General features: G+C 57.4%; 47 protein-coding genes, 1 tRNA gene, 1 other RNA gene and 3 pseudogenes (2 of these 52 only partly in view). 31 read left to right on the forward strand and 21 right to left on the reverse strand.

All coding sequences use genetic code 11. From position 1 onward, the window contains the following. A protein-coding gene (gene yicI / locus CSK29544_RS05355) for an alpha-xylosidase (protein ID WP_007895547.1) crosses the window boundary here: on the forward strand, nucleotides 1-1,376 show its 3' portion. It extends 949 nt beyond the left edge of the window; 1,376 of the gene's 2,325 nt are visible here — the last part of the coding sequence; its start codon lies off the left edge, out of view; its stop codon occupies nucleotides 1,374-1,376. A gap of 45 nt (nucleotides 1,377-1,421) precedes the next feature. Here yicI and avtA read toward each other — a convergent pair whose 3' ends face one another. Then, nucleotides 1,422-2,678: a valine--pyruvate transaminase gene (gene avtA, locus CSK29544_RS05360; RefSeq protein WP_007895550.1), complete on the reverse strand. Its 1,257-nt coding sequence runs from the start codon at nucleotides 2,676-2,678 to the stop codon at nucleotides 1,422-1,424. Between the two features lie 173 nt (nucleotides 2,679-2,851). Continuing rightward, nucleotides 2,852-4,882: an alpha-amylase gene (locus tag CSK29544_RS05365; protein ID WP_007895553.1), complete on the reverse strand. Its 2,031-nt coding sequence runs from the start codon at nucleotides 4,880-4,882 to the stop codon at nucleotides 2,852-2,854. 313 nt (nucleotides 4,883-5,195) lie between these two features. Between CSK29544_RS05365 and CSK29544_RS05370 the strand changes: the two genes are divergently transcribed. Beyond that, nucleotides 5,196-6,020: a protein bax gene (locus CSK29544_RS05370; protein WP_071601437.1), complete on the forward strand. Its 825-nt coding sequence runs from the start codon at nucleotides 5,196-5,198 to the stop codon at nucleotides 6,018-6,020. Nucleotides 6,021-6,164: 144 nt separating this feature from the next. Here CSK29544_RS05370 and xylR read toward each other — a convergent pair whose 3' ends face one another. The 4 genes from xylR to xylF form a co-directional block, all read right to left on the reverse strand. Beyond that, nucleotides 6,165-7,343: a D-xylose utilization transcriptional activator XylR gene (gene xylR / locus CSK29544_RS05375; protein ID WP_004387589.1), complete on the reverse strand. Its 1,179-nt coding sequence runs from the start codon at nucleotides 7,341-7,343 to the stop codon at nucleotides 6,165-6,167. A 98-nt stretch (nucleotides 7,344-7,441) separates the two neighbouring features. Further along, nucleotides 7,442-8,632 (reverse strand): xylose ABC transporter permease XylH, encoded by a 1,191-nt coding sequence (gene xylH / locus CSK29544_RS05380; protein WP_007895560.1) that lies wholly within the window; start codon nucleotides 8,630-8,632, stop codon nucleotides 7,442-7,444. After that, nucleotides 8,610-10,151 (reverse strand): xylose ABC transporter ATP-binding protein, encoded by a 1,542-nt coding sequence (locus CSK29544_RS05385; RefSeq protein WP_007852964.1) that lies wholly within the window; start codon nucleotides 10,149-10,151, stop codon nucleotides 8,610-8,612. The genes xylH and CSK29544_RS05385 overlap by 23 nt, the downstream gene beginning before the upstream one ends. Nucleotides 10,152-10,218: 67 nt before the next feature. Then, nucleotides 10,219-11,211, reverse strand: a complete 993-nt coding sequence (gene xylF, locus CSK29544_RS05390) for a D-xylose ABC transporter substrate-binding protein (protein ID WP_004387592.1) — start codon at nucleotides 11,209-11,211, stop codon at nucleotides 10,219-10,221. 382 nt (nucleotides 11,212-11,593) lie between these two features. Here xylF and xylA point away from each other — a divergent pair, with 382 nt between their 5' ends. From xylA to CSK29544_RS05410, 4 genes are all read left to right on the forward strand, one after another. Further along, the gene (xylA, locus tag CSK29544_RS05395) at nucleotides 11,594-12,916 is read left to right on the forward strand and encodes a xylose isomerase (RefSeq protein WP_007797416.1); all 1,323 of its coding nucleotides are present in this window, start codon (nucleotides 11,594-11,596) and stop codon (nucleotides 12,914-12,916) included. A gap of 45 nt (nucleotides 12,917-12,961) precedes the next feature. Beyond that, the gene (gene xylB, locus CSK29544_RS05400) at nucleotides 12,962-14,416 is read left to right on the forward strand and encodes a xylulokinase (protein ID WP_007895570.1); all 1,455 of its coding nucleotides are present in this window, start codon (nucleotides 12,962-12,964) and stop codon (nucleotides 14,414-14,416) included. A 122-nt stretch (nucleotides 14,417-14,538) separates the two neighbouring features. Continuing rightward, the gene (locus CSK29544_RS05405; RefSeq protein ID WP_007867192.1) at nucleotides 14,539-15,081 is read left to right on the forward strand and encodes an isochorismatase family protein; all 543 of its coding nucleotides are present in this window, start codon (nucleotides 14,539-14,541) and stop codon (nucleotides 15,079-15,081) included. After that, a complete protein-coding gene (locus tag CSK29544_RS05410) occupies nucleotides 15,078-15,998 on the forward strand; it encodes a GlxA family transcriptional regulator (RefSeq protein ID WP_007895574.1) in 921 nt (306 codons plus the stop codon). Before CSK29544_RS05405 ends, CSK29544_RS05410 begins: the two co-directional genes overlap by 4 nt. On the opposite strand, the gene CSK29544_RS05415 is transcribed toward CSK29544_RS05410, so the two are convergent. Then, entirely contained in the window at nucleotides 15,991-16,983 is a 993-nt protein-coding gene (locus CSK29544_RS05415) for an acyltransferase (protein WP_007895576.1), read from the reverse strand. The genes CSK29544_RS05410 and CSK29544_RS05415 overlap by 8 nt on opposite strands. 187 nt (nucleotides 16,984-17,170) lie before the next feature. Between CSK29544_RS05415 and CSK29544_RS05420 the strand changes: the two genes are divergently transcribed. The 4 genes from CSK29544_RS05420 (at nucleotide 17,171) to CSK29544_RS22475 (ending at nucleotide 21,048) form a co-directional block, all read left to right on the forward strand. Then, complete coding sequence (locus CSK29544_RS05420; RefSeq protein WP_007895579.1) at nucleotides 17,171-17,482, forward strand: YsaB family lipoprotein; 312 nt, start codon at nucleotides 17,171-17,173, stop codon at nucleotides 17,480-17,482. 118 nt (nucleotides 17,483-17,600) lie between these two features. Beyond that, on the forward strand, nucleotides 17,601-18,512 hold the full coding sequence (gene glyQ, locus CSK29544_RS05425; protein ID WP_004387598.1) for a glycine--tRNA ligase subunit alpha: 912 nt from the start codon (nucleotides 17,601-17,603) through the stop codon (nucleotides 18,510-18,512). Nucleotides 18,513-18,521: 9 nt separating this feature from the next. Beyond that, nucleotides 18,522-20,591 carry a glycine--tRNA ligase subunit beta gene (glyS, locus tag CSK29544_RS05430; RefSeq protein ID WP_029039190.1) on the forward strand — a complete coding sequence of 690 codons (2,070 nt, stop codon included), beginning with the start codon at nucleotides 18,522-18,524 and terminating at the stop codon, nucleotides 20,589-20,591. 298 nt (nucleotides 20,592-20,889) lie between these two features. Next, nucleotides 20,890-21,048, forward strand: coding sequence for a Hok/Gef family protein (locus tag CSK29544_RS22475; RefSeq protein ID WP_085958998.1), 159 nt, complete (start codon nucleotides 20,890-20,892; stop codon nucleotides 21,046-21,048). A 140-nt stretch (nucleotides 21,049-21,188) separates the two neighbouring features. Here CSK29544_RS22475 and CSK29544_RS05435 read toward each other — a convergent pair whose 3' ends face one another. Next, nucleotides 21,189-21,482 carry an HTH-type transcriptional regulator gene (locus CSK29544_RS05435; protein ID WP_004387600.1) on the reverse strand — a complete coding sequence of 98 codons (294 nt, stop codon included), beginning with the start codon at nucleotides 21,480-21,482 and terminating at the stop codon, nucleotides 21,189-21,191. A 514-nt stretch (nucleotides 21,483-21,996) separates the two neighbouring features. On the opposite strand from CSK29544_RS05435, the pseudogene CSK29544_RS24820 reads away from it, so the two are divergent. The 3 genes and pseudogenes from CSK29544_RS24820 to CSK29544_RS05450 all read left to right on the forward strand — a co-directional run. Further along, nucleotides 21,997-22,086, forward strand: a pseudogene (locus CSK29544_RS24820) (DUF5431 family protein); the annotation flags it as partial. Beyond that, nucleotides 22,043-22,201, forward strand: a complete 159-nt coding sequence (locus CSK29544_RS05445; protein ID WP_004387602.1) for a type I toxin-antitoxin system Hok/Gef family toxin — start codon at nucleotides 22,043-22,045, stop codon at nucleotides 22,199-22,201. The pseudogene CSK29544_RS24820 and the gene CSK29544_RS05445, both read left to right, overlap by 44 nt. 252 nt (nucleotides 22,202-22,453) lie before the next feature. Continuing rightward, on the forward strand, nucleotides 22,454-23,164 hold the full coding sequence (locus tag CSK29544_RS05450) for a DUF3053 domain-containing protein (RefSeq protein ID WP_004387604.1): 711 nt from the start codon (nucleotides 22,454-22,456) through the stop codon (nucleotides 23,162-23,164). A 64-nt stretch (nucleotides 23,165-23,228) separates the two neighbouring features. On the opposite strand, the gene ghrB is transcribed toward CSK29544_RS05450, so the two are convergent. The 5 genes from ghrB to CSK29544_RS05475 all read right to left on the reverse strand — a co-directional run bounded on the left by ghrB (nucleotide 23,229) and on the right by CSK29544_RS05475 (nucleotide 28,545). Continuing rightward, entirely contained in the window at nucleotides 23,229-24,203 is a 975-nt protein-coding gene (gene ghrB / locus CSK29544_RS05455) for a glyoxylate/hydroxypyruvate reductase GhrB (RefSeq protein ID WP_007895585.1), read from the reverse strand. Nucleotides 24,204-24,273: 70 nt separating this feature from the next. Beyond that, nucleotides 24,274-25,554 (reverse strand): MFS transporter, encoded by a 1,281-nt coding sequence (locus CSK29544_RS05460; protein ID WP_004387606.1) that lies wholly within the window; start codon nucleotides 25,552-25,554, stop codon nucleotides 24,274-24,276. A 165-nt stretch (nucleotides 25,555-25,719) separates the two neighbouring features. Then, the gene (locus CSK29544_RS05465; protein WP_007895589.1) at nucleotides 25,720-26,661 is read right to left on the reverse strand and encodes a sugar kinase; all 942 of its coding nucleotides are present in this window, start codon (nucleotides 26,659-26,661) and stop codon (nucleotides 25,720-25,722) included. Nucleotides 26,662-26,663: 2 nt separating this feature from the next. Continuing rightward, on the reverse strand, nucleotides 26,664-27,413 hold the full coding sequence (locus CSK29544_RS05470; RefSeq protein WP_007895591.1) for a sugar phosphate isomerase/epimerase family protein: 750 nt from the start codon (nucleotides 27,411-27,413) through the stop codon (nucleotides 26,664-26,666). Nucleotides 27,414-27,525: 112 nt separating this feature from the next. Beyond that, the gene (locus CSK29544_RS05475) at nucleotides 27,526-28,545 is read right to left on the reverse strand and encodes a LacI family DNA-binding transcriptional regulator (RefSeq protein WP_007895593.1); all 1,020 of its coding nucleotides are present in this window, start codon (nucleotides 28,543-28,545) and stop codon (nucleotides 27,526-27,528) included. 202 nt (nucleotides 28,546-28,747) lie between these two features. Here CSK29544_RS05475 and zinT point away from each other — a divergent pair, with 202 nt between their 5' ends. Then, a complete protein-coding gene (gene zinT / locus CSK29544_RS05480; protein WP_007895595.1) occupies nucleotides 28,748-29,386 on the forward strand; it encodes a metal-binding protein ZinT in 639 nt (212 codons plus the stop codon). A gap of 46 nt (nucleotides 29,387-29,432) precedes the next feature. Here zinT and CSK29544_RS05485 read toward each other — a convergent pair whose 3' ends face one another. Next, nucleotides 29,433-30,095: an OmpA family lipoprotein gene (locus CSK29544_RS05485; RefSeq protein ID WP_004387610.1), complete on the reverse strand. Its 663-nt coding sequence runs from the start codon at nucleotides 30,093-30,095 to the stop codon at nucleotides 29,433-29,435. A 178-nt stretch (nucleotides 30,096-30,273) separates the two neighbouring features. Between CSK29544_RS05485 and CSK29544_RS05490 the strand changes: the two genes are divergently transcribed. Next, nucleotides 30,274-32,607, forward strand: coding sequence for a molybdopterin guanine dinucleotide-containing S/N-oxide reductase (locus tag CSK29544_RS05490; protein WP_004387611.1), 2,334 nt, complete (start codon nucleotides 30,274-30,276; stop codon nucleotides 32,605-32,607). Here CSK29544_RS05490 and CSK29544_RS05495 read toward each other — a convergent pair. After that, a complete protein-coding gene (locus tag CSK29544_RS05495) occupies nucleotides 32,576-33,016 on the reverse strand; it encodes an N-acetyltransferase (protein ID WP_007895598.1) in 441 nt (146 codons plus the stop codon). The two genes, CSK29544_RS05490 and CSK29544_RS05495, sit on opposite strands and share 32 nt — an antisense overlap. Beyond that, a complete protein-coding gene (locus tag CSK29544_RS05500) occupies nucleotides 33,013-33,576 on the reverse strand; it encodes a DNA-3-methyladenine glycosylase I (protein WP_007895599.1) in 564 nt (187 codons plus the stop codon). The genes CSK29544_RS05495 and CSK29544_RS05500 overlap by 4 nt, the downstream gene beginning before the upstream one ends. 156 nt (nucleotides 33,577-33,732) lie before the next feature. Here CSK29544_RS05500 and CSK29544_RS05505 point away from each other — a divergent pair, with 156 nt between their 5' ends. From CSK29544_RS05505 to CSK29544_RS22480, 6 genes are all read left to right on the forward strand, one after another. Further along, nucleotides 33,733-34,362 (forward strand): lipase, encoded by a 630-nt coding sequence (locus CSK29544_RS05505; RefSeq protein WP_007895600.1) that lies wholly within the window; start codon nucleotides 33,733-33,735, stop codon nucleotides 34,360-34,362. A 156-nt stretch (nucleotides 34,363-34,518) separates the two neighbouring features. Next, on the forward strand, nucleotides 34,519-35,721 hold the full coding sequence (locus CSK29544_RS05510; protein ID WP_029039192.1) for an L-lactate MFS transporter: 1,203 nt from the start codon (nucleotides 34,519-34,521) through the stop codon (nucleotides 35,719-35,721). A gap of 118 nt (nucleotides 35,722-35,839) precedes the next feature. Beyond that, complete coding sequence (locus tag CSK29544_RS05515) at nucleotides 35,840-36,271, forward strand: organic hydroperoxide resistance protein (RefSeq protein ID WP_007895602.1); 432 nt, start codon at nucleotides 35,840-35,842, stop codon at nucleotides 36,269-36,271. Between the two features lie 213 nt (nucleotides 36,272-36,484). Next, complete coding sequence (gene eptB, locus CSK29544_RS05520) at nucleotides 36,485-38,164, forward strand: kdo(2)-lipid A phosphoethanolamine 7''-transferase (RefSeq protein WP_007895604.1); 1,680 nt, start codon at nucleotides 36,485-36,487, stop codon at nucleotides 38,162-38,164. Nucleotides 38,165-38,255: 91 nt separating this feature from the next. Then, nucleotides 38,256-38,332, forward strand: a tRNA-Pro gene (locus CSK29544_RS05525). A gap of 36 nt (nucleotides 38,333-38,368) precedes the next feature. Next, nucleotides 38,369-38,504, forward strand: a non-coding RNA gene (locus tag CSK29544_RS22480) — RtT sRNA. 56 nt (nucleotides 38,505-38,560) lie between these two features. Here the strand turns inward: CSK29544_RS22480 and CSK29544_RS05530 are convergent. After that, nucleotides 38,561-39,019 carry a lysozyme inhibitor LprI family protein gene (locus CSK29544_RS05530; protein ID WP_007895607.1) on the reverse strand — a complete coding sequence of 153 codons (459 nt, stop codon included), beginning with the start codon at nucleotides 39,017-39,019 and terminating at the stop codon, nucleotides 38,561-38,563. Further along, a pseudogene (locus CSK29544_RS05535) lies at nucleotides 39,009-39,937 on the reverse strand (DUF8812 domain-containing protein). The gene CSK29544_RS05530 and the pseudogene CSK29544_RS05535 overlap by 11 nt, the downstream one beginning before the upstream one ends. Nucleotides 39,938-40,694: 757 nt before the next feature. Between CSK29544_RS05535 and dppA the strand changes: the two are divergent. The 5 genes from dppA to dppF all read left to right on the forward strand — a co-directional run bounded on the left by dppA (nucleotide 40,695) and on the right by dppF (nucleotide 46,436). Next, nucleotides 40,695-42,302, forward strand: coding sequence for a dipeptide ABC transporter periplasmic-binding protein DppA (gene dppA, locus CSK29544_RS05540; protein ID WP_012126310.1), 1,608 nt, complete (start codon nucleotides 40,695-40,697; stop codon nucleotides 42,300-42,302). 195 nt (nucleotides 42,303-42,497) lie between these two features. Continuing rightward, a complete protein-coding gene (gene dppB, locus CSK29544_RS05545; RefSeq protein WP_007895616.1) occupies nucleotides 42,498-43,517 on the forward strand; it encodes a dipeptide ABC transporter permease DppB in 1,020 nt (339 codons plus the stop codon). Between the two features lie 9 nt (nucleotides 43,518-43,526). Beyond that, entirely contained in the window at nucleotides 43,527-44,429 is a 903-nt protein-coding gene (gene dppC, locus CSK29544_RS05550) for a dipeptide ABC transporter permease DppC (protein ID WP_007895619.1), read from the forward strand. Between the two features lie 11 nt (nucleotides 44,430-44,440). Next, a complete protein-coding gene (gene dppD, locus CSK29544_RS05555; RefSeq protein WP_004387621.1) occupies nucleotides 44,441-45,436 on the forward strand; it encodes a dipeptide ABC transporter ATP-binding protein in 996 nt (331 codons plus the stop codon). Beyond that, nucleotides 45,423-46,436 (forward strand): dipeptide ABC transporter ATP-binding subunit DppF, encoded by a 1,014-nt coding sequence (gene dppF, locus CSK29544_RS05560; protein WP_007797331.1) that lies wholly within the window; start codon nucleotides 45,423-45,425, stop codon nucleotides 46,434-46,436. The genes dppD and dppF overlap by 14 nt, the downstream gene beginning before the upstream one ends. A gap of 211 nt (nucleotides 46,437-46,647) precedes the next feature. Here the strand turns inward: dppF and bcsG are convergent, their stop codons facing one another. From bcsG to bcsE, 3 genes and pseudogenes are all read right to left on the reverse strand, one after another. Continuing rightward, complete coding sequence (gene bcsG / locus CSK29544_RS05565) at nucleotides 46,648-48,333, reverse strand: cellulose biosynthesis protein BcsG (RefSeq protein ID WP_007895623.1); 1,686 nt, start codon at nucleotides 48,331-48,333, stop codon at nucleotides 46,648-46,650. Continuing rightward, entirely contained in the window at nucleotides 48,326-48,523 is a 198-nt protein-coding gene (bcsF, locus tag CSK29544_RS05570) for a cellulose biosynthesis protein BcsF (protein ID WP_004387623.1), read from the reverse strand. Before bcsF ends, bcsG begins: the two co-directional genes overlap by 8 nt. Beyond that, nucleotides 48,520-50,061 (reverse strand): annotated as a pseudogene (gene bcsE, locus CSK29544_RS05575) (cellulose biosynthesis protein BcsE); the annotation flags it as partial. The pseudogene bcsE and the gene bcsF, both read right to left, overlap by 4 nt. 57 nt (nucleotides 50,062-50,118) lie before the next feature. On the opposite strand from bcsE, the gene CSK29544_RS05580 reads away from it, so the two are divergent. From CSK29544_RS05580 to bcsB, 5 genes are all read left to right on the forward strand, one after another. Beyond that, a protein-coding gene (locus CSK29544_RS05580) for an IS1-like element IS1B family transposase (RefSeq protein WP_095033700.1) occupies nucleotides 50,119-50,816 on the forward strand; the annotation gives its coding sequence in 2 pieces (ribosomal slippage) (nucleotides 50,119-50,368 and nucleotides 50,368-50,816; 699 coding nt in all). 227 nt (nucleotides 50,817-51,043) lie between these two features. Next, entirely contained in the window at nucleotides 51,044-51,247 is a 204-nt protein-coding gene (bcsR, locus tag CSK29544_RS05585) for a cellulose biosynthesis protein BcsR (RefSeq protein ID WP_004387626.1), read from the forward strand. Continuing rightward, entirely contained in the window at nucleotides 51,244-51,972 is a 729-nt protein-coding gene (bcsQ, locus tag CSK29544_RS05590; RefSeq protein WP_004387628.1) for a cellulose biosynthesis protein BcsQ, read from the forward strand. Before bcsR ends, bcsQ begins: the two co-directional genes overlap by 4 nt. Beyond that, entirely contained in the window at nucleotides 51,969-54,587 is a 2,619-nt protein-coding gene (gene bcsA / locus CSK29544_RS05595) for a UDP-forming cellulose synthase catalytic subunit (RefSeq protein WP_007895630.1), read from the forward strand. The genes bcsQ and bcsA overlap by 4 nt, the downstream gene beginning before the upstream one ends. A gap of 10 nt (nucleotides 54,588-54,597) precedes the next feature. After that, nucleotides 54,598-56,748, forward strand: the 5' portion of a protein-coding gene (gene bcsB, locus CSK29544_RS05600) for a cellulose biosynthesis cyclic di-GMP-binding regulatory protein BcsB (RefSeq protein WP_029039098.1). It continues 282 nt past the right edge of the window; only the first 2,151 of its 2,433 coding nucleotides appear in the window; its start codon is at nucleotides 54,598-54,600; the stop codon falls past the right edge of the window.

Consider the following 56,748-nt stretch of genomic DNA (forward strand, 5'->3'; position numbering starts at 1 on the left):
ATTTCGAGTGGGACCCGGCGACATTCCCGGACCCTGAAGGCATGCTTAAACGCCTGAAGGCGCGCGGCCTGAAAATCTGCGTCTGGATAAATCCTTACATCGGCCAGAAATCACCGCTGTTTCGCGAAGGCATGGAGAAGGGCTACCTGCTAAAGCGGCCTGATGGTGCCGTGTGGCAGTGGGACAAATGGCAGCCAGGGCAGGGGATTGTTGATTTCACCAACCCGGCAGCGTGTGACTGGTACGCAGGCCATCTGAAACGGCTGGTCGGGATGGGCGTTGACTGCTTCAAAACCGATTTCGGCGAGCGCATACCCACCGATGTGGTGTGGCATAGCGGCGCTGATCCGCAAAAGATGCACAATCACTATGCCTTCATTTATAACGAGCTGGTCTGGAATGTGCTGAAAGACACCGTGGGCGAGCAAGACGCGGTGCTGTTTGCCCGCTCGGCGTCCGTCGGCGCGCAGCAGTTCCCGGTGCACTGGGGCGGCGACTGTTACGCCAACTATGAATCGATGGCGGAAAGCCTGCGCGGCGGCCTCTCCATCGGCCTTTCCGGCTTCGGCTTCTGGAGCCATGACATCGGCGGATTCGAAAACACCGCGCCTGCGCATGTCTATAAACGCTGGTGCGCGTTTGGGCTGCTCTCCAGCCATAGCCGCCTGCATGGCAGCAAATCGTACCGCGTGCCGTGGGCGTATGACGACGAAGCCTGCGATGTGGTGCGCCACTTTACACAACTGAAGTGCCGGCTGATGCCTTATCTGTATCGCCAGTCGGTGTTAGCGCACGAGCGCGGTACGCCCGTCATGCGCGCCATGATGCTGGAGTTTCCGGACGACCCGGCCTGCGACTACCTCGACCGCCAGTATATGCTTGGCGACAGCGTGCTGGTCGCGCCGGTTTTCAGCGAGGCGGGCGACGTGGCGTTTTATCTGCCGCCAGGGCGCTGGACGCATCTGTGGCATAACGATGAGCTGGACGGCGGCCGCTGGCATAAGCAGCGTCACGATTTTCTGAGCTTGCCGGTGTATGTGCGCGACAATACGCTGCTGGCGCTCGGTAATAACGATCAGAAGCCCGATTACGTGTGGCATGAGGGCACGGCGTTCCAGCTGTTTAACCTGGCGGACGGTGCTGCAGCGCGCTGCGAAGTGCCTGCCGCGAATGGCGAGACGACCTTTACGCTATGCGCGAAGCGCGAGGGCAAGCGGATTACGGTCGAAGGGCGCGGTCATGCGACCGGCTGGACACTCTGCCTGCGTAATATTCAGCAGGTTACGAGCGTTAATGGCGGTAACAGCGTGGGCAGCGAATGGGGTATTGTGGTGACGCCGGAGCGTGAGGCGCGAGCGTTTATCATCACGCTCTGAGAAACAAAAACGCCGCCAGCAGGCGGCGTTTTCTCTAAGGCTGCGTTACTGGCCCGCTTCCTGCCAGGCGCGCTCAATCTCTTCCGCCAGGATTTTCACGCCCGCCTCGATTTTCTCCGGCTCCGGCACATAATTCATGCGCATGCACTGGTGGGTGTGCGGCCACGGCTTATCCAGCCCCGGGAAGAAGAAATCGCCCGGCACCATCAGCACGCCGCGTTTTTTCAGGCGCTGATAGAGGAGCTCGGTGGTGATCGGCAAATCTTTAAACCAGAGCCACAGGAAAATCGCGCCTTCAGGCTTGTGAATGAGGCAGCGCTCCGGCGACAGATAACGGCGAATGATGGCAATCGTCTCCTGAACGCGCTGCTGATAGAAGGGTTTTATCACCTCCTGAGACAGACGCAGCAGATCGTTGCGCTTAATCATCTCGCAGGCCATCGCAGGCCCGATGCCGCCCGGCGCCAGACTGATTATTCCGTTCATGTTGCTGATGGCCGAGATCACTTTTTCATTGCCAATGATAATGCCGCAGCGGCTGCCCGGCAGGCCGAGCTTGGAGAGGCTCATGCACAGAATGATATTCGGGTTCCAGAGCGGGCGCGCCTCGCTAAAGATAATGCCCGGGAATGGCAGGCCGTAAGCGTTATCGATCACCAGCGGAATGTTGTGCTGGTTGGCGAGCGCGTCGAGCTTAATCAGCTCGTCGTCGGTGATCACGTTGCCGGTCGGGTTGGTTGGGCGCGATACGCAGATCATGCCGGTTTCCGGGCCGATATGCAGGTGCTCGAAATCGACGTGATATTTAAACTGTCCTTCCGGCAGCAGTTCGATATTGGGGCGCGCGGAGACGAACAAGTCTTCCTCAAGCCCGGAATCCGCATAGCCGATGTATTCAGGCGCCAGCGGGAACAGCACTTTTTTCGACGTGCCATCCGACTGGCGGCCGGCAAACAGGTTAAACAAGTAGAAAAATGCGCTCTGGCTGCCATTTGTCAGCGCAATATTCTGTGGTTCGACATCCCAGCCAAACTCTTTTCGCAACATGCCCGCCAGGGCTACCAGGAGCTCACTTTTTCCGCGCGGGCCATCATAATTGCAAAGCGCATCAGTCACTTTGCCGCTTTCAAGCATCGAGGCCAGCAGTTCCTGGAAATAGTGGTTCATCGCCGGGATTTGCGCCGGGTTTCCGCCGCCAAGCATGATAGCGCCGGGGGTGCGTAATCCGTCGTTGAGATCTTCCATGAGGCGCGTAATGCCTGCATGGCGGGTAAATTTGTCGCCGAAAAGTGAAAACGTCATAGCGGTCTGTCTGTCGCATTCTTTTAAAAAGAGGCTAACCATAGCGCTACAGGATGGCGGGTGCAAATCGGCGGGCGGGTGCTTTTCTGATGCAAAATGTTTCGATGCTGACAGCACGCAGCATTATATGCTGGATAACGAGACGGCGCGCCCGAAGACACGCCGCCTGGTGATTACTGCTGGCCAGCCCAGACGACCATAACGGTATCGTCACCCTGCTGGCGGATAAACCCATAGCCCTGTTTCAGTGACAGCGTCGTCTGCTTGCCGCCGCCGATGGCCGGGTGACGCGCGCGAAACTGCCCGAGCTTTTGCCAGTGCGCGAGCGTCGCCGCGCTTTTACCGTTGAGATCCTGCCAGTTCATATCGGATCGTGTGCCCTGGAGTGGATCGGAACCGGTTGGCCCGAAAGGCCGCTCACTTTCGTCGCCGTAAAAAATTTGTACCGCGCCGGGTGTGAGCAAAAGTAATTCTGCCACCCGCGGCCCGCCTTCGCGAAACAGCCGGGTATCGTGCGAGGAGAGGTAGCTCAGCGCATTGAACCCCTGGAGTTTTTCCGCCATCTGCTGCCAGACCATATCGATATTCGCGAAGCAGTCGGCGGCTTTCGCGGCCTGCTCCTGATAATCGAAGTTAATCATCGCATCGAAGCCGTGGCGATAGTAATCGCTCTGCATCACGCCGTGGCCCCAGGCCTCGCCGGTCATCCAGAACGGCGCGTCATCGAGCTTTTTATCCGGGTTTTTGGCTTTCCATTCGACGAGCGCCGCGCTGGCCTCGTTTTTCAGCTGCTGCCAGGCGGCCAGTTCAACATGTTTTGCCGTATCCACGCGGAAACCGTCGATACCGTAATCGCGCACCCACTGGCTTAGCCAGCGTGTCAGGTAATCGCGCGGCGTGGCGCCGTCGATAAGCTGTGCCGCGGTATCCGGTTTGTGCTGGTAGAAGTTTGGCAGGCCGGAGGGCTGTGTCGATTCCGTTTTCAGGTCCGGTAAAAAGGTGAGCGAGAGCGTGAGATCGTCAAAGCCGGGGCTGTCGTAATCGCCGATATCCGTGCGGATCCACGTTTTACCCCACCATTTTTCCCAGGCCGCTTTGTCGCTGAAATTAATATAGTCATTGAAGCTGTGCCAGTTCTGGCCTGCGCCAGGGCGCCAGTCGGTCCAGTTTTCACCAAGCGTCTTTTTCAGCTCGTCGCCTTTGAGGTAGAGCGCGCCAAACTGGAATTGCTGCATATCGGCGAGCGTGGCGTAGCCCGTGTGGTTCATCACCACGTCGAATAAAACACGAATGCCGCGTCGGTGCGCTTCATCGACCAGACGGCGTAAGTCGTCCGGCGTGCCCATGTTGGCATCCAGCTTCGTCCAGTCCTGCGGGTAGTAGCCGTGGTAAGCATAATGGGGGAAATCGCCTTTGGTGCCGCCGCCGACCCAGCCGTGGATCTGCTCCAGCGGCGAGCTTATCCATAGCGCGTTGACGCCGAGCGTTTGCAGATAATCCAGTTTGCTGGTCAGCCCTTTGAGATCGCCGCCGTGAAACGTGCCAATCTCCTGCATGCCGTCTTTATGGCGGCCATAGCTGTTGTCATTGGTCGGGTCGCCGTTCACAAAGCGATCGGTCAGGACGAAATAGACGGTGGCGTTATGCCAGTTGAACGCGGCCTGCGAAGCGGCATTAGCGCGCTCCATCAGCAGAAGCCCGTTGCTGCCGGGCGCGGGTGTCAGCGTAATTTTCCCCTGCGTGACCGTGGCGGTATTGCCACTGTAGAAGTCCCGCACCACGCTGCCTTCCGGGAACGTTTCTTTTACGGAGACCGTGAGCGGTTTGCCGTCCCATTTCGGGCACTGGCGTGTCACTTCCGCGACCGCCTTTTGCGCTTCCTGCTCGACGCTTAACATCAGGGTCGGCGTGCCGGATCGCGTGTCTATCTGCACCTTGTAATTGCCGTCGCGAAAGCGTCGCCATTCGGGGGCCGGGTCAACGCATGGCGTCAGTGAGAGCATCTGATTCAGTTTGACAGGCCCGGCAGGTTGCCAGCAGGCATTGCCCATCATCAGGCGCAGCGGCTGCGTGCCTTTCGCCAGCGGCCCCTGGCTTATAAACACGCCGGGGGTTTTTTCCTGAAACGCAGGCAGGTCTGGAGCGGACCACTGCGCGAGCGCGATGCCCGGCAGCAGCAATAGTGCGAGAGGGGAGAGGTTCATTATATGCATCCTGTGCGATTTTTGTTCAGTGTCGCATGGCGATATAAGGAATTCCTCATCCTTAAGCGGCAGTGAAAGGGGAGGAAACGGGAGGCTGAGCCGCGTCGTTTCAACGCCAGCATTAAATGCTAAAAATGGCATTTTTTAATGTTTATTTTCAGCGAGTTAAACTGCCTGCAAGCGCCGCGAATTCAGAATCGACTTATTTCTTTAGATGATCCAAAACGGTATTTTTGATAAGATTTAAGATTACTTTCTTAAATCCAATTAAATAATAAGGTGTTGGAATGCTTAAATCCGACCAGGAGACCTGATGATATCGACTTCAATTCGACGATTAGGGGCGGCGCTGTGTATGTTAGCCACCCTGGCATTTTCGGGTGAAGTGCTGGCAACGCAGCACACAACGAAAAAGAGCCACACAGTACACGTTACAAAGACAAGCGGTAAAAAACTGGCAAGCAGTAAAAAAGAGTATTCTCGCAATAGTGTAATAAGTGGTTCACTGCCTGATTTGCGAAAATACCCTTCCGGAACACCACGGAAAAAAGCGTTTCTCCGGACCGTCATGCCTTACATTACCAGCCAGAACGCGGCTATTTCCGCAGAGCGTAACTGGCTTATTTCAAAGCAGTATGACGCCCAGTGGTCGCCTGCTGAACGCGCGCGCCTGAAAGATATCGCGAAGCGTTACAAGGTAAAATGGAACGGCAACACGCGTCGCGTACCGTGGAATACGCTGTTTGAACGTGTCGATATTATTCCTGCCAGCATGGTCGCGACCATGGCGGCGGCGGAAAGCGGCTGGGGAACCTCGAAACTTGCCCGTAATAACAACAACTTGTTCGGCATGAAATGCGCGAGCAAGCGTTGTAATAACGAACCAGGCAAAGTGAAAGGGTATTCTCACTTTAACTCCGTTAAAGAATCCGTTAATGCCTATGCGGTGAATCTGAATACGCATCCGGCTTATGCTTCTTTCCGCAAATCGCGTCTGCAACTGCGTAAAGCGGATCAGGAAGTGACGGCCAGTAATATGATCCATAAGCTGAAAGGCTATTCCACTAAAGGGAAAAGCTATAACAATTATCTGTTTGCCATGTATCAGGATAATCAGCACCTGCTGGCAACCAATTAATTAACGGCTCTGATGAATCAGGCGCAAAAAACGTCTTCTTCGGAAGACGTTTTTTATTGCTTTTCGCAGCGTTGTATCCAGACACTATTAACGCCTGCCAGCATAAGCGTCGCTTAACGTTTTTACGTTAAACTGCCGCGCACGCTATATCATCACCTCGCTGAATCTGTCGCGATACTCCTTCGGCGTGGTGTCATACTCTTTCCTGAATACCGAATAGAAATATTGCAGCGACGGATAGCCGCACATCTGTGAAATTTCGTTAATGCTCAATGAGGTAGAAATCAGCAGGCTGCGCGCTTTTTCCAGCTTCTCCGCATGGATCACGGCGTGAATAGTTTCGCCGACTTCTTCTTTAAAGCGCTTCTCCAGGTTAGAACGGGAAATCCCGACCGCATCCAGTACCTGTTCGACTTTGATCCCTTTACAGGCGTGATTGCGAATATAGTGCATCGCCTGAATGACGGCGGGATCGTGCAGCGAGCGGTAATCCGTAGAGCGCCGCTCCACTACACGCGCGGGCGGCACCAGAACACGCTGGAGCGGCAGGTTTTCATTATCCAGCAGGCGATGTAGCAGCTTCGCGGCCTGATATCCCATCTGGCGCGTGCCTTGCGCCACAGAAGAGAGCGCCACGCGGGAGAGATAGCGGGTCAGCTCTTCGTTATCAATGCCGATAACGCACAGTTTCTCCGGCACCGGAATATGTAAATGCTCGCATACCTGAAGCAGATGGCGGGCACGGGCATCCGTCACGGCGATAATGCCGGTCTGCGGCGGCAGCGTCTGGAGCCAGTCAGAAAGCCGGTTCTGGGCGTGCTGCCAGTTTTCCGGCGCGGTCTCCAGCCCCTGATAAATCACGCCACGGTATTTCTCACGCGCGACCAGTTCGCTAAACGCATGCTCGCGCTCGGCGGCCCAGCGCTTGCCGCTGGACGAGGGAAGTCCATAAAAGGCGAAACGGTGCACGCCCTTCTCTTTGAGATGTAAAAACGCGCTTTCGACCAGCGCGTAGTTGTCTGTCGCGATGTAGTGCACTGGCGGGTAGTGCTCGGGCCGGTGATAAGAGCCGCCGACGCCGACGATCGGCACCTCGACATCTTTTAGCAACTGCTCGATTTCCGGGTCGTCAAAATCGGCGATGACCCCATCGCCAAGCCACTCTTTAATATTCTCAATTCGGGTGCGGAAATCCTCTTCCATGAAGATATCCCACTCTGATTGTGAAGCCTGCAAGTACTCACCAACGCCTTCAACCACCTGACGGTCATAAGCTTTGTTGGCATTGAACAGCAGCGTAATGCGATGACGCTTTTCAAACATAGTGACAGTATCCGGCCTTGAACCTGTTGTTTGAATAACACATATCCCGCGAGGCAGGATAACCGCGCACCTGCAATGTGATCCATTGCAGGTTATGTTTATGCGCGTCGGCGCGTCGCGGAATCCATCCAGACCGCCAGCAGCAAAATGGCCCCTTTGACGATGTATTGCCAGAAGGTGGGCACGTCCATCATGCTCATGCCGTTATCAAGTGACGCCATAATAAATGCGCCCATCACCGCGCCTGCGACGCTCCCGACGCCGCCCGCAAGGCTGGTGCCGCCGATAACACAGGCGGCGATGGCGTCCAGTTCGGCGATATTCCCGGCCGAAGGTGACCCGGCCCCGAGGCGCGAGCTTAAAATCAGGCCGGCGATCGCGACCATCACACCGTTTATCGCAAACACTGCAAGCTTAGTACGCTCCACGTTAATGCCGGAAAGCCGTGCGGCGTCGATATTGCCACCGATGGCGTATATGCGGCGACCAAACGCCGTATGGAGCGCCATAAACATGCCTGCCAGCAGAAGGAACGTTAGGATGAGTACTGGTGTGGGCACGCCGCGATAATCATTCAGCAGCCAGATGGCACCCAGCACAATCACCGCCGTCAGCGCCTGCTTGCTGACAACGGCACTGGAGGGCGTTGAGGTCAGCCCGAGCGCCTGGCGGCGCATCCGACCGCGCCACTGCCAGAAAATAAACAGCGCCAGCCCGAGCGCGCCGATGGCAAAGCCGACGCCGCCCGGCAGATAGCTCTGGCCAATCTGTGACATCGCTGGGCTTGTCGGCGACACCGTCGTGCCGTTGGTGATGCCTATCAGCACGCCGCGAAACGCGAGCATTCCCGCCAGGGTGACAATAAATGACGGGACTTTGCGGTAAGCGACCCACCAGCCGTTCCATGCGCCCAGCAGCAGGCCCAGCAGTAACGTGACGACAATCGTCAGCGGCAGCGGCCAGCCCAGCCAGACGTCAAAAATCGCCGCTGCCCCGCCCAGCAGACCCATCATTGAACCGACAGAAAGATCGATTTCTGCGGAAATAATAACGAAGACCATCCCGACCGCCAGAATGCCGGTAATCGCGGTCTGGCGCAGCAGGTTTGAGATATTACGGGCGCTCAGGTACGCGCCGTCGGTCATGAAAGTGAAGAACAGCATAATGACCACGATGGCCGCGATCATCACAAAGACCTGAACGTTGATTTTATTCAGTGCGCCGAACGAGACCGGCGAAGTGGCTGACGGCGCGGCCAGCTTGATTTCAGACGGATTGTTTTTCGACATGGCGATCGCTCCTCAGGGCGGCTTCCATCACCTGTTCTTGCGTGAGATGGCGGTTAACGAGATTGGCTTTTAGTCGGCCTTCATGCATCACCAGTACCCGGTCGCTCAGACCGAGCACTTCCGGCAGTTCCGATGAGATAACAATGACGGCGATACCCTGCTGCACCAGCTGGTGAATGAGTTTGTAGATTTCATATTTGGCACCGATATCAATGCCGCGCGTCGGTTCATCGAGAATAAGAATGCGAGGGTTTAGCAGCAGGCAGCGCGCGAGAATCGCTTTTTGCTGATTGCCGCCGCTCAGGCGGCCTATCGCCAGCATCGGCGACGCGGTTTTCACTTTCAGGCGCTGTAGCGAATCCAGAATGCATTGCTGTTCCGCCGCTGCATCCAGCGCACTGAGCGGCCCGCTGAACTCATCCAGCGCGGCGAGCGTAATGTTCTGCCCAACCGCCATCACCGGCACAATGCCATCTTTTTTGCGATCCTCCGGCACCATCGCGATCCCGTGGGCGATGGCCTGTTGGCAGTTGCGAAGCGATACCGGCTTGCCGTCGATAAAAATGTCGCCCTGCCAGCGCCCAGGCCATACGCCGAACAGGCACTGCATTGCCTCGGTACGCCCGGCACCGACCAGCCCGGCGATGCCAAGAATTTCACCACGACGCAGCGAAAATGAGAGATCGCTGACGCGCTTGATATGACGGTTCACCGGGTGCCAGGCCGTCAGGTTTTCCACACGCAAAATTTCATCACCGGGCGTATGAGGCTCGCTCGGGTAGAGGGCCGTCAGTTCGCGGCCCACCATCATTGAGATGATCTCCTCTTCACTCATTTGCGCGGCCGGGCGTGTGCCGACCGGTTTGCCATCCCTGATGACGCAAATGGTGTCGGATATCGCTTTTACTTCGTTTAGTTTGTGGGAGATGTAAATGCAGGCGATATCGTGCTGCTGAAGATCGCGAATGATATCCAGCAACAGCGCAGTCTCCTGCTCGGTGAGTGATGCCGTAGGCTCATCCAGCACCAGCAGACGCACCTGTTTATTCAGTGCTTTCGCGATCTCCACCAGTTGCTGCTGGCCAAGGCCGAGATCGCCCGTTCGGGTATGCGGAGAAACAAACAGGCTCACCTGCGCCAGCAGTTTTTCGCAGCGCACCGTCATGGCGTCGTAATCCAGCACGCCGTGGCGCGTGATTTCCGCACCAAGGAAGATGTTCTCCAGTACCGTCAGATTTTTTACCAGCGCCAGTTCCTGGTGAATAATCGCTATCCCTTTGCGCTCGGTATCACGAATATGGGCTGGCTTGAGCGGCTCACCGGCAAATGTGATTTCGCCTTCATAGCTGCCCCAGGGGTAGATCCCGCACAGCACTTTCATCAGCGTTGATTTGCCGGAGCCGTTTTCACCGCACAGCGACATCACCTCGCCTGGTGCCAGCGCGAGCGACACGTTATCGACCGCTTTAACGGCGCCGAAGGCTTTGGTGATATTTTTCATTTCGAGTAAATAAGGCATAACAAGTCCGCCTGCACTGGTCGGAGGGCGTCACTGGCGTTTACGGCGAACCGCAAACGCCGTGGGATTACAGTTCGCTCTTCTTATGGAAGCCGTCTTTAATGACGGTGGATTCAATATTGGATTTATCCACCTTGATGGGGGTTAACAGGCGCGCAGGCACTTCTTTCAGCCCGTTATTAAGTGTGGCGTCGGATTTAGGCTGCTTATCGTTGCCAAGCTCCACCGCGACTTCGGCGGCCGTATTAGCAAGCTGTGTGATCGGTTTATAAACCGTCATGGTCTGTGTGCCAGCGATGATGCGCTTGATTCCGGCAAGGTCGGCATCCTGACCAGAAATAGCCACTTTCCCGGCAAGCCCTTGCGCGCTCAGCGCCTGAATAGCGCCACCTGCGGTCGCGTCGTTAGAAGCGACGACAGCATCGATTTTGTTATTGTTCGCGGTCAGCGCGTTTTCCATAATTTTCAGCGCATTTTCTGGTAGCCAGCCATCCACCCACTGATCGCCGACGACTTTTATTTTCCCGCTATCAATAAATGGCTTAAGAACTTTCATCTGGCCATCGCGGAACAGGCGCGCGTTATTATCGACCGGCGAGCCGCCCATCAGGAAATAATTCCCTTGCGGCACCTTATCGACCAGGCTTTGCGCCTGGAGTTCGCCCACTTTCTCATTATCGAAAGAAATATAGAAATCGATATCGGCATTATTGATCATACGATCATACGCCAGCACTTTAATTCCTTCGCGTTTTGCCTCGGCGACAACGTTACTTAATACCTGCCCGTTATAGGGAATAATGACCAGCACATCAACGCCGCGGTTGATCATGTTTTCAATCTGCGACATTTGGGTTTCTTCATTGCCGTTCGCCGACTGCACAAACACTTTGGCGCCCAGTGACTCTGCTTTACTGACGAAAATGTCGCGATCTTTCTGCCATCGCTCAAGGCGCAGGTCGTCGATCGCCATGCCAATTTTGACGTCTTTTGCGATGCCGCTGAAGCTGGTCAACACCAGCGACGCGCACAGGGTAAGAATAAGCTGCTTTATTTTCATGATTTTTATACCTGTTCCAGTGTTACGAATGGGCTTAATTCATCGGGGACGAAACGGACATTCATACTTACGGACGCAGGAATTTTTAGCGCGGAAAGGCTGGCGATCAATTACAGATTTTAATCTTCGGGTTACGTTTTTTTGTTTATTTCTGATTTTATGACGCCGATCGGATTTCTAATGTTAAATCCAAAGCTTTCACAAATAAAATGGAATTTATCGCGCAATGCAATATTGAAAGGAACTAACTTGGTTTTTGCGAGCCAGCGCACATTTGTGCATTCTCTTAATCGCAGTGTGAAATAACGTAATTGAGCAAAGGGAAAGTAAATTCCAGGATTAATTTATTCTCGCTGGAACAGCCCTGATTACGGAGTTAATTATGCCGACTTATTTCGACCAACTTGAACGTGTGCGTTATGAAGGCCCGAAAACCACGAATCCCCTGGCATTCCGCCATTACAATCCTGACGAGTTGGTTGCCGGCAAGCGTATGGAAGACCATCTGCGTTTCGCTGCCTGCTACTGGCACACGTTCTGCTGGAACGGCTCGGATATGTTTGGTGTTGGCGCGTTTGAACGCCCGTGGCAGCAAGCAGGCGACGCGCTGAGCCTCGCGAAACGCAAAGCCGACGTGGCCTTTGAGTTTTTCCATAAGCTCAACGTGCCTTACTACTGCTTCCATGACGTTGACGTATCGCCGGAAGGCGCGTCGCTGAAGGAGTACCTGAACAACTTCGCCCAGATGGTAGAAGTGCTGGCGCAGAAGCAACAAGAGAGCGGCGTGAAGCTGCTGTGGGGCACCGCCAACTGCTTTACCCACCCGCGCTACGGCGCAGGCGCCGCCACCAACCCTGACCCGGAAGTCTTCTCCTGGGCAGCCACGCAGGTGGTCACCGCCATGAACGCGACACATCAACTGGGCGGTGAAAACTATGTGCTGTGGGGCGGGCGTGAAGGCTACGAAACGCTGCTCAACACCGATCTGCGCCAGGAGCGTGAACAGCTTGGCCGCTTTATGCAGATGGTGGTCGAGCATAAACACAAAACCGGTTTTCGCGGTACGCTGCTTATCGAGCCAAAACCGCAGGAACCGACTAAACATCAGTACGACTACGATGCGGCAACCGTGTATGGCTTCCTGAAACAGTTCGGCCTTGAGAAAGAGATTAAGCTTAACATCGAGGCCAACCACGCCACGCTTGCGGGCCACTCTTTCCACCATGAGATTGCCAGCGCCATCGCGCTTGGTCTGTTTGGCTCGGTGGATGCGAATCGCGGTGACCCGCAGCTCGGCTGGGATACCGACCAGTTCCCGAACAGTGTCGAAGAGAACGCCCTGGTGATGTATGAAATCCTCAAAGCGGGCGGCTTCACGACCGGTGGGCTGAATTTTGACGCCAAAGTGCGCCGTCAGAGCACCGATAAATATGACCTGTTTTATGGTCATATCGGCGCGATGGATACGATGGCGCTGTCGCTGAAAGTCGCGGCGAAAATGCTCGAAGAGGGCGAACTGGATAAACGTGTCGCCCGCCGTTATGCCGGCTGGAACGGCGAACTTGGTCAGCAGATCCTGAAAGGGCAGATGACACTGGCTGAACTGGCGCAATACGCCGAGCAGCATAATCTGGCACCGCAGCATCAGAGCGGACATCAGGAACAGCTGGAAAACCTGGTAAATTATTATCTGTTTGATAAGTAAAACGCGTTGCGCCGCCTTCGGGCGGCGTCCTGCACAGGAGCGGCTATGTATATCGGGATCGACCTTGGGACATCAGGGGTAAAAGTTATTCTGCTGGATGAGCAGGGAGCGCTTGTCGCCTCGCACAGCGAAGCGTTGCAGGTCTCCCGTCCACATCCGTTGTGGTCGGAGCAAGATCCCGAAAGCTGGTGGCAGGCAACTGACCGCGCTATGCAGGCGCTGGGTGCGCAGCACAGCCTGCGAGACGTGAAAGCGATTGGCTTGAGCGGACAGATGCATGGCGCGACCTTGCTCGATACACATCAGCGAATTTTGCGCCCGGCAATCCTCTGGAATGACGGGCGAAGCGCGCAGGAGTGCGCCATCCTTGAAGAAAACGTATCCGATTCGCGTGAAATTACCGGCAATCTCATGATGCCCGGCTTCACCGCGCCGAAACTGCTGTGGGTAGCGCGTCACGAGCCGGACATTTTCAGGCAAACCGACAAGGTGCTGCTGCCAAAGGATTACCTGCGTCTGCGCATGACCGGTGTATTCGCGAGCGACATGTCCGATGCGGCAGGCACGATGTGGTTGAACGTGGCGCAGCGCGACTGGAGCGATGCCATGCTGGCGGCGTGTCACCTGCAACGCGAGCATATGCCTGCGCTGTTTGAAGGCAGTGAAATCACAGGCGAGCTGAAAGATGACGTTGCCAGGGCGTGGGGCATGAAAGCAGTGCCGGTGGTGGCAGGCGGTGGCGATAACGCCGCGGGTGCGGTGGGCGTTGGTCTTGCTGAACCGGGCCAGGCGATGCTGTCGCTCGGTACATCTGGCGTTTACTTTGCCGTCAGCGATGGCTTTCGGGCAAACCCTGAAAGCGCGGTGCATAGCTTCTGCCATGCCTTACCGGCGCGCTGGCATTTGATGTCAGTGATGCTGAGCGCTGCGTCGTGCCTCGACTGGGCGGCAAGGATTACCGGCGCGGGAAGCGTACCGGCGCTGCTTACCGCGGCGCAAAGCGCGCGCGACGACGTGGGTGCTGTCTGGTTCCTGCCGTATCTTTCCGGTGAGCGCACACCTCACAATAATCCGCTGGCGAAAGGCGTGTTTTTCGGGCTGACGCACGAGCATGGGCCTGCCGAACTGGCGCGCGCGGTGCTGGAAGGCGTGGGTTATGCGCTGGCAGACGGCATGGATGTGGTGCATGAATGCGGGGTAACGCCGCAGAGCGTTACGCTGATTGGTGGCGGCGCGCGCAGCGCGTACTGGCGGCAAATGCTGGCGGATATCAGCGGTGTGCCGCTGGATTACCGCACCGGCGGCGATGTCGGCCCGGCGCTTGGCGCGGCAAGGCTTGCGCAGATTGCGCTTTCGCCAGAGCGTCCCCTTAATGACTTACTGCCGCCGCTTGCGCTGGAACAGCAGCATCAGCCGGATGCGGCGCGCCGACAGCGTTATGGTGAGCAGCGCGACACCTTCCGTAAGCTCTACCGGCAGTTACTGCCGTTGATGTCATAACCAAAAAACGGGTGTTATGAAAGCCGTCCTGAAACACCCGTTTTTTGTCCTTTTCTGGTCTGCCCGGCGTCACTCATGCCTGTGAGAATAGGGTTCAACCCCACTTAAACAGGTGTCCTGAAATGACGCGTACTGCACTTATCAATATCGATACTCAGCAATCCTTTTTTCACCGCAGCTACTGGCGTGAAGACGATTTTCCGGCGTTTTGCGAGGCTATCAACACGCTTATTGCAGGCTGCGAAGCACGCAATATTCCGATTGTTGATATCTTTCATGTCGATGGCGACGACGTGTTTACGCTTGAATCGGGCTTTGTAACGCCAATGCCTTTCCTGCGTCATAAGGCCGCCGTGACATTCCATAAGCATGTTCATAACGCGTTTACCGACACCGGGCTGGATTTATGGCTGCGCCAAAGAGATATTAACCACCTGATTATCTGCGGTATCCGTACCGAGCAGTGCTGCGAAACCACAACGCGGGTCGCCTCTGATCTGGGTTACCGGGTGACATTTGTCAGCGAAGCGACGCTGACGTTTCCGATGACCTGGAAAGGCGTGACGCTGGACGTGGACGCATTGCGCCACCGTACCGAAACGGTGCTGGCGGGGCGTTTTGCGACGATTAGCAGCGTGGCGCAATGTCTGGAGTCTTTGGAATGACCATTCCTGTCTGGTTTGTGGTGTTGCCTGGCGTCATGGCGCTCGATTTAACAGGCCCGGCGGAGACGCTCGCGCTTGCGGGTGACGCCTTCAGCCTCAATTACATCGGGCCTGAAGAGCGAGTCGTGATGTCGACCGGCTTACAGGTGGCGGGTATCGCGCCGCTGCCGGAAACATTGCCGCCAGGCAGCCTGCTCGTCTTGCCGGGTGTCGCGGATTCCAGCCGCTGGTTTTCTACGCCGCAGGCGCTGGCCGCCCGCAACTGGCTGATGCGGCTTCAGCCGCTGATCCACAGCCAGCAGTTTACGCTTATCTGCGTCTGCTCGGGCTCGCTGCTGGCGGCGAAAGCCGGTCTGCTGCATGGCGTTGAATGCACCACGCACCATGACGTACTGGCGCGCCTGAAAGCCGCCGCTCCCGGCGCGCAGGTGCGCGATAACCGTATTTTTGTAGAAGATCGCGGTATCTGGACCAGTGCTGGTATTACGTCCGGCATCGATTTAAGCCTGCACCTGATCCACCGCCTGTGCGGGCCGCGCGCGGCGCTTGAAGTGGCGCGTGAAATGGTGGTCTGGTTTCGCCGCTCCGGCGACGATCCGCAGCTCTCGCCGTGGCTGCGTTACCGGAATCATTTACACCCCGCCGTGCATCGCGCGCAGGATTTGCTGGCAGCAAATCCGCAGGCGGCATGGAGCCTGACGGAGATTGCCGGGCGCGTGCATGTCAGCCCGCGCCATCTCACGCGACTCTTTAAAGAGCATCTGGGGATCAGCGTTCGTGATTATCTGGAACAGTTACGCGTGGCGTTTGCCAGCCAGTGTTTATTGCAGGGGCAGGGCGCGGAGCAGGCGGCCGTCGCTGCCGGGTTTTCATCCGCCCGGCAGTTTCAGCGCGCCCGATCGCGTGCCGTTAACTGACGAGACGACGGCGGTCTACGCGCTGCAACAGCGCGGCCAGCGCCAGGCTACCCGCCAGCGTCATACTAAAAATCCAGGCGATATCCAGCACCGGCCATGCCGTAAATTCAATATGCCGCGTGCGCAGAAAGTGAATGATGAGCGCATGGAAGCCGTAAATCCCCAGCGAATAACGCGCGATAAACGCGAGCGGCGCCATCTCGCGGTTGAGCGTATTTTTCGCCAGTACCAGCAGGCTTAACGCGGCGATCAGCACCAGCGGGCCGCAGTAAAGATAAAAGGTGTCGGCGAAGTTGCCGTGGCTTTCCAGCGCCTGATGGGTGCCGCTCGCAATCGACACGGTACTGACCGCCAGCACGATACCCGCCAGCAGGCTTACGGGGCGCAGCTCCGTTTCCATCATCCCGATGGCACGGCCCATCAACCCATACAGCACGTAATAAAACGTATCGCCATTGATATAGAGATTCACCGGCAGCCACTGTACGCCGTCGAACTTTTGCGCCACAGTATTGGGATTTGCCACCACACCCAGCAGGACGATAAGCGCCAGCGCCGTCCGGCCATCGATACGCTTTACGCTTATCAGCGGCGACAACAGATAAATGACGATAATGGCGAAGAAAAACCATAAATGGTAGAAAACGGGCTTTTGTAACAACAGCTTAAGCGAAATCTCACCATTAATTGGCGTCAGTAGCGCGATATAGGCGAGCGCCACGGCGCTGTAAAAAACCAGGCAGAGCGCGATGCGTAGAAAATGCCGCTGCCCGGCGCTGCGTTCGCCGAAAAACAGGTACCCTGAAATCATAAAAAACAGCGGTACGCTGACGCGCGACGCAGAGTTCAGCAGGTTGGCGAAATCCCAGTTTAGCGGGCTGACCAGTGAAGGATTAGTAATATACCAGGTCGTCGTGTGGATCATGATGACCATCAGACAGGCTATCGCGCGCAGATTGTCTACCCAGTGAATTTTTTGCTGCATCAGTTCCTCTGTACCATCTTTAATTATCAGCAGTGTGACTTCCTGATTCTGGATCCTGCTCCACGGAACAATCTGAGTTTCAGGGCGGCCCGTTGTCAGCCTTAGGGCGATTTCGCAGAATGCACGCCCTTTGTCCGCTGCGGTCACCCGCGCTTTGGTCGTCATTTTAACATGGAGATAACAAACTATGACGAGGCTGTTGCCCCGCACGCTTTGGCTGGTGCTGTTCACAGGCGCGCTGGCCGGTTGCAGTCACGAGGACGCGCATCCGCAGCATGCGCAAAAAGGACGTGTCAGCGCGCCGCACTCGCTGGAAATGGAGCAGCAGTGTAAAGCAAAAGCCGCTCATCGCTACAATACCGATGCGCAGAACGTCACCGTTAACGGTTTCGAGGCGTATCAGGGAAGCTATGAAATGCGCGGCTATACGGCGCGTGAAGAGGGCTTTACCTGCTCTTTCGACGCGAACGGTCAATTTTTACACCTTTCCATGCGTTAATGGCGCAACCGCGCGTCAACCGCCCGCTTTTGGTCGTGGATTGAGGCTGTATATCTGGCGGTCAACGGGTATACTGACCGCTTCCAAATAAACCCACTCGTATCGCGTGCGAAATCATATGCAAAAGTTTGATACCAGGACCTTTCAGGGCCTGATCCTGACCTTACAGGATTACTGGGCTCGTCAGGGCTGCACCATCGTTCAACCTCTGGACATGGAAGTCGGCGCCGGCACCTCCCACCCGATGACCTGCCTGCGGGCGCTGGGCCCGGAGCCTATCGCGGCCGCTTATGTTCAGCCTTCCCGCCGCCCGACCGATGGCCGCTACGGCGAAAACCCCAACCGTTTACAGCACTACTACCAGTTCCAGGTGATCATCAAGCCGTCGCCGGACAATATTCAGGAGCTGTACCTGGGGTCGCTTAAAGAGCTGGGTATGGACCCGACCATTCATGATATTCGCTTCGTCGAAGACAACTGGGAAAACCCGACGCTCGGCGCCTGGGGCCTCGGCTGGGAAGTGTGGCTGAACGGCATGGAAGTGACGCAGTTCACTTACTTCCAGCAGGTTGGCGGCCTGGAGTGCAAACCGGTGACCGGTGAAATCACTTACGGCCTTGAGCGTCTCGCCATGTACATTCAGGGCGTGGACAGCGTTTATGACCTGGTCTGGAGCGATGGCCCGCTTGGCAAAACCACTTACGGCGATGTGTTCCATCAGAACGAAGTGGAGCAATCCACCTATAACTTCGAATACGCCGACGTGGATTTCCTGTTCACCTGCTTTGAGCAGTACGAAAAAGAAGCTCAACAGCTGCTGGCGCTGGAAAACCCGCTGCCGCTGCCTGCTTATGAACGTATTCTGAAAGCCGCCCACAGCTTCAACCTGCTGGACGCGCGCAAGGCTATCTCGGTGACCGAGCGCCAGCGCTACATTTTGCGTATCCGCACGCTGACCAAAGCCGTGGCCGAAGCCTACTACGCCTCCCGCGAGGCGCTGGGCTTCCCGATGTGCAACAGAAATAAATAAGAGGCTGCCATGTCTGAGAAAACTTTTCTGGTGGAGATTGGCACTGAAGAGCTGCCACCAAAAGCCCTGCGCAGCCTGGCGGAATCCTTCGCTGCGAACTTTACTGCTGAACTGGACGCGGCGGGCCTGACCCACGGCGTCGTGAGCTGGTTTGCGGCGCCGCGTCGTCTGGCGCTGAAAGTGGCGAATCTGGCGGCGTCTCAGCCGGATCGCGAAGTTGAAAAACGTGGCCCGGCGGTCTCTGCGGCGTTTGACGCCGAGGGCAATCCGAGCAAAGCGGCTGAAGGCTGGGCGCGTGGCTGCGGCATTACTGTCGATCAGGCGGAGCGTCTGGTCACCGACAAAGGCGAGTGGCTGATGTATCGCGCCCATGTGAAAGGCGAAAGCGCGCAGGCGCTGCTGCCGGACATGGTGAGCACCGCGCTGTCTAAATTGCCGATTCCGAAACTGATGCGCTGGGGCGCGTCTGACGTCCAGTTCGTGCGCCCGGTTCACACCGTGACGCTGCTGCTGGACGATGAAGTGCTGCCGGCGACGATTCTTGGTATTCAGTCCGACCGCGTGATCCGTGGTCATCGCTTTATGGGCGAGCCGGAATTCACTATCGACCACGCCGATCAGTACCCGCAGATCCTGCTGGAGCGCGGCAAGGTCATCGCCGACTACAACGCGCGTAAAGCCAAAATTCAGCAGGACGCCGAAGCGGCAGCCGCGAAAATCGGCGGCAATGCCGATCTGAGCGATAGCCTCCTTGAAGAAGTCACCTCGCTGGTGGAATGGCCGGTGGTACTGACCGCGAAATTCGAAGAGAAATTCCTGGCGGTGCCGGCGGAAGCGCTGGTCTATACCATGAAAGGCGACCAGAAGTATTTCCCGGTGTACGGTACCGACGGCAAGCTGCTGCCGAACTTTATCTTTGTGGCGAATATCGAGTCCAAAGATCCGCGCCAGATTATCTCCGGTAACGAAAAAGTGGTGCGTCCGCGTCTGGCGGATGCAGAATTCTTCTTCAACACTGACCGCAAAAAACGTCTGGAAGATCACCTGCCGCGTCTCGAAACTGTGCTGTTCCAGCAGCAGCTCGGCACGCTGCGCGACAAAACCGACCGCATTCAGGCGCTTTCCGGCTGGATTGCCAGCCAGATAGGCGCGGATGTGAATCACGCGACGCGCGCGGGCCTGCTTTCCAAATGCGATCTGATGACCAACATGGTGTTTGAGTTTACCGACACCCAGGGCGTCATGGGCATGCACTACGCTCGTCATGATGGCGAGTCTGAAGACGTTGCGGTGGCGCTGAATGAGCAGTATATGCCGCGCTTTGCAGGCGATGCGCTGCCGTCAAGCCTGGTGGCGTGCGCCGTGGCGATTGCCGATAAAATGGATACGCTGGCCGGGATTTTCGGTATTGGTCAGCATCCGAAAGGCGATAAAGACCCGTTCGCGCTGCGCCGCGCTGCCCTTGGCGTGCTGCGTATCATCGTTGAGAAAAACCTGCCGCTCGATCTGCAAACCCTGACGGAAGAAGCGGTGCGCCTGTACGGCAGCAAGCTGACCAACGCGAAAGTGGTGGATGATGTCGTGGACTTTATGCTGGGCCGCTTCCGCGCCTGGTATCAGGATGAAGGCTACAGCGTCGACACCATTCAGGCGGTGCTGGCGAATCGTCCGACCCGCCCGGCGGATTTCGATGCCCGCATGAAGGCGGTGTCGCACTTCCGTACTCTGGATGAAGCCGTGGCGCTGGCCGCAGCGAACAAACGCGTTTCCAACATTCTCGCGAAAGCCACCGAGCCGCTGAACGATGAAGTTCATGCATCGGTACTGAAAGAAGATCCGGAAATTCGTCTGGCGCTGCAGGTCGCTGTAATGCGCGACAAGCTGCAGCCGCTGTTTGCGGAAGGCCGCTACCAGGAAGCGCTGGTCGAACTGGCGCAGCTGCGCGAGCCGGTGGATGAGTTCTTCGAAAAAGTGATGGTTAACGCGGACGATGCGCAGGTGCGTATTAATCGTCTGACGCTGCTGTCAAAATTACGTGCACTGTTCCTGCAAGTGGCGGATATTTCCCTGCTGCAGTAACGTGTTCCGTTAATAATAAAAAACCCGCCGCTGGCGGGTTTTTTTATAGCGATTTTCGCTACGTTGAATTCTTATTTTATTATCATAATACAAAAAGCGCGGGGTTATTACGCGGTCACGTAATTATTACTAAGCCGGTTGCGGATAATATAGCGCGCGGGTGCTCAGGCTGGCTTGGGCATGATGCAAAGGCTGGTCAGATGAATGCCCCCCTAAGTTAATTCCATTTAACCTCGGGGGAGGCTGCAATCAGAACCCAACAGCCTGATTGTAGCCTCTTCCCTATAAGGAGGCAATTATGCCAATAAAATCCCGATATGCTTTTTTAAGCATAGTAGCGCTGTGTATTACGGTGCTGTGTTTCGCCTTAATAATGCGTGATCGCTTATGTGAATTCACTATTAAAGAGGGAAGCCGGGAAATACGGGCAATCCTTGCTTACGAACCAGGGAAGTAGCCTTTGGATGGGGGAGCAATCCCCCACCCACTGGTCAGGAGGGCGGGTTGGCCTGCACGACCCAAATGTATTCTGAAAAGCAACGCCCCCGCATTGGCGGGGGCGTTTTGTTTGCGAAAAAAAGTGTACTGGCTTGCGTTTCATTCCATGAGTTGTTTACTGAGCATGGGATTCGCCTGAATCAGGCGCATCAGCTTCAGTTCGGTGCTGGAGGGTTTCACGCGGCGGGATTCCCACTCCTGAACCATGGCGACACTGACACCCATCACACGAGCCAAATCATCTGTTTTCAGGCCCGTTCTTTTGCGTAACAGTTCAAATTCTGTAAACACGTTAGGTTTCTGCGTCAGGGTAACCGTATCAGAGGCATCTTTCTTTAATACAATTTGTTCGAGGCTGCTGAGCAACTCAAACATAGGGTCTTTAGATTCCATTTTGGACTCCTAATCACACAGCGGGATCGTGAACGTCTAAGAAGCTTCTTAATCATAGTTCGGAAAAAACCAAACTGCGGGCAGGGTAGTATAAGATTTTGCGGTTGTTGACTGGCGAGCGCCGGTTGTGGCGGTTCGGTGGTGGAATATCTCGTCCTAATTGATTGATATTAGGATTAATCTTAAGAAAGTATAGTTTTGTAAAAGATCATGGCGCGATCCTTTATCCCCTGCGCGATCCCGCCATAAGCCCGGCGTTTTAGAACGCGCGCACCGCTCTTCTGACGCTCATATACCGGGGTCCAGTCATGCGATGGGAAAGCACTCATGTCGGTTTCTGAAAAGCACCGAATCACATTCAGGCAGCTTAAAAAGGCAGCGTAAAATACGCCCGGCGCTTGAGGCTTTTTGCCTCCGGCAATCAGCAAAGTTACCGCTATGGCGGATGGCAGAAAGAAGAAAGCCCCGAAGGTTAATTTTCATTAACCAACGAGGCTGTCTCCATACTGAACATATGCAGATTAGCCTCTTACCCGTCGCAAGACAAGGAAAAGAAGCTGATGAAACTACCGCGAAATGCGCTTATCTGGTGCGTATTAATCGTTTGTACCACGCTATTAATATTCACGCTCCTTATCAGGAAATCGCTGTGCGAAATCCGTTATAAGGACAGATATCGGGAGGCCGCTGCGTTTCTGGCTTACGAATCCGGTAAGTAGCGTCTGGAGGGCGGGGGAAACCCCGCCTTTTCAGGCCAGGCGAGGCTATGGGGCGGTATGGCTGTGAGCGTCTTTATTAAGGGTCGTCAGCGCAGGCTGGCGGCCCTTTTTTACGCACGGCGCGCTGCCTTTCGCATAATCGCTTTTGCAGCGCAATAAAGGGTATCCTGCGCGGCGCGTCTGAACTATCCTTGTGGGCGTTGAAGCACACTGGCAGTGGTGTGCGCGTTGATGAGTGAAAGGAGCAAAAAAATGGCGACAGGTAAGTCCTGCTCTCGCTGGTTCGCGCCGCTGGCGGCGTTGTTAATGGTATTCAGCCTGAGCGGGTGTTTTGATAAAGAGGGCGACCAGCGCAAAGCGTTCGTCGATTTTCTGCAAAACACGGTAATGCGTAGCGGCGAACGTTTGCCGACGCTGACCGCCGATCAGAAAAAACAGTTCGGTCCGTTCGTTTCCGACTATGCCATCCTTTACAGCTACTCTCAGCAGGTGAACCAGGCGATGGACGCCGGCATCCGCCCGGTAGTGGATAGCGTAAACAGCATTCGCGTGCCGCAGGATTACATGACCCAGCGTGAAGCGCTGCGCCAGGCCAACGGTTCGCTGGGCGTAATGAGCCAGCAACTGCAGAATGCGAAAATGCAGGCGGACAGCTCTCACGCGTCGCTTAAGCAGGCAGACGATCTGAAGCCGGTATTTGATAAAGCTTATGAAAAAGTGGTAACCGGCCCGGCTAACGCGCTGCAGCCGCTGATCCCGGCCGCGCAGACGTTCACTCAGCAACTGGTGCAGGTTGGTGATTTCATCGCGCAGCAGGGCACGCAGGTGGGCTTTGCGGCTAACGGCATCCAGTTCCCGACGTCGCAGCAGGCGAGCCAGTATAACGCGCTGATAGGCCCGCTCGCCGCGCAACATCAGGCCTTCACCCAGGCTTACACGGCCGCGACCAACGCGATGCAGTGAAAAAAAACGGCTCTTATGAGCCGTTTTTTATTGTCATGCTAAACCACTTCTCCGGAGGTGGTTTTTACTTCACCGCCTTCGGATTCACGCAGTTCTGCGACACGTCGCCATTAAGCGCGTTGATAAGGTTATCGACCGCGCAGGCGGCCATGTTATAGCGCGTCTCGTGAGTGGCGGAGCCGATATGCGGCAGCGCGACCACATTCTTCAGCGTCAGCAGTGGAGAGTCTTTCGAAAGCGGCTCCTGCTCGAACACATCCAGCCCGGCCGCGTGGATCTCACCGCTTTGCAGCGCGGCAATCAACGCGTTTTCATCCACCACCGGCCCGCGGCCTGCGTTGATGAAAATCGCTGATTTCTTCATTTTGCGGAACTGTTCTGCGCCAATCATGTGATGCGTCTCGTCGGTGAGCGGCAGAATGACGCACACGAAATCTGATTCGGCGAGCAGCGTATCCAGGTCACAGTAGCGCGCGTTAAAGCGCTCTTCCGCCTCGCTGTGATGGCGACGGGCGTTGTAGAGAATCGGCATGTTAAAGCCGAAATGCGCGCGCTGCGCCAGCGCGAGACCAATACGACCCATGCCGACAATGCCCAGCGTTTTGTGGTGAACGTCGCAGCCGAACCAGTCCGGGCCGATGCTGCCGGTCCATTCGCCCGCTTTAACCCGCTCGGCCACTTCGAGTGCGCGGCGCGCGGTCGTCAGCACCAGCGTCATCAGCGTATCGGCGACCGTTTCAGTTAGCACGGTAGGCGTGTGCATCAGCGCTATCTTTTTCGCGCTCAACGCGTCCACGTCGAAATTGTCATACCCCACGGAAACCGTCGAGGCAGCGCGAAGCGCGGGCATTTTCTCAAGCAGCGCCGCGTCTACCTTTTCGCTCGAACCCAGCAGCCCCTGCGCCTCGCTAAATGCGCTGGCATGAGCCTCAATGGTCTCCGGGCTCAGATCTGGCACACGGGTCACGTTGAAGTGGCTCTCCAGGCGGGCAAGCAAATCGTCAGGCAGGGATTTGTAGAGAATGACGGACGGCTTCATGCAGGTCTCCAGCTTTTGAACAAAACAGAAAGAATAGACAAGCGGACGGCATCACGCCGCCCGCAGCGTGTTACGCGTGGCGCGCGCCCACCGGCAGCTGTTGGCTGGTGGCCGGTTTGACTATCAAAGTGAGCCACACCGAGGCGAAAAGCGCCACCCCCATAAAAATGTATGAGGCAGACGGGTTGCCGGTTGCGCCGTTAAGATAGCCGACCACCCAGGAGCCGACGAACGAGCCGAGCGCGCCCATGCTGTTGATAAGCGCCATCGCGCCGCCCGCCACATTCTTCGGCAGCATCTCCGGGATAATCGCGAAGAACGGGCCATACGGGGCGTACATCGCGGCACCGGCAATCACCAGCAGGGTGTAAGACGCCCAGAAATGGTTCGCGCCGAGCGCCCAGGAGCCGATAAACGCGAGCCCGCCAATCAGCAGCAGCGGCCAGACGAACAGCTTGCGGTTCTGCATTTTATCGGAGGCCCAGGAGACGATAATCATGGCGATGGTCGCGGCGAGATAGGGCACGGCGGAGAGCCAGCCCACTTCCACCATGCCCATGTTTTCGCTGCCGCTACGGATGATGGATGGCAGCCACAGCACAAAGCCGTAAACGCCGATGCTCCATGCGAAATACTGCGCGCACAGCAGGATAACGTTGCGTGAGCGGAAGGCTTCGCCGTAATTGCGCACCGCTTTAATGCCTTCCTGCTCTTTATTCAGCTGCGCCTGGAGCGCCGCTTTCTCGTCATCCGCCAGCCACTTCACCTGCGACGGTTTATCCTTCACCAGCACCCACCAGCAGAACGCCCAGACAACCGCCGGGATGCCTTCGATGATGAACATTTCACGCCAGCCGAACGCCTGAATGAGATAGCCCGAGACCACCGACATCCACAGCACGGTGGCTGGGTTACCGAGAATCAGAAAGGTGTTGGCACGCGAGCGCTCAGACTTCGTAAACCAGTTGCTGATGTAAATCAGCATGGCGGGCATGACGGCGGCTTCCACCACGCCGAGGATAAAGCGGATCGCCGCCAGCATCGGGATATTGCTGACCACGCCGGTCAGCGACGCGCAGCCGCCCCACAGAATCAGGCAGATGAAAATGAGTTTACGCACGCTGCGGCGCTCGGCGTAAATCGCGCCAGGGATCTGGAAAAAGAAGTAGCCGAGGAAGAACAGGGCGCCCAGCAGCGATGAAATGCCTTTGGTAATGCCGAGATCGTCATTAATACCAGCCGCCGAAGCGAAACTAAAGTTTGCGCGATCGAGGTACGCCAGGCTGTACGTGATAAACACGACCGGCATGATGTACCACCAGCGTTTTGGAGCGTTAGTCGGACTTTTCATCGTATTCCCTCTATGGTTGAGGTGGATGCGTCTCGTCGGTGTAGGGGACGACGGAAGCTGTTCGTACTAGTGATGTTTGGGTGAGGTTTTCCTCATGCCCGCCCTCTCTCAAAGGAGAGAGGGAAAACTCGTCTTGTGATGTATCGCCTTAAAAAACCTGAAGACTTATGAATCGCCAAGCTGCGCGCGAGTCGGCAGCCCTTCGCTGTCGCCCTGAACCTGGATGGCCAGCGCGCCGATTTTGTTACCGCGGGTCGCCGCCTCGCGCAGCGTTTTACCTTCCAGCAGCGCGCTTATCACGCCCACCGCAAAGCCATCGCCCGCGCCCACCGTATCGACTACGTTTTCGACCTTCACCGCTGCCACCGTACCCTGCTCGCCGCTGGCGCTCTGATACCAGGCGCCGTCAGCACCGGTTTTGATAACGACCGCTTTCACGCCGCGCGTCAGGTAGAAATCGGCAATCCCTTCCGGGCTCTGCTGGCCGGTCAGGATCTGGCCTTCTTTCAGGCCCGGCAGCACCCAGTCGGCCATACAGGCGAGATGGTTGAGTTTCTCTGTCATCTCCGCCTCGCTTTTCCACAGCACCGGGCGCAGATTCGGATCGAAGGAGATCGTCTTGCCCTGGGTTTTCATGGCGCGCGCCGCGTGATCCAGCAGTTCATACGACGTCGGGGAAAGCGCTGCTGCGACGCCGCTCAGGTGCAGGTGACGGGCGCTGTAAAACAGTGGGGCGTTAAAATCTTCGCCGCTCAGATGGCTTGCGGCGGAGCCTTTGCGGAAATATTCCACGCTGGGATCGGTTCCATCAGTAACTTTCGATTTCAGCTGAAAACCGGTCGGGTAGCGGTCGTCGATCGTCACGCCGCGCGTGGCGATGCCCTCTTTTTCGAGCTGATTCAGGACGAAGCGGCCAAACGAATCGTTGCCGACGCGGCTCACCCAGCTCACCTGTAATCCGAGACGCGCGAGACCGGTGGCGACATTTAGCTCCGCCCCCGCGACGCGTTTAAAAAAGTGTTCTACCTGCGCCAGATCGCCGGGCTCGGTCGCGACAAACATCGCCATCGCTTCGCCGATGGTAATCACATCCAGTGGCTGTTCCATGTTCACTCCTCGCGCAGCAGGTTGACGTAATGACGGGTCACGGCGGTCAGGTCGCGGCCTTCCAGCGGAAACTCAATACCGCGCGGCGCGTCCGGCGGCAGCATATTCAGCAGCGTGCGCCAGCGCGGTCCGGCGTCATCCAGCGCGATAGCGCGATAGTGGTAGTGATGCGCGGTGGCGGCTTTGACATGGATATAGCTGACGCCTGCGCAAAGCGCGCGGGCGGCCTCTTCCGGCGCATCGTCCACCCACAGCCAGTTGGCCATGTCGAACGTCAGGCGGACGGGAAGATTGAGCGTTTTGCTGGCGGCGAGAAAGCGGCGCATGGGTTCCAGGCGACCGCATTCGGTCTGATCGTTTTCCACGACCAGCGCGACGTCGCTCAGCGCCAGAAGACCCGCCAGCGGCTCCGCCTGGTGCGGATGGCTGAAATGCCCAAGTGAGAGCTTGAGCCAGCGGGCGTTGAGTTCGTGGGCTTCTGCCAGCAGCGAAGGCAGGCGCGCGTTGATTTTACCGTCGTGTTCAAACAGCGGTTCGGGTGCTGAGTAGCAGGCTTTCAGGTGATGAGAGGCGATCGCCTGCGCCAGCGCGGGCAGGGCGTCGATCTCCGCGAGATCGAGCAGTTCGCGGCGGATCTCCACGCCGTCAGCGCCCGCGCCCGCGATGATCGGCAGTACGGCCTGCTGGCCGCCGAGGGCGTTGATTTTATCGTTACCGTAAGCCGCGGTGACGACGATAATTTCTCTCTCCATTAACTTCTCCGGAGTGATTACATCTGCATAACATAATTAATACGCTAGATGGAACCGGTTCCAAAGAGAAGTCCAGGATGGTGAATTTATGATCGGGGTCACGAACCGTCGTTCAGCGCGCCGTCGAGCCGCGCACGATAAGCTCGCCGGAGAAAACCTGCTCCCGCACCGCCTGCGCCTGGCCTTCGATGCGCTTGACGACTTGCTCCAGCGCGGCGTAGCCAATCTGCCAGGTCGGCTGTTTCAGCGTGGTGATCCCGACGCCCGCCAGCTCCGCCCACTCCAGCTCGTCAAAGCCGAGCAGGCCGATGTCGGCACCCCAGTTCAGCCCGATACGCTTAAGCGAGCGCGCCACCTGGAGCGTCAGCGCGCCATTGGCGGAAATAACCGCTTTGCGCATCCCGCGAAAACGGGTGTGGAAGTGGCGCAGGGTGTTGTCGAGATAATCGGCCTCGTGCAATGGCGTTTCGGCATTTTCCGCGACGACGCCTGGGTAGCGGGCGGCGGTGGCGCGAAAAGCGGTCAGGCGCTCGCGGCGGGTGTTCACCGTCCCGAGCGGCTCGCTTAAGAACAACAGCGCCTCAAAGCCCTGTTCGATAAGATGTTCCGTGGCGGTGGTCGCCGCCTGGGTGTTGTCGAGCCCGACGACATCGCAGGCGAAATCGGGGATTTTACGGTCAATCAGCACCATCGGCAGCGCCGACTGTTGCAGCCGGTTCAGCCCCTCTTCGCGCATGCCGACCGCGTTCACCACGATGCCTTCCACCTGATAGCTACGCAGGAGATCCAGATAATGCAGCTCCTGATCGAGCTCGTTATTGGTGTTACAGACCAGCGGCGTAAAGCCTTTCTCCCGACAGGCCGCCTCAATGCCGCTTAATACATTGACCGAATAGGGGTTGGTGATATCGGCGATGATCAGGCCGATTAACCGTGTACGCCCGCGCTTCAGGCCGCGCGCCATCTGGTTAGGCCGGTAATCGAGCTGTGCGATGGCCTGCTCAATGCGCGCCAGCAAAGCGTCGGAAAGCAGATGTTTTTCGCCGTTCAGGTAGCGGGAAACGCTGGTTTTTCCTGTTTTCGCGGCGCGGGCGACGTCGCTAATGGTGGGGCGTGGCGCTTTGGTGGTCATGAGGCTTCCTTCTCAGGCTAAAACACCGGCGGGGCAGGTGACTGTTTTTATTATTAGATTATTTCGGTGGCTGTCGTAAAGCAGGCGTTTGCCTGACGGGCATAACTGGCACCGGCGATTTTCCGGCTCTCAATGTGTGGCATTGTTATTTATTATGTTATAACGTATCAATTTATAATTAACACACAGGAGAGTGACAGAAATGAAAAAATTAGCCTTATTACTGGGAATGGGGCTTCTGCTGGCAAGCGCTCAAAGCGCGGCGCACGGGCATCACCACGGCAAGCCGTTGACGGAGGCAGAACGCCAGGCGAGCGAAGGGGTGTTCAACGATAAAGATGTCAAAGACCGCACGCTTAGCGACTGGGACGGCGTCTGGCAGTCGATTTATCCGTATCTTATGAGCGGCGATCTCGATCCGGTGCTGGCGAAAAAAGCGAAGGAAGGCGGTAAAACCGTCGAAGAGTATCGCGCGTATTACAAAAAAGGGTACGCCACGGATGTTGAAATGATCGGCATTGAAAACAATGTGATGGAGTTTCACGTCGGGCAAACCGTGAACGCCTGCGCGTATAAATATAACGGCTATAAGATTTTGCAGTACGCCTCCGGCAAAAAAGGCGTGCGCTACCTGTTTGAATGTACTGACAGCGCGTCAAAAGCGCCGAAGTTTGTGCAGTTCAGCGATCACACCATCGCGCCGCGCAAATCCGCGCACTATCACATTTACATGGGAAACACGTCCCATGAGGCGCTGCTAAAAGAGATGGATAACTGGCCAACGTACTATCCGTACCAGTTAAGCAAAGCGCAGGTGGTGGATGAAATGCTGCACCACTAAGGTGTGAAGCAGCCTCATCGGGCTTTCCCGATGAGGCTGTCGCCCGTTACTGCAGCGGGCTTAAGGTGATTTCCACGCGACGGTTCTGCGCTTTACCTTCTTCGGTGCTGTTGCTCGCCACCGGGTTTGCCGGGCCCATGCCGCTGGTGCGGATGCGGTTAGCGGCAACACCCTGGGTGATGAGCGCGCTGGCGACGCTTTCCGCGCGCTGCTGCGACAGCTTCATGTTCAGCGCCTGCCCGCCGGTGCTGTCGGTGTAGCCCACCACGTTCACCGCGGTTTTCGGGTACTCTTTCAGCACCATCGCCACGCCGGTCAGCGTATTCGCGCCCGCCGGTTTCAGATTCGCCTGGCTGCTGTCGAAGGTCACGTTGTTCGGCATATTCAGGATGATGTTATCGCCGCTGCGGGTGACGCTCACGCCGGTGCCCTGCATTTTCTGACGCAGTTTCGCTTCCTGCACGTCCATGTAGTAACCCACGCCGCCGCCGAGCGCTGCGCCCGCCGCCGCGCCAATCAGCGCGCCTTTGCCGCGGTCTTTTTTCGACGAAGAAAGCACGCCGACGCCCGCGCCCACCAGCGAGCCAATGCCCGCGCCAATGCCGGATTTACCCGCTTCGCGTTCGCCGGTGTAAGGGTTTGTGGTGCAGCCTGAAAGGGCCAGTGCGCCGCTGACCATCGCGGCCACAAAAATGATGCGTTTTTTCATCGCATATCCTTATTCAATTTAATTCTGGTTCGCCTGGAGTGGCGGAGGTTGATTATGACGGGGGAATGTGATGAAAATTCCGGGAAGTGTTCTGATTTTTTATCCATAACGAATCGAGCGGCGACAAAGTAGCCATACTCACGCCGCCTCATCTGCAAACGCCAGTCAGGAGCCCGTTTTGGCTAACCCATCTGCTTTAAAACGCATCGTTACCGCCGCCCACTGGGGGCCCATGGTTGTCGAGACCGACGGTGAAACCGTGCTCTCTTCTCAGGGCGCGCTGCCGACGCGCCACCCGAATTCCCTGCAAACCGCCGTACCGGATCAGGTACACAGCAAAGCGCGCGTGCGCTATCCGATGGCGCGTAAAGGGTTTCTCGCCTCGCCGGATAGCCCGCAGGGCGTGCGCGGGCAGGATGAGTTTGTGCGTATCAGCTGGGATGAAGCGCTGCGTCTGATTGACCAGCAGCACCGGCGCATTCGCGAAAGCTACGGCCCGTCGTCGATTTTCGCAGGCTCCTACGGCTGGCGCTCCAACGGCGTACTGCATAAAGCCGCCACGCTGTTGCAACGCTATATGAGCCTCGCGGGCGGCTACACCGGTCATCTGGGCGATTACTCCACGGGGGCCGCGCAGGTGATCATGCCGTATGTGGTGGGCGGCAACGAAGTCTATCAACAGCAGACCAGCTGGCCGCTGGTGCTGGAGCACAGCGATGTCGTAGTGCTGTGGAGCGCCAACCCGCTCAACACGCTGAAAATCGCCTGGAACGCCTCTGACGAACAGGGCATCGGCTATTTTGAGAAGCTCAAAGAGAGCGGCAAAAAGCTTATCTGCATCAACCCGATGCGTCCGGAAACCGCCGATTTCTTCGGTGATCGCATGGAATGGATTGCCCCGCACATGGGCACCGACGTGGCGCTGATGCTCGGCATCGCCCATACGCTGGTGGAAAACGGCTGGCAGGATGACGATTTCCTTAACGCCTGTACGCACGGCTACGCGCAGTTTGCGGCCTACCTGACCGGCGAGCGCGACGGCACGCCGAAAGACGCCGACTGGGCGGCGGCGATTTGCGGCGTCGATGCCGCAACCATCCGCGAGCTGGCGCATCTGTTCAGCCAGAACCGCACCATGCTGATGGCGGGCTGGGGCATGCAGCGCCAGCAGTATGGCGAGCAGAAACACTGGATGCTGGTGACACTCGCGGCGATGCTCGGCCAGATTGGCCTGCCGGGAGGCGGCTTCGGGCTCTCTTATCACTTCGCCAACGGCGGCAACCCGACGCGACGCGCGGCCGTGCTGGCCTCAATGCAGGGCAGCGTGGAAGGCGGCGTTGACGCGGTCGATAAAATCCCGGTGGCGCGCATTGTCGAGGCGCTGGAAAACCCCGGCGGCGAATACCCGCACAACGGACAGCAGCGCATTTTCCCGGATATTCGTTTTATCTGGTGGGCGGGTGGCGCCAACTTCACGCATCATCAGGAAACACACCGCCTGATTAAAGCGTGGCAAAAGCCGGAGCTGGTGGTGATTTCCGAATGTTTCTGGACGGCGGCGGCGAAGCACGCCGATATCGTGCTGCCGGTAACCACCTCGTTTGAGCGCAACGACATGACCATGACCGGCGACTACAGCAACCAGCATATGGTGCCGATGAAGCAGGTTGTGCCGCCGCAGTATGAGGCGCGTAACGATTTCGATATTTTCGCCGAACTGTCAGAGCGCTGGGAAACCGGCGGACGGGCGCGTTTCACCGAAGGCAAAAGCGAGCTGGAGTGGCTCGAAACCTTCTATAACATCGCCCGTGAGCGCGGCGCAGCGCAGCAGGTGACGCTGCCGGATTTCGCGGATTTCTGGGAGGCGAATCAGATAATCGAGATGCCGGAGAACCCGAAAAACGCCGAGTTTGTGCGTTTTGGCGCGTTTCGTGACGATCCGGCGGCCAACCCGCTCAGCACGCCGAGCGGAAAAATCGAGATCTACTCAGAGCGTATTGCCCGCTTCGGCTATGCTGACTGTCCGCCGCACCCGACCTGGCTTGAGCCAGACGAGTGGCACGGCAACGCGCAGCCGGACGAGCTGCAACTGCTCTCGTCGCACCCGGCGCACCGTCTGCACAGCCAGCTTAACTATTCATCGCTTCGCGAGCGCTATGCCGTGGCCGGGCGCGAGCCGGTGACGCTGCATCCGGACGATGCCCGCAAGCGCGGCATCGCTCACGGCGATCTGGTGCGGGTGTGGAACGCCCGTGGCCAGGTGCTGGCGGGTGCCGTGGTCACGGACGGCATTAAGCCTGGCGTGATTTGTCTGCATCAGGGCGCGTGGCCCGATTTTGACTGGAACCAGCAGGGGCTTTGTAAAAACGGCGCGGTGAACGTGCTGACGCGCGATATCCCGACCTCGCGGCTCGGCAACGGCTGCGCGGCGAACTCCTCGCTGGTGCGCGTCGAGAAATACCGCGGGCCCGCGCCGGACGTTACGGCGTTTGATCCGCCTGCCAGCGCATAATCCAGGTCGGGTGGCCGGTCTCTTCCTGCCACGCGCTCTCTTCAATACGAAATCCCCGGGCGTGATAGAAATTCACCGCCCGGGTGTTTTTCTGGTAGACCTCCAGATTCAGGGTATCGTACTGCGACTGCACATGCGTCAGCAGGGCGGTGCCGATGCCTGTTCCCTCGCAGTCAGGCGCCACAAACAGGGCGCCGATAAAATTTTCATGCATCACGCTGATAAACCCGCGAAGCGTACCGCCGTTTTCGTCCACCCACGTGCAGGCACCGGGCAGATAGACGTCACGCACAACGGGCAGACTGGCGCGCCAGTAATCAGGCTGAATGAACGGATGTCCGGCGGTGGTGCTCGCAAGCCACAGCGAAAGGATGGCGTCGCGGTCAGAAGGCCGCTGCGCGCGGATCATGGCCGGTTCTCCGGGTGGCAGCCGCAGCCGGCGAGATGATCGTTCACCAGCCCGCAGGCCTGCATGAAGGAGTAACAAATCGTCGGGCCGACAAACTTAAAGCCGCGTTTTTTCAGCGCTTTCGAGAGCGCCTGCGCCTCGGGCGTCGTCACCGGCACCTGCGCGAGCGTCTGCGGGGAGTTCACTTTCGGCGCGCCCCCGACGAATGACCAGACAAACGCTGAAAAATCTTCCCCCTGCGCCTGCATGGCGAGATACGCCCGGGCGTTGGCGATAATGGCTTCGATTTTACCGCGGTGGCGAATAATACCTGGCTCCTGTACCAGCGCGTCGACGTCTTCCGGCCCCATCTGCGCCACCACGGCGGGCTCAAAACCATGAAAACAGCGGCGGTAGTGCTCGCGTTTTTTCAGCACGGTAATCCACGACAACCCCGCCTGCTGGCCTTCGAGACAGATCATCTCAAACAGCGTGTGGTTGTCTTTCTGAGGTTCTCCCCACTCTTCATCGTGGTAGGCGAGATAAAGTGGATCCTGAGTGACCCATCCGCAACGTTCCATCCTGCATTCCCCTCGTTTTAACAGGCACACTGGCGATTTTCGAAAGTGGCTTGACGTGGCAAATAAAGAGACAATAGTTAATTCAGGGTTACTCGCACATCCGCTAATAACGCCAATAAAAACTGCCGGAACCGGCTCTCTTCTGGAGTCGCTTTGATGATGATAACTATCTCTGAACGCCATGCGTTACGACGCGCGGCGGTGCTGTTGTGGTCTCTGGTTTTTAGCCAGGCGGCACACGCCTGGCAACAGGAATATATCGCTGTTGACCCCCAAAGTAACACTTCTGAACGTTATACGTGGGACAGCGATCGCACACCGAGTTATGACGAGATCCTGGCCGAGCGCGTGGCGCAGACGCAGCGCGACGAGGCGGCGATGCCGGCAGGCCTGAACCTGTCATGGCCGCTGCCGGTCGTCGCTCGTCCGGTGGCGGGCTGGCGGCGCGAAGCCGACGGCCTGCCTTTACAGGATAACGGTGCCAGCGCGGATAACGCCTACTGGCATGCGAGCGTTGGCTCACTCGGCTGGCGGCTCGATTCGCGTCTTGGCGTGGTGCGCCCGTGGGCGCAGGTGAGCTATAACCAGCAGCATGGCGATCCGCTGTGGAGTATGCAGCCGCTGCTGCCTGGCAGCCAGTATGGCTCGTGGATGGATGTTTCCGTCGGCGCGGATATGCCGATTAACAAGCATCTCGCGGCATGGGCGTCGTTCTCTCAGGCGGAAGGGCGGCTTAGCGACAACGACGCGCAAATGTACAATCTCGGGCTCAGCGCCACCTTTTAGAACGCGCTATTCGCGCCCGTTCAAGGCCATCCATGCCTTCGCCGCGGCAGTTCATTCCGCGCCTGCGGCATCTCATGCCGTTTTCCCCCGAAAAAGTAGGGGGTTCGCTATCGTTGCAGGTAGTGAAGCTTTCTTCTTATCAGTGGGACAACAACCATGAGTATTTCCATCCATTCGCGTACCCGGTGGCTCACCCTGGTGGGCACGATAATTACCCAGTTCGCGCTGGGTTCGGTCTATACCTGGAGCCTGTTTAACAGCGCTCTGTCGCAAAAGCTTGATGAGCCGGTAAGCCAGGTGGCGTTCTCCTTCGGGCTGCTGAGCCTGGGGCTGGCGCTGTCGTCGTCGGTCGCCGGTAAACTGCAGGAGCGTTTCGGCGTGAAACGCGTGACGATCGCCTCTGGCGTGCTGCTGGGGTTAGGGCTGGTGCTCACCTCTCACGCCAGCAACCTGATGATGCTCTGGCTGAGCGCGGGCGTGCTGGTGGGGCTCGCGGACGGCGCCGGTTATCTGCTGACGCTCTCTAACTGCGTAAAGTGGTTCCCGGAGCGCAAAGGGCTTATCTCCGCGTTTTCTATCGGCGCGTATGGTCTCGGGAGCCTCGGTTTTAAATTTATCGACAGCCATCTGCTGGCGTCCGTCGGGCTTGAGCGCACGTTTGTTATCTGGGGCGGCATGGTGATGGTGATGATTATCGGCGGCGCGCTGCTGATGAAAGACGCGCCGAATCAGCCTGCGCGCACCGGCAACAACGCGGGCGAAGGCGATTACAGTCTGGCCGAATCGATGCGTAAACCGCAGTACTGGATGCTGGCGCTGATGTTCCTGACCGCCTGCATGAGCGGCCTGTATGTGATTGGCGTGGCGAAAGATATCGCGCAGGGCATGGTGCGCCTCGACGCTGCCACCGCCGCGAACGCGGTTACGGTGATTTCCATCGCGAACCTGACGGGCCGCCTGGTGCTCGGCATTCTCTCCGACAAAATGCCGCGCATTCGCGTCATTACGCTCGGCCAGGTGGTCTCGCTGGTGGGGATGGCCGCGCTGCTCTTCGCGCCGCTCAATGAAATGACTTTCTTCGCGGCTATCGCCTGCGTGGCGTTTAATTTCGGCGGCACCATCACGGTCTATCCGTCGCTGGTCAGCGATTTCTTCGGCCTGAACAATCTTGCGAAAAACTACGGCGTGATTTATCTCGGCTTTGGGATCGGCAGCATCTGCGGATCGATTATCGCCTCGCTGTTCGGCGGCTTTTACGTCACCTTCTGCGTTATCTTCGCGCTGCTGATTGTCTCGCTGGCTATCTCCACCACCATTCGCCAGCCGCGCCGCGAGGCCTGGGAACACGCCCGCGCCTGATGTCCTTTTGCCGCCGCGCTCTGCGGCGGCACTTTCCCCGAATGTTCTCACTTTCTCCCCAGTTCGCTCAGACGTTCTATGCTTACTAGCTGTGATTGCCAACACAAAGGAGAACAAGATGTCCTTAGAAAAAGTGGTTTATCGCGCAAAAGCGAAAGCGACTGGCGGCCGTGATGGCCGTGCGACGTCCGATGACGGCGTGCTGGACGTGAAACTCGGCGTGCCGAAAGAGATGGGCGGTCAGGGTGGTCAGGTGACTAACCCTGAACAGCTTTTCGCCGCGGGCTATTCGGCCTGCTTCCTGGGCGCGCTGAAACATGTCGCCTCCCAGGAGAAAAAGAAAGTCCCGCAGGACGCCTTTATTGAAGGTCAGGTAGGGATTGGGCCGCTGCCGACCGGTTTTGGGATCGAAGCTCAGCTGGATATTCATCTGCCGGGCATGGACCGTGCAGAAGCCGAATCGCTGGTGCAGAAAGCCCACATCGTGTGCCCGTACTCCAACGCGACCCGTGGCAACATTGACGTTAAACTGAACGTCATCACCGACTAACCGGTTGTCCCGTTCCGTAAAATGCGGTTCCGGCCTCATATTTTTGTAAATAGGAGCCGGGCCGCTCTAAATGCCCGCACTTTTTCCCGTCGCTGTGGTCTACTACCCCGCGTCTGAGATAAGAATCGCCTGATTCCCTCAGCGTTGTCACGTATACATTATTTTTTCATTTTTTGGGGAACGGGTTTCACACCTGTTTGCCGGGCGGCTTGCATGAAATACATCCTCTCGATGACCCAACAGAAACTGAGCGTTCTGCTGGCGGTTTACATCGGTCTGTTTTTTAACTGTGCGGTTTTATATCGTCGTTTCGACGGGTATGCGCAGAATCTTTCCTGGGTTAATGGCGTGTCGATGGTCGTTGAACTGGTGGCCACGGTGCTCGTCACCTTCTTCCTGCTGCGTGTGTTGTCGCTACTGGGGCGGCGCGTCTGGCGCGTGCTGGCGTCGCTGGTGGTGCTGTTCTCTGCCGCGGCCAGTTATTACATGACGTTTATGAACGTGGTGATTGGCTACGGGATTATCGCGTCGGTAATGACGACCGATATCGATCTCTCGAAAGAAGTGGTCGGCTGGCAGTTCATCGCGTGGATGATTCTTGTGTGCATCGTGCCGCTGACGCTTATCTGGGGCAACCGCTGCCGCGATACGCTGCTGCGTCAGCTGCGCACCCGCGATCAGCGCCTGAAAAGCGCGGCGGTGGTGATTGTGGCGGGCCTGCTGGTCTGGGCACCGATTCGCCTGCTGGATTTGCAGCAGAAAAATGAAGAGCGCACCTCTGGGGTTGATATGCCAAGCTACGGCGGCGTGGTAGCAAACTCCTATCTGCCGTCGAACTGGCTTTCCGCGCTGGGGCTGTATGCATGGGCGCAGGTCGATGAATCCAGCGATAACAAATCGCTGCTGAACCCGGCCAAAAAGTTTACCTGGCAGGCCCCGCAGGGCATCGATGACACTTACGTTGTGTTTATCATCGGCGAAACCACGCGCTGGGATCATATGGGCCTGCTTGGCTACGACCGTAACACCACGCCGAAACTCGCCCAGGAGAAAAACCTGGCGGCGTTCCGCGGTGAATCGTGCGATACGGCGACCAAACTCTCGCTGCGCTGCATGTTTGTTCGTGAAGGCGGCGCGGATGACAACCCGCAGCGCACGCTGAAAGAACAGAACGTATTCGCGGTGCTTAAACAGCTGGGCTTTAGCTCAGATCTGTACGCGATGCAGAGCGAAATGTGGTTCTACAGCAACACGATGGCGGACAACATCGCCTACCGCGAGCAGATCGGTGCTGAGCCGCGCAACCGCGGTAAGCAGGTGGATGACATGCTGCTGGTGGATGAGATGAAAAACTCGCTGGCGGGGCACGATAAGGGCAAACACCTTATCATTCTGCATACCAAAGGCTCTCACTATAACTATGTGCAGCGTTATCCAAGAAGCTATGCGCGCTGGCAGCCGGAGTGCATGGGCGTCGATTCAGACTGTAGCCGTCAGGAGTTGATTAACGCCTATGATAACTCGGTGCTGTACGTCGACAGCTTTATCTCCGATGTGATCGACCAGGTTCGCAATAAGAAAGCGATTGTGTTCTACGCCGCGGATCATGGCGAATCGATCAATGAGAAAGAGCACCTGCACGGCACGCCGCGCAATGTCGCGCCGCCGGAACAGTTCCGCGTGCCGATGATGGTCTGGATGTCCGACAGCTATCTGGCCGATCCGCAGCACGCACAGGCGTTCGCGCAGCTTAAACTGCAGGCAGAGCAGAAGCGCCCGCATCGCCATGTTGAGCTGTTCGATACCATTATGGGCTGCCTCGGCTATCAGTCGCCGGATGGCGGCATCAACCAGAATAACAACTGGTGTCATGTTCCTTCCGCCGCACAATAGCCATATCGCTGGCTTTTCAGCCGATCGACAGGCTTTTTTAAAGTAAGGGATTGACGGGAATTAGGGTGCGCAGTAATATGCGCCCCGCATTCGGTGATTGGCGCAGCCTGGTAGCGCACTTCGTTCGGGACGAAGGGGTCGGAGGTTCGAATCCTCTATCACCGACCAAATTCAGAAAAGCCCTGCTCAACGAGCAGGGCTTTTTGCTTTCCGGCGTCTGAGAGGATGAGAACCTCCGGGGGCAGGGAGGTTCGACCCGAGCGCAGCGAGAGAACGTTGCGCAAGCAACGACCCGCAGGGCGAAGCCGCAAAGCGGCGAGTTATCCTCTGGCACCGACCAAATTCAGAAAAGCCCTGCTCAACGAGCAGGGCTTTTTGCTTTCCGGCGTTCGCGCTTTAAGGTTGCACCTGCGCCATTAATGCTTTCAGCTCGACGATACGTGCCTTATTCATATTGATTTCGCACTGGGTTGATAGAACCCAATAGTTAGGGGTTTTAGCACTGATCTGGGAACTGGCCACCTGACAAAACAGGGCCTTATGTTTTTCCCATGCCGCCTGATCGTTTTTCAGCGCATTGGCTGTATCTACAACAATTTGTGAATCTTCATCCTCGTAATCCGCATTAGCCTCCAGCCAGTCTTCCGACTGTACCTGCTTCAGCGCCGCCGCCAGCGTCTGTTGTAGCGCCTGCTCCGTTTGCTTGCGCTGCCTCTCAAGACATCGCGTTCCGGCGGCATAATCCGCACTCTTCGCACATATCTTTGCTGCCTCTCCATAAATGATGGACGAGGCAGCAACGCAGGTGGTCGGTAGCAACAGAAAGGGCAGAAAAAAAATTAACTTATAACCCATTGATATATTGCAACCTTTTTAAGTTTCTTCCGTGCGAGTTCATCTGAGCGCGATCTGTTTTCAGATATAAACGCACCGATTTCAGATCGTCGAGTAAAATCAACCGGGCAAATTCACCTGCTGACTCACATCCCTGATACAAACTATCGATGTATATATCTTTTAATCTGACACGCATCTTTTCCCAGCTTATGGCAGACATCATTCTCGCTTTGCGTCCATTAAAGATCCTTTTCGCCTCGAAATATAAAATTGTATAGCAATTTCAAACAGTCTTATCTGTTGTTGGTGCGTAATCTCGCCGAAAATCGGCCCATAAAATTTCACGAAACTGGCAGCCTCTCGTCCTTTCAGAAAAGCGGCTTTAGATGCCAGAATGGCCTTGTATTCTTCTATCCCCGCTTGTCTTAGTGTCGCAAAAATCTCACCAGCGCTTCGATTTCCCATATCGTAGCCACGTCCAAGCGTAACGCCAGAAGCAGCAGAATGAGGCCAGTGTAAGATGCGTGAGAACCAGGGATAAGGGTGCGGACGGAAAGGATCGGTGGCTGTAATATAATCCGTCCCTTCATTGTCAAAAGTAAATTGCGCTTCCCGTACATGTAGCGGCCCGGAAGTAATCCGTGGGCGCCACTCGGGTTGACTGGCATTTTTTAATGCTTCAATGAACCATTGATCAAATGGCTGTACCAGGCCTGATCGGGACAGTGTTAACAGACGTTGATACCAGATAATGGCTTCTTTGGTTTCGTTGTTGCATATGCCGTCCACTTTTAAGGAACGCCCTGTCGCTGTCTGATAGCCGGCTTTCATCATCAATTCTTGTAGCGCTTTTACGTCATCAGCATAATTTACGCCGCAAACGCCTACCGATGATTGCAAGCGCAGCACGCGTGGCTCATGAAAATTCCTTTTCATATACCTCAATACCTTTTGTCAGTTCGTAAGGGTTTCCATTTTTTGTCGACACGGCAGAGAAGTGGCGAATGCCTCAGGCGTGACGCGTCAAAGAAACCAGAGCTGAAATCGTATTAAAGAGGCCCTCCATAAAACCGTAAGCGGCCAAAGGTTATTGCTTTTCACTCCCACATTCAGACTCTGTTCCAGGGAATACCTGAATAAAGTCTTCACCCGCTTAATTCGTTAATCTTATTTAGCTTCGATTTTCCCGCGCGAACGCGATTCTGTGACATATTTCATTGAAAATAGTTATGAAACATCCCACATACTTTCCGCTCTGCTTATATATTGCCTCAGCATTTTTTGCTGCATGGCTAACAAATCGCGCCATAAACCGTTCATAAGTTCGCCACAGGGCCAGAAATTTTGCATTAAGCGGATAAAACATAAGCGCTGGATGTTACAAAATATCAAGACGATTATTCTGCGAGTGGCGGCGTAGCATAAATTTCCGTGCTGAAAACATGCCCATGAGGTTTTTTTAATCTTTGTTTGCCGTTTCTCAACCCGGTTGTAAATCCCGGATAGCTGTATTGACGTTTGCGTGTTCTGTTGACAGATTGTAGGGCGTGAGGGTCATTTTACGGACAATCTGTACTGCAACTCAGTCTCCCTTGCGAAAGGAATCCCCAGCCTCACACTTAACGATCGGACCGGGCAAAAAATAAAAAAGGTCTGACGGAAAACACAACACCTATCACATTGGAGCAGAAGAATGAGTATTTCCTTGAAGAAGTCAGGGATGCTGAAGTTTGGTCTGAGCCTGGTGGCTATGACCGTCGCCGCAAGCGTACAAGCCAAAACCCTGGTTTACTGTTCAGAAGGCTCGCCGGAAGGCTTTAACCCACAGCTCTTCACCTCTGGTACTACCTACGACGCAAGCTCTGTGCCTATTTACAACCGTCTGGTTGAATTTAAAACCGGCACTACGGAAATTATTCCGGGCCTCGCGGAGAAATGGGACGTCAGCGAAGATGGTAAAACCTATACTTTCCATCTGCGTAAAGGCGTGAAATGGCAGGACAATAAAGATTTCAAACCGACGCGCGAATTTAACGCCGATGACGTCGTGTTCTCGTTTGATCGTCAGAAAAACGATCAAAACCCGTACCACAAAGTCTCTGGCGGCAGCTACGAATATTTCGAAGGCATGGGCCTGCCGACGCTGATTAGCGAAGTGAAAAAAGTCGATGACAATACCGTCCAGTTCGTGCTGACGCGCCCGGAAGCGCCGTTCCTGGCCGATATGGCGATGGACTTCGCGTCGATTCTTTCCAAAGAATATGCAGACAACATGCTGAAAGCCGGTACGCCGGAGAAAGTTGACCTGAACCCGATCGGCACCGGTCCGTTCCAGCTTCAGCAATACCAGAAAGATTCCCGCATTCTGTATAAAGCGTTCCCGGGCTTCTGGGGCACCAAACCGAAGATTGACCGTCTGGTCTTCTCCATTACGCCGGATGCGTCCGTTCGTTATGCCAAACTGCAGAAAAACGAGTGCCAGGTGATGCCGTACCCGAACCCGGCGGACATCGCGCGCATGAAGCAGGACAAGAGCATCAACCTGATGGAGCAGGCGGGCCTGAACGTTGGCTATCTCTCCTTCAACACCGAGAAGAAGCCGTTTGACGACGTGAAAGTGCGTCAGGCGCTGACCTACGCGGTGAACAAAGACGCCATCATCAAAGCGGTTTACCAGGGTGCCGGTGTTGCCGCGAAAAACCTGATCCCGCCGACCATGTGGGGCTATAACGACGACGTGAAGGATTACACCTATGACGTCGAGAAAGCCAAAGCGCTGCTGAAAGAAGCGGGCCAGGATAAGGGCTTCACCGTTGAGCTGTGGGCGATGCCGGTACAGCGTCCGTATAACCCCAACGCGCGCCGTATGGCCGAGATGATCCAGGCTGACTGGGCGAAAATCGGCGTTCAGGCGAAAATCGTGACCTACGAGTGGGGCGAGTACCTGAAGCGCGCCAAAGCAGGCGAACACCAGGCGGTGATGATGGGCTGGACCGGCGACAACGGGGATCCGGATAACTTCTTCGCTACCCTGTTTAGCTGCGACGCCGCGAAAGATGGCTCCAACTATTCCCGTTGGTGCTACAAGCCGTTTGAAGATCTGATCCAACCGGCGCGCGCGACCGATGACCACAACAAACGTATCGAGCTTTACAAACAGGCTCAGGTCGTGATGCACGATCAGGCGCCGGCGCTTATCGTCGCGCACTCCACCGTGTATGAGCCGGTGCGTAAAGAAGTCAAAGGCTACGTGGTCGATCCGCTGGGCAAACACCATTTCGAAAACGTCTCCGTTGAATAATTAAAACCGTCAGGGGCGCGCGAGCGCCCCGTGTCCGGCGACGCTGCGCTTATATCGGTCTACACTTGCAGACCGGGTAAGCGCAGCACACCCGGCAGCAGTGCTTTATTCCCTCGCTGAAAGGAGAGGGAATGAGATTTGTGAGCAATACAGACCACATCCCCTGGTTGTGCGTCATTACAGAGAATCCGGGTTATGTTGCAGTTCATCCTCCGACGTCTGGGGCTTGTTATCCCGACGTTTATCGGTATTACCCTTCTCACTTTTGCCTTCGTCCATATGATCCCCGGCGACCCGGTGATGATCATGGCGGGCGAACGTGGTATTTCCCCTGAGCGTCACGCGCAGCTGCTGGCCGAGCTGGGCCTCGATAAGCCGCTCTGGGAACAGTATCTCCACTATATCTGGGGTGTGCTGCATGGTGATTTAGGCCTGTCGCTTAAAAGCCGCCTCCCGGTGTGGGACGAGTTCGTGCCGCGCTTTAAAGCGACGCTGGAGCTTGGCGTCTGCGCGATGATTTTCGCGGTTGCCGTGGGCATTCCGGTGGGCGTGCTGGCCGCCGTTAAACGTGGCTCTATCTTCGATCACACGGCGGTAGGCCTGGCGCTGACCGGCTACTCCATGCCTATTTTCTGGTGGGGCATGATGCTGATCATGCTGGTGTCGGTGCAGCTAAACCTGACGCCGGTCTCCGGGCGCGTCAGCGATATGGTGTTCCTTGACGATACCAACCCGCTGACCGGCTTTATGCTTATCGACACCGCCATCTGGGGCGAAGAGGGCAACTTTATCGACGCGCTGGCGCATATGATCCTGCCCGCCGTAGTGCTCGGCACCATTCCGCTGGCGGTGATCGTGCGTATGACCCGCTCGGCGATGCTGGAAGTGCTCGGCGAGGATTACATCCGCACCGCGCGCGCCAAGGGCCTGACCCGTATGCGCGTCATCATCATTCACGCGCTGCGTAACGCCATGCTGCCGGTCGTGACGGTGATTGGACTTCAGGTAGGCACGCTGCTCGCGGGCGCTATCCTGACCGAAACCATCTTCTCCTGGCCGGGCCTCGGCCGCTGGCTCATCGACGCGCTCCAGCGCCGCGATTATCCGGTGGTGCAGGGCGGCGTGCTGCTGGTGGCGACGATGATTATTCTCGTCAACCTGCTGGTCGATCTGCTCTATGGCGTGGTGAACCCGCGTATTCGTCATAAGAAATAAGGGGCCATCATGACGCAAATGACTGAAAACAAAGTGGTGGCCGCACCGGTGCCGATGACGCCGATGCAGGAATTCTGGCACTACTTCAAACGGAACAAGGGCGCGGTCGTCGGGCTGGTGTATGTCGTCATCATGATCCTGATAGCCGTCTTCGCCAACTTTATCGCGCCGCACAACCCGGCAGAACAGTTCCGCGATGCGCTGCTGGCCCCGCCGGTCTGGCAGGATGGCGGCAGCTGGGCGCATATTCTCGGCACCGATGACGTAGGCCGCGATGTGATGTCGCGCCTGATGTACGGCGCGCGCCTGTCGCTGCTGGTCGGCTGTCTGGTGGTGGTGCTGTCGCTGGTGATGGGCATTGTGCTCGGCCTGGTGGCGGGCTATTTCGGCGGCATCGTCGATACCATCATCATGCGTATCGTCGATATCATGCTGGCGCTGCCGAGCCTGCTGCTGGCGCTGGTGCTGGTGGCGATTTTCGGCCCGTCTATTGTTAACGCCTCGCTGGCGCTGACCTTTGTGGCGCTGCCGCACTACGTGCGCTTAACGCGCGCGGCGGTGCTGGTGGAAGTGAGCCGCGATTACGTGACCGCCTCTCGCGTGGCGGGCGCCGGCGCGATGCGCCAGATGTTCGTGAACATCTTCCCTAACTGCCTTGCGCCGCTGATTGTCCAGGCGTCGCTCGGTTTCTCGAATGCCATTCTCGATATGGCCGCACTGGGCTTTCTCGGCATGGGTGCGCAGCCGCCGACACCGGAGTGGGGCACCATGCTCTCCGACGTGTTGCAGTTCGCGCAAAGTGCCTGGTGGGTCGTGACCTTCCCTGGTCTCGCTATCCTGCTGACGGTGCTGGCATTTAACCTGATGGGTGACGGCCTGCGTGACGCGCTCGACCCCAAACTCAAGCAGTAAAGAGGCACGAGATGGCGTTACTGAATGTAGATAAATTATCGGTGCACTTTGGCGACGAAGGCACCCCGTTCCGCGCCGTAGACCGCGTGAGCTACAGCGTGAATCAGGGCGAAGTGGTCGGCATCGTGGGTGAATCGGGTTCCGGTAAATCGGTCAGCTCGCTGGCGATTATGGGCCTTATCGATTTCCCTGGCCGCGTGATGGCGGACAAACTGGAATTTAACGGCCAGGATTTACAGCGTATTTCTGAGAAAGAGCGCCGGAACCTGGTGGGCGCCGAAGTGGCGATGATCTTCCAGGATCCGATGACCAGCCTGAACCCCTGCTACACCGTGGGTTTCCAGATTATGGAGGCTATCAAAGTGCACCAGGGCGGCAATAAAAAGACCCGCCGCCAGCGCGCGATTGATCTGCTAAACCAGGTTGGTATCCCGGACCCTGCGTCACGTCTGGATGTCTATCCGCACCAGCTTTCCGGCGGGATGAGCCAGCGCGTGATGATAGCCATGGCTATCGCCTGTCGTCCGAAGCTGCTGATAGCCGATGAACCGACCACCGCGCTGGATGTGACCATCCAGGCGCAGATCATTGAACTGCTGCTGGAGCTTCAGCAAAAAGAGAACATGGCGCTGATCCTTATCACCCATGACCTCGCGCTGGTGGCCGAAGCGGCGCACAAAATCATCGTGATGTACGCAGGCCAGGTGGTGGAAACCGGCGAGGCGCGGGATATCTTCCGCGCGCCGCGTCACCCGTATACCCAGGCGCTGCTGCGCGCCCTGCCGGAATTCGCGCAGGATAAGGCGCGTCTGGCGTCGCTGCCGGGCGTGGTGCCGGGGAAATATGACCGCCCGACGGGCTGTCTGCTCAACCCGCGCTGCCCCTACGCGACTGAACGCTGCCGCGTGGAAGAACCGGCGTTAAACCTGGTGGACAATGGCCGCCAGTCGAAATGCCACTACCCCCTCGATGATGCCGGGAGGCCAACCAATTATGAGCACGCATGAGGCCACTCTGCAGCAACCGCTGTTGCAGGCTATCGACCTGAAAAAACATTACCCGGTGAAGAAGGGGCTCTTCGCGCCGGAGCGTCTGGTGAAAGCGCTGGATGGCGTGTCGTTTACGCTTGAGCGCGGTAAAACGCTGGCGGTGGTGGGCGAGTCCGGCTGTGGGAAATCCACGCTGGGCCGTCTGCTCACCATGATTGAAACGCCGACCGGCGGCGAGCTGTACTACCAGGGGCAGGATCTGCTGAAACCGGACGAAACGGCGGAGAAACTGCGCCGCCAGAAAATCCAGATCGTGTTCCAGAACCCGTACGGCTCGCTGAACCCGCGCAAAAAAGTGGGGCAAATCCTTGAGGAGCCGCTGCTTATCAATACCCGTCTCAGTAAAGAGGCGCGCCGCGAGAAAGCGCTGGCGATGATGGCGAAAGTGGGGTTGAAAACCGAGCATTACGATCGCTACCCGCATATGTTCTCCGGCGGTCAGCGCCAGCGTATCGCCATCGCGCGCGGGCTGATGCTCGACCCGGATGTGGTGATCGCCGATGAACCGGTCTCGGCGCTGGATGTATCAGTGCGCGCGCAGGTGCTGAACCTGATGATGGATTTGCAGCAGGATCTGGGGCTGTCGTATGTGTTTATCTCCCACGATTTGTCGGTGGTGGAGCATATCGCCGATGAAGTGATGGTGATGTATCTCGGCCGCTGCGTGGAGAAGGGCACCAAAGACCAGATTTTCTCGAACCCGCGTCATCCGTATACCCAGGCGCTGCTCTCCGCGACGCCGCGCCTGAATCCGGACGACCGCCGCGAGCGAATTAAGCTCACCGGCGAACTGCCGAGCCCGCTGAACCCGCCGCCGGGGTGCGCCTTTAGCGCCCGCTGCCGTCGCCGTTTTGGCCCGTGTACGCAGATCCAGCCGCAGTTGAAGGAATATAATGGCCAGCTGGTCGCCTGTTTCGCCGTCGATCAGGATGAAACCGGCGAGCCGCGCATTCCTTAACGGTGAAGCAAAACGTAAAAAGCCGACGCAGAGCGTCGGCTTTTTTATGGGCGTTACGGTGCAAGGCCGGTGGATGCGCTGCGCTTATCCACCCTACGAAACACGGGCCCGCCTGTGTAGGGCGGGTAAGCTTGCGCACCCGCCGTAGCGGGGTGGTTGGTGGATGCGCTGCGCTTATCCACCCTGCGAATAATGCAGGCGGCCTGACACCTTATTGCGGATAAGGTACCCAGTCGCCGCCGCTTAAGCGCACCCACGGTTTGCCCTGATACTGCACCACCACGGCGTTGGCGTTCTCGGAAACCGGCGCGCTCTGCGGCAGGTTACTGGTCAGCCCCTGCCAGTCCACGTTATCGGCCACGAAGTCTTTGCCATCGAGTACTCTCACCACAAGCTCGGAAATCGCGAGGAAGCTGCTCGGCTGGTCTATCTCCAGCGCTGAACCCTGATGCGGCGCTTTCATGCCGATAAACTTAATGCCCACCGGCACATGGGTGATAGCCGGGCTCGGGATATCGCTCAGGCCAGACACCTGCATCTTATCGCCCTGCAGCGCCGCGCCGTGCTCCGGTACCACCACCACCATCACTTTGCGGTTCTCTTTCTCAAGCTGCGTCAGGAACGCATCCAGCTCATCAAACAGCTTCTGCGCGCGCGCTTTGTAATCGGCGGTTTTGCTGTTGCCCGGATAGTGGTTACCGTCATGCAGTGGCAGCAGGTTAAAGAATGTGGCGCTGCGATCGCCGCTGCCCTCGCTCTTCACGGTTTGCTGCCAGCGGTTCAGCACCGCCGTATCGTCATACACCGGCGAGCCGTCAAACGACAACAGATTCACCGGCAGGCCGGATTGATCCATCAACGGCTCCTGCATATTGCCGTTTTCGCGTACTTCCTTCAGGAAGTTACCGAACTCGCCGTTATGGTCCATCATCAGGTGGCGCTTAAAGCCCAGTTTCGCCAGGTTATCGAACAGGTAGCACTGCTCGCCTGCGGGTTGGTAGAGATTTTTATGCGACGGCTGCCCGCAGCTCGCGCGCAGCAGGCGGATAGCGGCCGGGCCGCTGTATGACGTGCCGGAGTTAAAATTCTTAAACACGATGTCGAAATGCGACCAGAGCGGATGCGACATCAAACCTGTGGCCTCCACGTCAGACCAAGCCAGCGAACAGATGTTGATAACCAGCAGATCGAACGGCTGCGCATCTGCCGGCAGGCTCGCCGGGAAGGTTGTCTGGCGTTTGGATTCGCTGGTGTAAAAGCTGTTCAGCCAGTCGTTAATGCTCTGGTTGCTCGCAGGCGCGGTTTGCAGCGGAATATCGCCCGCCACCACCGTACCCCCTGCGTTCGCGACGGTCGGTGCCGCGCCGCCACCGGTCGTGGTGACCGTCGCCGCCGTGGTATTCCCGGCAGGCCACAGCGAGACGACCGGGCCGGTTACGGTCAGCACGTTAAGCCAGACCATAATCGCCACCACAAATACCGTTACCCGCACCCACTGTGAGAGGAACATCCAGGCGACCAGCAGCACAAAGGCGGCGCCAATCATCTGCCAGTTAATAAAGCGTGCCACGAGATCCAGCACATAACTGGTGCTAAATCCCGCCACCTGCGAGCCCTGACTCATAATGCTCTGCGGGCCAGGCAGCCAGGTATCATGCCAGAACAGGCCGATACCGACAGGAATGGCTATCCAGTGGCGCAGGCGATGCAGGCGCAGGTTCGGAATAGGGAACAGCAGAAACGCCATAAACACCAGGTTGGCGAGCGGGTGGAAATTCAGATAGCCCGTCCAGAGCAGGCCGAATTTCAGCAGAAAATAGTAGTTCCAGCCGGAAAGGCCGCGCCAGTTTTGCCAGCCTGAGCGGGCAAGGGGAGCGGAGTGAACGTGATTAGTCATGTTTTAAATTTGCCTTGACGGTAGAGCGGCGGCGCAACGTACCAGCGGGTTTAACAAATCGTGGGCGAAACAGCAGCGGGCGCAGCGTTTTCATCATGCGACGCTTGCCCACACACAGCGCGTATCCCAGCGGGATAAAAATCAGCGCGCACAGCGCAATAAGCTGAAGAATATCGCTAATCGACATCATAACGCGCGCTCCTGTGCGGTGTCGTTAAGCAGCGTAACGGGCGTCGGCACACGGCGCGTGACCGTTTTGGGCGTGTCGGCAAGCAGCGCGGCCGTTTCCCTTGCCTTACGGGTCATCTCAAGCGGCGCAGTCCATTGTTCCGGGCGCATCGCGCTCATCTGCATGATCTCCGCCGCTATCTGTTTATCTTCATGCCACACCATACGGTTGGAAAACAGCTCGCTTATCGGCAGCGGGAAAATATGGCTCAGCGCAGTGTCGAGATCGGTAATGCGGCAGAACGATAGAAACAGCACCAGCCGGTTTTCGCCGAGCGTTACGATATCACCCATGCGGCCCGGACGGCAGAGCGTCAGCGCCTGCTCAACGCGAATGCCCGGCACCGGGCGCAGCGCGACCAGAATCCCTTTGTTGTCCTGCGGAATTAACACGTTGCTCATCAGCGCGCCGACGGCGTTGCAGAAGATATCCCACGGCTGATAGCCGCGCATTTTCAGCGGCTGCATCGCCTCCAGCAGCATATCCACATCTTCCGGCACAAAGCGGGTGAATTGCTGATTCTGCACGCTTTCAATCAGCGTCAGGCAGCGCGAGAGCGGGGCGTTCCACGGGATCACCATATTCGCGCCGCAGCCCAGCAGCAGCCGTTCGTCGGTGGCGCGCACGCTGGCTTTGTTTTCACGCACGAGGATTTTCAGCGCGCTGCCGCGCTGACGGCGCAGGGCGTGTACATGACGCGCCAGCCCTTCAATCTGGTTATTTTGCGTGAGGGAGAAAATCACCGTCGCGGCCTGCGCCTGACGCGCCTCGTTAAACAGCGAATCGTTGTCCTCAAAGAGCGTCCAGTTTTCCGACAGCGGCGGCGCGCCTTCGAGCACCGCGATATGGCTCAGCACGCGGCGTTCGTCGCTGCGCGCCTGGAATGAGACCTCCTGGCGTGGCACCAGCGACAGGCGGTCATTAATGAATGTCACCGGCAACTGCTGACGCGCGCTCACGCCTTTATCGTTAAACCAGAACGCCACATCATACAGCCAGGCGTCGCCCTGATAGCGCAGCGTGGCAAGCCCGGAGAGCTGCTGATATTCGGTCATCAGCATGGAAGTTTGCTGGTCGGCCTGCGCGCCGGAATTAATAATCAGCAATGTGCAGTGATGTTCCTGCGCCCAGCTTTGGCTTTTTCTTATCCAGGCTTTAATATGAGCGGGCGCTACGCCTTGCCAGGCGTTTTCCGCGCACAGCAGCACAATGAAATAGTTTTCAGGTTCGAAACTGCAAAGCAGATCGTGATGCAGGCGATGAAGCGCATTTTGATTTTTCGGCATGGTAAACAGGCGTACTTCATCCGGGCCTTGCGGTGCAGCCGGCAGCGGCGTAATCACGGCTTCCGGCGCGGCGTCCATCGTAATTACAGCCACTTTGGTTTCGGGGGGTTGCGCAAGCAGCGTCTGGTTGACGAATGTAATGGCATCGCTGTGGCGGTCGCAATTTATCCAGGCTGTTCCGCCTGCGGAAATATGGCGCAGTTCATCCCAGAGCGGGTGATGCTGCCAACTTACTGATTTAGTGTATGATGGTGTTTTTGAGGTGCTCCAGTGGCTTCTGTTTCTATCAGCTGTCCCTCCTGTTCAGCTACTGACGGGGTGGTGCGTAACGGCAAAAGCACCGCCGGACATCAGCGCTATCTCTGCTCTCACTGCCGTAAAACATGGCAACTGCAGTTCACTTACACCGCTTCTCAACCCGGTACGCACCAGAAAATCATTGATATGGCCATGAATGGCGTTGGATGCCGGGCAACCGCCCGCATTATGGGCGTTGGCCTCAACACGATTTTCCGCCATTTAAAAAACTCAGGCCGCAGTCGGTAACCTCGCGCATACAGCCGGGCAGTGACGTCATCGTCTGCGCGGAAATGGACGAACAGTGGGGATACGTCGGGGCTAAATCGCGCCAGCGCTGGCTGTTTTACGCGTATGACAGGCTCCGGAAGACGGTTGTTGCGCACGTATTCGGTGAACGCACTATGGCGACGCTGGGGCGTCTTATGAGCCTGCTGTCACCCTTTGACGTGGTGATATGGATGACGGATGGCTGGCCGCTGTATGAATCCCGCCTGAAGGGAAAGCTGCACGTAATCAGCAAGCGATATACGCAGCGAATTGAGCGGCATAACCTGAATCTGAGGCAGCACCTGGCACGGCTGGGACGGAAGTCGCTGTCGTTCTCAAAATCGGTGGAGCTGCATGACAAAGTCATCGGGCATTATCTGAACATAAAACACTATCAATAAGTTGGAGTCATTACCCCCAGAGCGAATCAATGCCAATTGAAAAAACAAGAGCCATGGCGCCCTCAATATATAAAGAGTATGAGTGTCAGTTTACTAGCGAAAGCCAGGAAATAAACCTAACATTGAAATTAAAGAACATGATCATTAGCATGCAAACCGGGATTGCGTAGATTCACTGTTTTCGTTTGCTGGCTTTAGTGATATTGCTCTAAGGAAAAATAGAATATATGCCTGAGAATGACGCTAAGGCCGCACGCCAGCCCGATCGTGGCTATACCTTCCAGAATGATTTTGAAGCGCTCAGCCGGGTGTTTTCACTTCCAGATCTCGACTACACCGATATATCACAACGTGAACAACTCGCGACGGCAATTGCGCGCTGGCCCTTGCTGGCAGAATTAGCGCGTCGTGACGCAGGAGCGCAAGGATGACCGTTCTGGCATTACAGGGCGTGCGCGGCGGCGTGGGGACAACCTCATTAACGGCGGCGCTCGGTTGGGCGCTGCATCAGCTGGGCGAATCGGTGCTGGCGATTGACGCCTCGCCCGATAACCTGCTGCGCCTCTCTTTTAATATCGATTTCGACCACGCTGACGGCTGGGCGCGCGCGCTGCTGGACGATAAACCCTGGCAGTCCACCGCCTGGCGTTACGCGCCGGGTCTGGACGTGCTGCCGTATGGCGCGCTGCGTCAGACGGAGCGGGAAAACGACGTGACGCCAGCGCTCAGCGCATTCGCGCAGCATCTGCACATGCTCAAGGCGAGCGGCCAGTGGCGCTGGATATTGCTGGATCTGCCGTGCGGCTTTGACGCCGTGACCCGCAGCCTGTTGCAGGTGGCGGACCGCACGCTTTGCGTGGTGCAGCCCGACGCCAACTGTCACGCCCGCTTACATCAGCAGGCGCTGCCGAGCGGCTGCGATCTGCTGGCGAATTTCCGCCTGATTTCAAGCCAGATACAGAACGACATCTGGCAGCTCTGGCTGCAAACGCAGCGTAACCTGGTGCCGGTCGCGGTGCATCGCGACGAGGCGATGATGGAAAGCCTGGCCGCCAAACAGCCGGTGGGGGAATACCGCCCGGATTCGCTGGTGGCCGAAGAGATTGTCACGCTGGCGAACTGGTGCCTGCTGCATTACAGGAGTGAGGGCGCATGATAAGCCTCTCCGCGCTGGTGCTCGCGCCGCCGGTTCGCGCGCGGCTGCGCGAGCGTTATATCACGTATCGCCGCAACGGCGCGCCGCCGTTCAGCGCGGCGCTGGGCTGTTTCTGGCTGACGCTCGCCTGGCTCTTTTTGCCGCTGGAAAACCCGCGCTGGCAGGCGATCCGCGCGCAGCACGCGCTGCTGTTCCCGCATATTCATCCCGACCGCCCGCGTCCGCTCGATACCGTGCGTTATCTGCTCCAGGCGCTGTGGCTGGTGGCGCTGCGTCCCTGGCGCGCCGTCGGCACGCCGCGCTGGCGGCCTGTTTCGAAACTGCAGGTCTGGCGCGAGCGTTTTAACCTCTGGCTGGAGACGCTCCCGCAACGCTTCAGCGATGAAACCGACCACCTTAACGAGCAAAAAGAGCTCGGCCACATTAACGAACGACTGCGACGCGTCGTGCTGGGCGTGGTGGTTATTTTCTCGCTGGTGCTGGCGCTTATCTGTGTGACGCAGCCGTTCAACCCGCTCTCACAGTTTATTTTCCTGCTGCTGCTCTGGGGCGTGGCGCTGCTGGTGCGCCGTATGCCGGGCCGCTTCTCGGCGCTGATGCTGATTGTGCTGTCGCTGACCGTCTCCTGCCGCTACATCTGGTGGCGCTACACCTCGACGCTGAACTGGAACGATCCGGTCAGCCTGGTGTGTGGTCTGGTGCTGCTGGTGGCGGAAACCTACGCGTGGGTGGTGCTGGTGCTTGGCTACTTCCAGGTGATCTGGCCGCTTAACCGCCAGCCGGTGCCGCTGCCGAAAGATCTTAAAGCGTGGCCTTCCGTCGATATTTTCGTGCCGACCTATAACGAAGATCTGCACGTGGTGAAAAACACCATTTACGCCTCGCTTGGCATCGACTGGCCGAAAGACAAGCTCAAAATCTGGATACTGGATGATGGCAACCGCGAGGAGTTTCGCCGTTTCGCGCAATCCGTTGGCGTGGAGTATGTGGCGCGTCCGACGCACGAGCACGCCAAAGCGGGCAACATTAACAACGCGCTGAAGCTCGCGAAAGGAGAGTTCGTGTCGATTTTCGACTGCGACCACGTCCCGACGCGCTCTTTCCTGCAACTGACGCTCGGCTGGTTCCTGAAAGATAAAAAGCTCGCGATGATGCAGACGCCGCACCACTTCTTCTCGCCGGACCCGTTTGAGCGCAACCTCGGGCGTTTTCGTAAAACGCCGAACGAAGGAACGCTGTTTTACGGGCTGGTGCAGGACGGTAACGACATGTGGGACGCGACCTTTTTCTGCGGCTCGTGCGCTGTGATCCGCCGCGGCCCGCTGGATGAAATCGGCGGCATCGCGGTAGAAACCGTCACCGAAGACGCCCACACATCGCTGCGTCTGCACCGGCGCGGCTACACCTCCGCCTATATGCGTATTCCGCAGGCGGCGGGGCTCGCGACGGAAAGCCTGTCGGCGCATATCGGCCAGCGTATCCGCTGGGCGCGCGGCATGGTGCAGATTTTCCGTCTCGATAACCCGCTCTTTGGTAAAGGGCTTAAGCTCGGCCAGCGGCTGTGCTACGTCAACGCGATGCTGCACTTCCTCTCCGGCGTGCCGCGGCTTATCTTCCTGACCGCGCCGCTGGCGTTCCTGTTGCTGCACGCCTACATCATCTACGCGCCCGCGCTGATGATTGCGCTGTTTGTGCTGCCGCACATGGCGCACGCGAGCCTGACGAACTCCAAAATTCAGGGCAAATATCGCCACTCGTTCTGGAGTGAAATCTACGAAACGGTGCTCGCCTGGTACATTACGCGGCCCACGATGGTGGCGCTGTTCAACCCGCACAAAGGGAAATTCAACGTCACCGCCAAAGGCGGGCTGGTGGAAGAAGAGTACGTGGACTGGGTGATTTCGCGTCCGTATCTGATGCTGGTGTTGATTAACCTGCTTGGCGTGCTGGTCGGCGTCTGGCGTTATTTCTACGGTCCGGCCAATGAAATGCTGACGGTTATCGTGAGTATCGTCTGGGTCTTCTACAACCTGATTATCCTCGGCGGCGCGGTGGCGGTGTCGGTGGAAAGTAAACAGGTGCGCCGCTCCCATCGTGTCGAAATGGTGATGCCGGCGGCGATCGCCCGTGAAGACGGTCACCTCTTCTCCTGTACGGTGCAGGATTACTCCGACGGTGGCCTCGGCATTAAGGTGCACGGCGGGGCGCAGTGGTTACAGGGGCAAAAAGTGAACCTGCTGATGAAACGCGGCGCGCAGGAGTATGTCTTCCCGGCGAAAGTGGTACGCGTCTTCGGCGACGAAATCGGCCTCAACCTCGACGGCCTGACCACGCGCCAGCACATCGATTTTGTACAGTGTACCTTCGCGCGCGCCGACACCTGGGCGCTCTGGCAGGACAGTTTCCCGGAAGACAAACCGCTGGAAAGCATGCTCGATATCCTCAAGCTCGGTTTCAGAGGCTATCGCCACCTGGCGGAATTCGCGCCAGCGTCACTTAAAATTGTCTTTCGCACCCTTACCACGCTGGTTTCCTGGATAGTGTCGTTTATCCCCCGTCGTCCGGAGCGGACGGCGCTGGGGGAGCGTGCGCTCCCGGTTATGGCTCAACAATGATGAATATGCGATGAAAAGAAAACTCTCCTGGATGTGCGCTGTGGCAGTGGGAATGAGCCTGTTGCCCGGTGCCTACGGCGCGCCTGAAGCCACTAACGATCCGAACGCCACCGCCGCACCGACTGCGCCGGTGGTCGCGCCTGCGACTGAAGGCGTCATGACCGCCACGCCTGCGCGCACCGAGGCGTTAACGCCCGCCACGCCGCCTGTCGCGGGCACCGAGCCTGCGCCTGCGACGGAAGGCGCGGTGCTCGGCCAGGTGATGCCGGGTGTGGAAGGCGCCGGTGCGCCCGTGGTTCAGGATGGCGCGCCCGCGCGCGACGTTACGCTGAGTTTCGCCAGCATCGCGCCGCCGCCAGGCAGCATGGTTCTGAAAGGCACCCGCCCGGACGGTTTTGTCGAGTTCGGGATGCGCAGCGATGAAATTATCTCGAAAGCCACTCTGAACCTGACCTACACCCCGTCGCCGTCGCTGCTGCCGGTACAGTCGCAGCTAAAGGTTTACCTGAACGATGAGCTGATGGACGTGCTGCCGGTGACCAAAGAGCAGCTCGGCAAGAAAACCACCGCCCAGGTGCCTATCGATCCGCTGTACGTCAGCGATTTCAACCGCGTGCGTCTGGAGTTTGTCGGCCACTATCGCGACGTCTGCGAAAACCAGGCCAGCAACACGCTGTGGATGGATATCGGACGCAACAGCGCCCTGAATCTCACCTTCCAGACGCTGCAATTGCAAAACGATCTGTCGCACTTCCCGGTGCCGTTCTTTGATTCGCGCGATAACCGTCCGCTGGAGCTGCCGATGGTCTTCGCCGCCGCGCCGGATCTCGCGACCCAGCAGGCCGCGAGTATTGTCTCCTCGTGGTTTGGCTCCCGCTCCGGCTGGCGCGGTCAGCGCTTCCCGGTGCTCTATAACCAGCTCCCCACGCGCCATGCGATCGTCTTCGCCACGAATGATAATCGCCCGGACTTTCTGCGCGACCTGCCGCCAGCGAAAGGCCCGATGGTACGCATGATGAGCCATCCGCAAAGCCCGTGGGTGAAACTGCTGGTGATTGAAGGACGCGACGATAAAGATTTACTCCAGGCCGCTAAAGGCATCGCGCAGGGCAGTCTGCTGTTCCGTGGCGACAGCGTCGAAGTGGGCGAGGTCAAACCGCTGCTGGCCCGCCAGCCTTACGATGCGCCGAACTGGGTGCGTACCGATCGCGCCGTGACGTTTGGCGAGCTGAAAGGCTATGAAGAGCAGTTACAGGCGACCGGCCTTGAGCCGAGCCCGATTTCGCTGACGCTTAACCTGCCGCCGGATCTCTATCTGCTGCGCAGCAACGGCATCGATATGCGTCTGAATTATCGTTATACGTCGCCCGCCACGCGCGATAACTCGCGCATGGATATCAGCCTGAACAACCAGTTCCTGCAATCTTTCAACCTGCTGCCGAAAGATGAAACCAACCGTCTGCTGCTGCGTCTGCCGCTGTTGCAGGGGCTGCTGGACGGCAAAACCGAAGTGACACTGCCGACGCTGCGCCTCGGCGCGGCGAACCAGCTGCGGTTTGATTTCAACTATACCAACCCGCTGCCGGGCGGCACGCTGGACAACTGCGTGACCTTCCAGACGGTGCCGAACCGCGTAGTGATAGGCGATGATTCCACGCTGGATTTCTCCAACTATCATCACTTTATCGCGATGCCGGATCTGCGCTCTTTCGCCAACGCGGGTTTCCCGTTCAGCCGGATGGCGGATCTCTCCGATACGCTTATCGTGATGCCGAAACAGCCGAACCCGGCGCAGCTCACGACGCTTTTGGACACCGCAGGCACTATCGGCGCGCAGACCGGTTTCCCGGCCGTTAACCTCACCATCACCAACGAGGGCGGCGACATGCAGAATAAAGACGCCGACATTCTGGTGATCGGTACGCTGCCCGCGTCGCTGAAAGATGAAAAACGCATCGATATGCTGGTGAACGCCACGCAAAGCTGGGTGAAAACCCCGACGCGCGACGTGACGCTTATCGATACCGACGACCGCGACCGTCAGCCGCAGGTGCAAACGGAAATCACCTCTTCCGGGCCGATGGCCGCAGTCGTGGGCTTCCAGTCGCCGTATCACGATCAGCGCAGCGTCGTGGCGCTGCTGGCCGACAGCCCGCGCGGT

The sequence above is a fragment of the Cronobacter sakazakii genome (assembly GCF_000982825.1).
Taxonomy (GTDB): Bacteria; Pseudomonadota; Gammaproteobacteria; order Enterobacterales; family Enterobacteriaceae; genus Cronobacter; species Cronobacter sakazakii.

What these genes read in the sequence shown, in the direction of transcription:
- CSK29544_RS05460 (WP_004387606.1), bottom strand. Translation starts at nt 25,554, where the DNA reads ATGAAAAGTCCGACTAACGCTCCAAAACGCTGGTGGTACATCATGCCG.
- CSK29544_RS22475 (WP_085958998.1), top strand. Translation starts at nt 20,890, where the DNA reads ATGCCAATAAAATCCCGATATGCTTTTTTAAGCATAGTAGCGCTGTGT.
- CSK29544_RS05450 (WP_004387604.1), top strand. Translation starts at nt 22,454, where the DNA reads ATGGCGACAGGTAAGTCCTGCTCTCGCTGGTTCGCGCCGCTGGCGGCG.
- CSK29544_RS05465 (WP_007895589.1), bottom strand. Translation starts at nt 26,661, where the DNA reads ATGGAACAGCCACTGGATGTGATTACCATCGGCGAAGCGATGGCGATG.
- dppC (WP_007895619.1), top strand. Translation starts at nt 43,527, where the DNA reads ATGACGCAAATGACTGAAAACAAAGTGGTGGCCGCACCGGTGCCGATG.
- bcsA (WP_007895630.1), top strand. Translation starts at nt 51,969, where the DNA reads ATGATAAGCCTCTCCGCGCTGGTGCTCGCGCCGCCGGTTCGCGCGCGG.
- dppA (WP_012126310.1), top strand. Translation starts at nt 40,695, where the DNA reads ATGAGTATTTCCTTGAAGAAGTCAGGGATGCTGAAGTTTGGTCTGAGC.
- CSK29544_RS05485 (WP_004387610.1), bottom strand. Translation starts at nt 30,095, where the DNA reads ATGAAAAAACGCATCATTTTTGTGGCCGCGATGGTCAGCGGCGCACTG.
- xylB (WP_007895570.1), top strand. Translation starts at nt 12,962, where the DNA reads ATGTATATCGGGATCGACCTTGGGACATCAGGGGTAAAAGTTATTCTG.
- dppB (WP_007895616.1), top strand. Translation starts at nt 42,498, where the DNA reads ATGTTGCAGTTCATCCTCCGACGTCTGGGGCTTGTTATCCCGACGTTT.
- zinT (WP_007895595.1), top strand. Translation starts at nt 28,748, where the DNA reads ATGAAAAAATTAGCCTTATTACTGGGAATGGGGCTTCTGCTGGCAAGC.
- glyS (WP_029039190.1), top strand. Translation starts at nt 18,522, where the DNA reads ATGTCTGAGAAAACTTTTCTGGTGGAGATTGGCACTGAAGAGCTGCCA.
- bcsR (WP_004387626.1), top strand. Translation starts at nt 51,044, where the DNA reads ATGCCTGAGAATGACGCTAAGGCCGCACGCCAGCCCGATCGTGGCTAT.
- CSK29544_RS05505 (WP_007895600.1), top strand. Translation starts at nt 33,733, where the DNA reads ATGATGATAACTATCTCTGAACGCCATGCGTTACGACGCGCGGCGGTG.
- bcsG (WP_007895623.1), bottom strand. Translation starts at nt 48,333, where the DNA reads ATGACTAATCACGTTCACTCCGCTCCCCTTGCCCGCTCAGGCTGGCAA.
- CSK29544_RS05365 (WP_007895553.1), bottom strand. Translation starts at nt 4,882, where the DNA reads ATGAACCTCTCCCCTCTCGCACTATTGCTGCTGCCGGGCATCGCGCTC.
- avtA (WP_007895550.1), bottom strand. Translation starts at nt 2,678, where the DNA reads ATGACGTTTTCACTTTTCGGCGACAAATTTACCCGCCATGCAGGCATT.
- xylF (WP_004387592.1), bottom strand. Translation starts at nt 11,211, where the DNA reads ATGAAAATAAAGCAGCTTATTCTTACCCTGTGCGCGTCGCTGGTGTTG.
- dppF (WP_007797331.1), top strand. Translation starts at nt 45,423, where the DNA reads ATGAGCACGCATGAGGCCACTCTGCAGCAACCGCTGTTGCAGGCTATC.
- xylH (WP_007895560.1), bottom strand. Translation starts at nt 8,632, where the DNA reads ATGTCGAAAAACAATCCGTCTGAAATCAAGCTGGCCGCGCCGTCAGCC.
- CSK29544_RS05405 (WP_007867192.1), top strand. Translation starts at nt 14,539, where the DNA reads ATGACGCGTACTGCACTTATCAATATCGATACTCAGCAATCCTTTTTT.
- CSK29544_RS05500 (WP_007895599.1), bottom strand. Translation starts at nt 33,576, where the DNA reads ATGGAACGTTGCGGATGGGTCACTCAGGATCCACTTTATCTCGCCTAC.
- bcsF (WP_004387623.1), bottom strand. Translation starts at nt 48,523, where the DNA reads ATGATGTCGATTAGCGATATTCTTCAGCTTATTGCGCTGTGCGCGCTG.
- CSK29544_RS05370 (WP_071601437.1), top strand. Translation starts at nt 5,196, where the DNA reads ATGATATCGACTTCAATTCGACGATTAGGGGCGGCGCTGTGTATGTTA.
- CSK29544_RS05415 (WP_007895576.1), bottom strand. Translation starts at nt 16,983, where the DNA reads ATGCAGCAAAAAATTCACTGGGTAGACAATCTGCGCGCGATAGCCTGT.
- dppD (WP_004387621.1), top strand. Translation starts at nt 44,441, where the DNA reads ATGGCGTTACTGAATGTAGATAAATTATCGGTGCACTTTGGCGACGAA.
- CSK29544_RS05410 (WP_007895574.1), top strand. Translation starts at nt 15,078, where the DNA reads ATGACCATTCCTGTCTGGTTTGTGGTGTTGCCTGGCGTCATGGCGCTC.
- CSK29544_RS05530 (WP_007895607.1), bottom strand. Translation starts at nt 39,019, where the DNA reads ATGGGTTATAAGTTAATTTTTTTTCTGCCCTTTCTGTTGCTACCGACC.
- glyQ (WP_004387598.1), top strand. Translation starts at nt 17,601, where the DNA reads ATGCAAAAGTTTGATACCAGGACCTTTCAGGGCCTGATCCTGACCTTA.
- CSK29544_RS05385 (WP_007852964.1), bottom strand. Translation starts at nt 10,151, where the DNA reads ATGCCTTATTTACTCGAAATGAAAAATATCACCAAAGCCTTCGGCGCC.
- CSK29544_RS05420 (WP_007895579.1), top strand. Translation starts at nt 17,171, where the DNA reads ATGACGAGGCTGTTGCCCCGCACGCTTTGGCTGGTGCTGTTCACAGGC.
- CSK29544_RS05475 (WP_007895593.1), bottom strand. Translation starts at nt 28,545, where the DNA reads ATGACCACCAAAGCGCCACGCCCCACCATTAGCGACGTCGCCCGCGCC.
- CSK29544_RS05445 (WP_004387602.1), top strand. Translation starts at nt 22,043, where the DNA reads ATGAAACTACCGCGAAATGCGCTTATCTGGTGCGTATTAATCGTTTGT.
- bcsQ (WP_004387628.1), top strand. Translation starts at nt 51,244, where the DNA reads ATGACCGTTCTGGCATTACAGGGCGTGCGCGGCGGCGTGGGGACAACC.
- CSK29544_RS05510 (WP_029039192.1), top strand. Translation starts at nt 34,519, where the DNA reads ATGAGTATTTCCATCCATTCGCGTACCCGGTGGCTCACCCTGGTGGGC.
- CSK29544_RS05470 (WP_007895591.1), bottom strand. Translation starts at nt 27,413, where the DNA reads ATGGAGAGAGAAATTATCGTCGTCACCGCGGCTTACGGTAACGATAAA.
- xylA (WP_007797416.1), top strand. Translation starts at nt 11,594, where the DNA reads ATGCCGACTTATTTCGACCAACTTGAACGTGTGCGTTATGAAGGCCCG.
- CSK29544_RS05515 (WP_007895602.1), top strand. Translation starts at nt 35,840, where the DNA reads ATGTCCTTAGAAAAAGTGGTTTATCGCGCAAAAGCGAAAGCGACTGGC.
- CSK29544_RS05435 (WP_004387600.1), bottom strand. Translation starts at nt 21,482, where the DNA reads ATGGAATCTAAAGACCCTATGTTTGAGTTGCTCAGCAGCCTCGAACAA.
- CSK29544_RS05495 (WP_007895598.1), bottom strand. Translation starts at nt 33,016, where the DNA reads ATGATCCGCGCGCAGCGGCCTTCTGACCGCGACGCCATCCTTTCGCTG.
- xylR (WP_004387589.1), bottom strand. Translation starts at nt 7,343, where the DNA reads ATGTTTGAAAAGCGTCATCGCATTACGCTGCTGTTCAATGCCAACAAA.
- eptB (WP_007895604.1), top strand. Translation starts at nt 36,485, where the DNA reads ATGAAATACATCCTCTCGATGACCCAACAGAAACTGAGCGTTCTGCTG.
- ghrB (WP_007895585.1), bottom strand. Translation starts at nt 24,203, where the DNA reads ATGAAGCCGTCCGTCATTCTCTACAAATCCCTGCCTGACGATTTGCTT.